Source organism: Pseudoalteromonas sp. SG45-5 (assembly GCF_014164085.1).
GTDB lineage: Bacteria > Pseudomonadota > Gammaproteobacteria > Enterobacterales > Alteromonadaceae > Pseudoalteromonas > Pseudoalteromonas aliena.
This window is the reverse complement of record NZ_JACJEM010000033.1, coordinates 1-52,265: the sequence shown is the minus strand read 5'-3', so window position 1 is coordinate 52,265 and position 52,265 is coordinate 1. Positions and strand designations below refer to the sequence as shown.

46 protein-coding genes and 1 tRNA gene are annotated in these 52,265 nt (G+C 38.3%); 23 read left to right on the top strand and 24 right to left on the bottom strand.

Annotated elements, in window-relative coordinates:
- Positions 1–120: 120 nt before the first annotated feature.
- From H5119_RS12030 to H5119_RS12020, 3 genes are all read right to left on the bottom strand, one after another.
- Positions 121–3,195, bottom strand: coding sequence for an ATP-binding protein (locus H5119_RS12030; protein ID WP_259399042.1), 3,075 nt, complete (start codon positions 3,193–3,195; stop codon positions 121–123).
- Between the two features lie 137 nt (positions 3,196–3,332).
- Complete coding sequence (locus H5119_RS12025; RefSeq protein WP_182702401.1) at positions 3,333–4,595, bottom strand: PotD/PotF family extracellular solute-binding protein; 1,263 nt, start codon at positions 4,593–4,595, stop codon at positions 3,333–3,335.
- 160 nt (positions 4,596–4,755) lie between these two features.
- Positions 4,756–4,831: transfer RNA gene (locus H5119_RS12020), tRNA-Ala, on the bottom strand.
- Positions 4,832–4,996: 165 nt separating this feature from the next.
- On the opposite strand from H5119_RS12020, the gene H5119_RS12015 reads away from it, so the two are divergent.
- Both H5119_RS12015 and H5119_RS12010 read left to right on the top strand, forming a co-directional pair.
- Positions 4,997–5,392, top strand: coding sequence for a hypothetical protein (locus H5119_RS12015; RefSeq protein WP_077536795.1), 396 nt, complete (start codon positions 4,997–4,999; stop codon positions 5,390–5,392).
- Position 5,393: 1 nt separating this feature from the next.
- The gene (locus H5119_RS12010) at positions 5,394–5,894 is read left to right on the top strand and encodes a prolyl-tRNA synthetase associated domain-containing protein (RefSeq protein ID WP_182702400.1); all 501 of its coding nucleotides are present in this window, start codon (positions 5,394–5,396) and stop codon (positions 5,892–5,894) included.
- Here the strand turns inward: H5119_RS12010 and H5119_RS12005 are convergent.
- Positions 5,861–7,009 (bottom strand): MFS transporter, encoded by a 1,149-nt coding sequence (locus tag H5119_RS12005; RefSeq protein WP_182702399.1) that lies wholly within the window; start codon positions 7,007–7,009, stop codon positions 5,861–5,863. The two genes, H5119_RS12010 and H5119_RS12005, sit on opposite strands and share 34 nt — an antisense overlap.
- A gap of 198 nt (positions 7,010–7,207) precedes the next feature.
- Here H5119_RS12005 and H5119_RS12000 point away from each other — a divergent pair, with 198 nt between their 5' ends.
- From H5119_RS12000 to H5119_RS11985, 4 genes are all read left to right on the top strand, one after another.
- Positions 7,208–7,747, top strand: coding sequence for a DUF2058 domain-containing protein (locus tag H5119_RS12000; RefSeq protein ID WP_138584540.1), 540 nt, complete (start codon positions 7,208–7,210; stop codon positions 7,745–7,747).
- 181 nt (positions 7,748–7,928) lie between these two features.
- Positions 7,929–8,252 (top strand): c-type cytochrome, encoded by a 324-nt coding sequence (locus H5119_RS11995; protein WP_077536799.1) that lies wholly within the window; start codon positions 7,929–7,931, stop codon positions 8,250–8,252.
- A 141-nt stretch (positions 8,253–8,393) separates the two neighbouring features.
- Positions 8,394–9,161, top strand: coding sequence for a class II aldolase/adducin family protein (locus tag H5119_RS11990; protein ID WP_182702398.1), 768 nt, complete (start codon positions 8,394–8,396; stop codon positions 9,159–9,161).
- 26 nt (positions 9,162–9,187) lie between these two features.
- Positions 9,188–10,363: a mandelate racemase/muconate lactonizing enzyme family protein gene (locus H5119_RS11985; RefSeq protein ID WP_077536801.1), complete on the top strand. Its 1,176-nt coding sequence runs from the start codon at positions 9,188–9,190 to the stop codon at positions 10,361–10,363.
- Between the two features lie 91 nt (positions 10,364–10,454).
- On the opposite strand, the gene H5119_RS11980 is transcribed toward H5119_RS11985, so the two are convergent.
- Complete coding sequence (locus H5119_RS11980; protein WP_182702397.1) at positions 10,455–11,426, bottom strand: FHA domain-containing protein; 972 nt, start codon at positions 11,424–11,426, stop codon at positions 10,455–10,457.
- 121 nt (positions 11,427–11,547) lie between these two features.
- On the opposite strand from H5119_RS11980, the gene H5119_RS11975 reads away from it, so the two are divergent.
- Entirely contained in the window at positions 11,548–14,088 is a 2,541-nt protein-coding gene (locus tag H5119_RS11975; protein WP_182702396.1) for a protein kinase domain-containing protein, read from the top strand.
- A gap of 5 nt (positions 14,089–14,093) precedes the next feature.
- On the opposite strand, the gene H5119_RS11970 is transcribed toward H5119_RS11975, so the two are convergent.
- From H5119_RS11970 to zapB, 10 genes are all read right to left on the bottom strand, one after another.
- Positions 14,094–14,573: a hypothetical protein gene (locus tag H5119_RS11970; protein ID WP_182702395.1), complete on the bottom strand. Its 480-nt coding sequence runs from the start codon at positions 14,571–14,573 to the stop codon at positions 14,094–14,096.
- Between the two features lie 132 nt (positions 14,574–14,705).
- Complete coding sequence (locus H5119_RS11965; RefSeq protein WP_182702394.1) at positions 14,706–15,086, bottom strand: hypothetical protein; 381 nt, start codon at positions 15,084–15,086, stop codon at positions 14,706–14,708.
- 3 nt (positions 15,087–15,089) lie between these two features.
- Positions 15,090–16,655, bottom strand: a complete 1,566-nt coding sequence (locus H5119_RS11960) for a S41 family peptidase (RefSeq protein WP_182702393.1) — start codon at positions 16,653–16,655, stop codon at positions 15,090–15,092.
- Positions 16,656–16,702: 47 nt separating this feature from the next.
- Positions 16,703–17,542, bottom strand: coding sequence for an amidohydrolase (locus H5119_RS11955; protein ID WP_182702392.1), 840 nt, complete (start codon positions 17,540–17,542; stop codon positions 16,703–16,705).
- Complete coding sequence (locus tag H5119_RS11950) at positions 17,539–18,267, bottom strand: SDR family NAD(P)-dependent oxidoreductase (protein ID WP_182702391.1); 729 nt, start codon at positions 18,265–18,267, stop codon at positions 17,539–17,541. The genes H5119_RS11955 and H5119_RS11950 overlap by 4 nt, the downstream gene beginning before the upstream one ends.
- Positions 18,268–18,287: 20 nt before the next feature.
- Positions 18,288–18,776, bottom strand: a complete 489-nt coding sequence (locus H5119_RS11945; protein ID WP_077536808.1) for a peptidylprolyl isomerase — start codon at positions 18,774–18,776, stop codon at positions 18,288–18,290.
- 65 nt (positions 18,777–18,841) lie between these two features.
- Positions 18,842–20,302, bottom strand: coding sequence for a transglycosylase SLT domain-containing protein (locus H5119_RS11940; RefSeq protein ID WP_182702390.1), 1,461 nt, complete (start codon positions 20,300–20,302; stop codon positions 18,842–18,844).
- Positions 20,303–20,357: 55 nt separating this feature from the next.
- Entirely contained in the window at positions 20,358–21,380 is a 1,023-nt protein-coding gene (locus H5119_RS11935) for an MBL fold metallo-hydrolase (RefSeq protein WP_182702389.1), read from the bottom strand.
- Between the two features lie 66 nt (positions 21,381–21,446).
- Positions 21,447–21,752 (bottom strand): cell division protein ZapA, encoded by a 306-nt coding sequence (locus H5119_RS11930; protein WP_077536811.1) that lies wholly within the window; start codon positions 21,750–21,752, stop codon positions 21,447–21,449.
- Complete coding sequence (zapB, locus tag H5119_RS11925) at positions 21,752–21,982, bottom strand: cell division protein ZapB (protein WP_077536812.1); 231 nt, start codon at positions 21,980–21,982, stop codon at positions 21,752–21,754. The genes H5119_RS11930 and zapB overlap by 1 nt, the downstream gene beginning before the upstream one ends.
- A 217-nt stretch (positions 21,983–22,199) precedes the next feature.
- Here zapB and H5119_RS11920 point away from each other — a divergent pair, with 217 nt between their 5' ends.
- On the top strand, positions 22,200–23,039 hold the full coding sequence (locus H5119_RS11920) for a 23S rRNA (adenine(2030)-N(6))-methyltransferase RlmJ (protein WP_182702388.1): 840 nt from the start codon (positions 22,200–22,202) through the stop codon (positions 23,037–23,039).
- Between the two features lie 55 nt (positions 23,040–23,094).
- Here H5119_RS11920 and H5119_RS11915 read toward each other — a convergent pair whose 3' ends face one another.
- Positions 23,095–23,661 (bottom strand): alkylphosphonate utilization protein, encoded by a 567-nt coding sequence (locus tag H5119_RS11915; protein ID WP_182702387.1) that lies wholly within the window; start codon positions 23,659–23,661, stop codon positions 23,095–23,097.
- Between the two features lie 425 nt (positions 23,662–24,086).
- Here H5119_RS11915 and H5119_RS11910 point away from each other — a divergent pair, with 425 nt between their 5' ends.
- The 7 genes from H5119_RS11910 to H5119_RS11880 all read left to right on the top strand — a co-directional run bounded on the left by H5119_RS11910 (position 24,087) and on the right by H5119_RS11880 (position 33,389).
- Complete coding sequence (locus H5119_RS11910; protein WP_182702386.1) at positions 24,087–25,352, top strand: EAL and HDOD domain-containing protein; 1,266 nt, start codon at positions 24,087–24,089, stop codon at positions 25,350–25,352.
- 2 nt (positions 25,353–25,354) lie between these two features.
- Positions 25,355–25,969, top strand: a complete 615-nt coding sequence (locus tag H5119_RS11905) for a paraquat-inducible protein A (protein WP_182702385.1) — start codon at positions 25,355–25,357, stop codon at positions 25,967–25,969.
- A 94-nt stretch (positions 25,970–26,063) separates the two neighbouring features.
- Complete coding sequence (locus H5119_RS11900) at positions 26,064–26,426, top strand: hypothetical protein (protein WP_310737445.1); 363 nt, start codon at positions 26,064–26,066, stop codon at positions 26,424–26,426.
- A 257-nt stretch (positions 26,427–26,683) separates the two neighbouring features.
- Positions 26,684–28,060 (top strand): TolC family protein, encoded by a 1,377-nt coding sequence (locus H5119_RS11895; RefSeq protein WP_182702384.1) that lies wholly within the window; start codon positions 26,684–26,686, stop codon positions 28,058–28,060.
- Positions 28,050–29,603, top strand: a complete 1,554-nt coding sequence (locus H5119_RS11890) for an efflux RND transporter periplasmic adaptor subunit (RefSeq protein ID WP_182702383.1) — start codon at positions 28,050–28,052, stop codon at positions 29,601–29,603. Before H5119_RS11895 ends, H5119_RS11890 begins: the two co-directional genes overlap by 11 nt.
- Before the next feature lie 8 nt (positions 29,604–29,611).
- On the top strand, positions 29,612–32,731 hold the full coding sequence (locus H5119_RS11885) for an efflux RND transporter permease subunit (RefSeq protein ID WP_182702382.1): 3,120 nt from the start codon (positions 29,612–29,614) through the stop codon (positions 32,729–32,731).
- A 202-nt stretch (positions 32,732–32,933) separates the two neighbouring features.
- Entirely contained in the window at positions 32,934–33,389 is a 456-nt protein-coding gene (locus H5119_RS11880; RefSeq protein ID WP_182702381.1) for a hypothetical protein, read from the top strand.
- A 241-nt stretch (positions 33,390–33,630) separates the two neighbouring features.
- On the opposite strand, the gene H5119_RS11875 is transcribed toward H5119_RS11880, so the two are convergent.
- From H5119_RS11875 to elbB, 3 genes are all read right to left on the bottom strand, one after another.
- Positions 33,631–36,201, bottom strand: a complete 2,571-nt coding sequence (locus H5119_RS11875; RefSeq protein ID WP_182702380.1) for a diguanylate cyclase domain-containing protein — start codon at positions 36,199–36,201, stop codon at positions 33,631–33,633.
- A 165-nt stretch (positions 36,202–36,366) separates the two neighbouring features.
- The gene (locus H5119_RS11870) at positions 36,367–36,762 is read right to left on the bottom strand and encodes a cytochrome c5 family protein (RefSeq protein ID WP_077536822.1); all 396 of its coding nucleotides are present in this window, start codon (positions 36,760–36,762) and stop codon (positions 36,367–36,369) included.
- Positions 36,763–36,989: 227 nt separating this feature from the next.
- Positions 36,990–37,637, bottom strand: coding sequence for an isoprenoid biosynthesis glyoxalase ElbB (gene elbB, locus H5119_RS11865; RefSeq protein WP_182702379.1), 648 nt, complete (start codon positions 37,635–37,637; stop codon positions 36,990–36,992).
- A 524-nt stretch (positions 37,638–38,161) separates the two neighbouring features.
- Here elbB and polA point away from each other — a divergent pair.
- Positions 38,162–40,897: a DNA polymerase I gene (gene polA / locus H5119_RS11860; RefSeq protein WP_182702378.1), complete on the top strand. Its 2,736-nt coding sequence runs from the start codon at positions 38,162–38,164 to the stop codon at positions 40,895–40,897.
- 45 nt (positions 40,898–40,942) lie between these two features.
- On the opposite strand, the gene H5119_RS11855 is transcribed toward polA, so the two are convergent.
- Both H5119_RS11855 and H5119_RS11850 read right to left on the bottom strand, forming a co-directional pair.
- Complete coding sequence (locus tag H5119_RS11855) at positions 40,943–41,743, bottom strand: lipase secretion chaperone (RefSeq protein WP_182702377.1); 801 nt, start codon at positions 41,741–41,743, stop codon at positions 40,943–40,945.
- 3 nt (positions 41,744–41,746) lie between these two features.
- On the bottom strand, positions 41,747–42,667 hold the full coding sequence (locus H5119_RS11850) for a triacylglycerol lipase (RefSeq protein WP_182702376.1): 921 nt from the start codon (positions 42,665–42,667) through the stop codon (positions 41,747–41,749).
- Between the two features lie 506 nt (positions 42,668–43,173).
- Between H5119_RS11850 and H5119_RS11845 the strand changes: the two genes are divergently transcribed.
- Positions 43,174–43,761, top strand: coding sequence for a YceI family protein (locus H5119_RS11845; RefSeq protein ID WP_182702375.1), 588 nt, complete (start codon positions 43,174–43,176; stop codon positions 43,759–43,761).
- The gene (locus tag H5119_RS11840; RefSeq protein WP_182702374.1) at positions 43,758–44,276 is read left to right on the top strand and encodes a DUF1285 domain-containing protein; all 519 of its coding nucleotides are present in this window, start codon (positions 43,758–43,760) and stop codon (positions 44,274–44,276) included. Before H5119_RS11845 ends, H5119_RS11840 begins: the two co-directional genes overlap by 4 nt.
- A gap of 10 nt (positions 44,277–44,286) precedes the next feature.
- Here H5119_RS11840 and yihA read toward each other — a convergent pair whose 3' ends face one another.
- Positions 44,287–44,952 carry a ribosome biogenesis GTP-binding protein YihA/YsxC gene (gene yihA, locus H5119_RS11835; RefSeq protein WP_182702373.1) on the bottom strand — a complete coding sequence of 222 codons (666 nt, stop codon included), beginning with the start codon at positions 44,950–44,952 and terminating at the stop codon, positions 44,287–44,289.
- Between the two features lie 281 nt (positions 44,953–45,233).
- Here yihA and H5119_RS11830 point away from each other — a divergent pair, with 281 nt between their 5' ends.
- The 3 genes from H5119_RS11830 (at position 45,234) to H5119_RS11820 (ending at position 47,738) form a co-directional block, all read left to right on the top strand.
- A complete protein-coding gene (locus tag H5119_RS11830; RefSeq protein WP_077536830.1) occupies positions 45,234–45,866 on the top strand; it encodes a cytochrome c in 633 nt (210 codons plus the stop codon).
- 749 nt (positions 45,867–46,615) lie between these two features.
- Positions 46,616–47,209: a Der GTPase-activating protein YihI gene (yihI, locus tag H5119_RS11825; RefSeq protein ID WP_182702372.1), complete on the top strand. Its 594-nt coding sequence runs from the start codon at positions 46,616–46,618 to the stop codon at positions 47,207–47,209.
- Between the two features lie 13 nt (positions 47,210–47,222).
- Positions 47,223–47,738: a DUF2489 domain-containing protein gene (locus H5119_RS11820; protein ID WP_182702371.1), complete on the top strand. Its 516-nt coding sequence runs from the start codon at positions 47,223–47,225 to the stop codon at positions 47,736–47,738.
- Between the two features lie 76 nt (positions 47,739–47,814).
- Here H5119_RS11820 and hemN read toward each other — a convergent pair whose 3' ends face one another.
- Positions 47,815–49,188 (bottom strand): oxygen-independent coproporphyrinogen III oxidase, encoded by a 1,374-nt coding sequence (gene hemN / locus H5119_RS11815; protein ID WP_182702370.1) that lies wholly within the window; start codon positions 49,186–49,188, stop codon positions 47,815–47,817.
- A 124-nt stretch (positions 49,189–49,312) separates the two neighbouring features.
- Positions 49,313–49,846: a ribosome biogenesis factor YjgA gene (yjgA, locus tag H5119_RS11810; RefSeq protein ID WP_007582068.1), complete on the bottom strand. Its 534-nt coding sequence runs from the start codon at positions 49,844–49,846 to the stop codon at positions 49,313–49,315.
- A 144-nt stretch (positions 49,847–49,990) separates the two neighbouring features.
- Here yjgA and pmbA point away from each other — a divergent pair, with 144 nt between their 5' ends.
- A complete protein-coding gene (gene pmbA, locus H5119_RS11805; RefSeq protein ID WP_182702369.1) occupies positions 49,991–51,340 on the top strand; it encodes a metalloprotease PmbA in 1,350 nt (449 codons plus the stop codon).
- A 72-nt stretch (positions 51,341–51,412) separates the two neighbouring features.
- On the top strand, positions 51,413–51,892 hold the full coding sequence (locus H5119_RS11800; RefSeq protein ID WP_182702368.1) for a DUF721 domain-containing protein: 480 nt from the start codon (positions 51,413–51,415) through the stop codon (positions 51,890–51,892).
- Positions 51,893–52,265 lie beyond the last annotated feature (373 nt).

Genomic DNA, 52,265 nt, shown 5'->3' with positions numbered 1-52,265 from the left:
GGATGTAAGCCATTAGAGTAACGCAGGAGCAGTTACCGAGCCCACTCGATTACAAACCTCGCGCCGCGATTAAATCGCCCCTAGATTGAACAAATTTCAATCCACAAAGGTCAACACGCCCTAGTTTAAATCCCTCTCTCTAAACTTGATTATTAGCTCTATTACTAATTGATAGTTAAAGTGATTAATAGCTGATTTAAGGCCAAGAATAGGGTGAGGTGGCTTAAATGGTAAGTTGTCTAAATTGCTCAGTAAGCTGTTAGGAATAGGCTTGGCATTAATAGCTAATTCATATATCTCTTCTATTACATCATTTAGAGCCGCATTGGTATCCAAACTATTATCACTATGGATTTGTTGGGTTAATAGGTACTGCTCTATTGCTTGAAAGGTAATGGCGAACTGCTTTCCAAATTGTGCAAATGAAATAACGTCTTTATTTTTAATCTGTGATTCAATTTTTTTAGCGTTGTGTTCTAGGTTTTCTAATCCTAAAGTTCCTGCTAGGCCTTTTATCGTATGAATATTACGCACCAGATCTATATTGTTATTAGCGTCTAAAAATTCTTGGCACTTTGTTATAAAGTCCTCGTAATCAGTAGAAAATTGTATAAGCAGTTTATTAAATAAACGTTCATTGCCCTCCAAATTTTTAAGCGCTAACGAAACATTAACAAGTGATGGCTCTTTATTTGCTGAAAGGTGTTTATTTATAACCTCATAAAATGTATCAAAAATAAGTGGTTTTGCTAAAAAGTCATTCATACCAGCTGTTATAGCTGCTTTTTCATCTTCAGGTAATACCGCCGCTGTTAATGCTATTATTGGTAGTGTTTCGCCGCTTTCTCTTAGTTTTTTTGTGGCTGAAATACCGTCCATCACAGGCATTTGGATATCCATAAGAATAATGTTGAATGTCTCTTTTTTTATGCACTCAATCGCTTCTAGTCCATTTAGTGCAGCAACACTATCTACCTCTAGCTTTTTCAGCATGGCGGTTGTAATTTCAACGTTTAATGGGTTGTCATCGACTATTAATGCTTTGCATCCTTTAAATTTATTGAAAGCCTTATCTTTAGCGATTGTTATCGTTTTTTGTGGAGCAAGTAACTTTAAAATATCAGAATCATTGTAGTGTTTAGCTATAACATGCACATCTTTATGTATCTCTTGTAGAGTAGGCTGCTCTGTATCAGTAATGATCACAATTATTTTTAGAGCGTGTTCAAATGCCTGACTGCTCTCAATTAGTTTATGTAAAATAATACTGCTTTTTGCTTCATCCTGGGTTAATGATAAAATAACAATATCAAAGGGCGAGTTAGGTTGAGATATTTTAGCAAGTGCACGTAGTGGCTCTTTAGTTGTTTCAGGGGTTATATTTATATCGCTTAACAATGTTATTAGCTTGGTTACTTGTTCTTTTTTAGGAGCAATTAATAAAGCGCGTTTTTTTGATTTATGCTGAGATGATAATGTAAATGGCAAAGTAAAATAAAACTCACTGCCTTTATTTTTTTGGCTTCTGACTTGTATATGCCCACCAAGCACTTTTGCAAACTGCTGACTTATTGTTAAACCAAGCCCTGTACCACCATATTTACGAGTGGTTGAAGCATCACCCTGATAAAAAGAATTAAACACTTTTTCAAGTTGCTCCTGCTTTATTCCGACTCCAGTATCCTTAATGCAAAATCGTAGATTTATAATGTTTTTTTGCTGAGAGACAGTTTCTATAATAAGTTGTATTTTCCCGTGGTCGGTAAACTTTATCGCATTCCCAACACAGTTATTTATTATTTGGTTTAAGTAGAAAGGATCACCAATTAGTTCTAAAGTTGGGTCTGTATGTAAGCTAAATTCGAAAATTAAACCCTTTTGGTTTGCTGTATCTTGAAATAAATTAGCGGTGTTATTAACAATGGAGTCGAGTGTGAATGGAATACTTTCTATTTTTACTTCTTCTGAGTCAAGTTTAGAAAAGTCTAAAATATTATTCAAAATATGAAGTAAATTGTGCGCACTAGAAAAGGCTTTGTCTGCATAATGTTGTTGCTTTGTAGGGAGGGAGCTGTCTTTAAGTAGCTGTAACATGCCTAAAACTCCATTCATCGGAGTACGCAGTTCATGGCTCATGTTTGCAACAAAATCGCCTTTTATTTGATTGGCTTTTTCAGCTTGTGTTATGGCAATAGTGAGTTCTTTATTCATGGCTTCCATCTGTATGTTCAAGCTTTGAGTTTCGATGAGTAGCTCTTTCGTTTGTTTATTTTTGGTATATAACGCATTCGCCGCCTTTATGGCTGAGGCTATTTCACTTTGGTTATTGCTTTCGTAATCTAGAATGACCGCTTTTTCGTTATTCATATCATTTAGCAAAGCGGTAAGGCGAGTGATGGGCTTAATAACTTTATTAAAAATAAAATAGCTCACCACAATAAGAATAACGGTAATTAACACGGCCAATAAGTTTGCTTGCTCGGCATTGGTGATTAAGTGTGAACTGAGTGATTTTTCAGCTTCATCTAATTTGCTTTTTTCTGCATCTTTAATTTGATTAGCTAAGTAAAGCAGTTCATTTTCAATACCCGTTAGTACAACATTAATAGAAAAAGTATAGCTACGAGTGAGTAATACAAGCTGATTATATGCTTGTTTTAATTGAGTGGTATGACTTATAAGTGAGTTACTTTCTTTTGATATGCTCGATAATTTAAGGTGCAAATGCTCAAGGTTTTGCTTAACATTTTGTGCGTTATCAAAATTTGGCTTATAAAGATAACTGACTGTTGCATGTTCCAAATTACTTATGGTGAGTAAAATATTTGTATAGAATGCTTTTTTTTCATTTTTTGTTGAAGTGTCTAAGCTAATAATGTGTGCTTTTAGCTCTGCAATAGGTTGTTTAAATTGTGTTATGTAGAGCTGCTCACGCTTTGTTCTATTAATAACAACTTGGCTAAATGTTTCCTGATAATTATTGAGGTACTCTTTTAAGCGCTTTAGCTCTTCTTGATATGATGAGGTGTGTGATGAGGCATTCATGTTTAATTTACTTAAACTAAGATTGGCTTTTTTTAAATAAAAATTGAAGTTCTCTATGGTGTTTTCATTTGCATTGTTAACATAGGCAATGGCTTGGCCTTGGAGCGATACCACATTATTTTCTAAGTCAGTGACGCTTTCACTTTGCATGAGGGCGCTGTGTTGTATTTTTTGCGTGTTAAGTAACGATTTTTGTGAGTAATTAAATAAGTAGCTTTGTAAAAGTAATAAGCTTGTAAGGAGGCATACAGCTAAAACTATTTTTGATTTTATTGAATGTATTTTCATTAGCGACTAATCAACTCATACCATTTTTGTAAACTATAGTCGTATGTTGGCATCACTGTATTCCATACCGCAACATTGCTAAAACGTTTAAGGTAACTGCCGCCATTACGTTGTTCTCCCATTTTTACTGCTATTTTTCCATTGGTATCTAATAAATTAGCTTTTGCAGCTTTACCGTCGTACCAGTAATCCCACTCATGAGGCGACAGTAAGGGTTTTGAGCGTTGAGGATTACTAATATAATAGCCTTGGCGAGCAATAAAAGCGCCAGGCCAACCGGATAACCACCAATTCATATAATCGTAAGCTGCATCTTTTACACTGTTTTGTGTTTGTGATGATAAACACATAACGCCATGCCAGCCTCTATAGCCTTCTTTTGGCGCTGCAAAGCGTACATTTACACCTTGCCCATTTAGCGCTGAGACCGCTGGTGAAAACATGCTTTCTATGTGTACTCGTTCACTTTTCATAAACTCGACGGACTCGGGAACTGAGTTCCAATAACCACTAAAATGACCCTGGCGTTTAAAATCAAGTAAAATACTAAATAGCTTATCTAGCTCAGCGCGAGTCATCGCGCCTATATTGTCAAAGGTAATAAGCCCTTTGCTTTGAGCTGCCAATGCCAGATCGAATAAGCCAATAGCGGGTGCATTTACAATGCCTACTTTGCCTTTATTGGTAGCATCTAGTAGCCAACTCCAACTTTCTGTTTCGTAAGCAATGCCAGGTTTTATGAATTGTGTGTTATAGCCAAAAGAGTCAACATTATGTACATAGGGTAAAAAGCTGATGTGGTCGCTTTCTTGTGAGCTTAATGTTCCATCTGCTTGCACATTTAATAATTTGTAAGGGGCATCCCCCGCACCAATATTAGCATTGGGCATTAGGCGTCCAGTTTTGGTCAGTGGGTTTATTTCATTAAAGTGAGTCAGTCGTTTTTTTTCTATAGGTTGAATGGAGCCTGCATTCCACAGTATATTAATACTGTTAGACCACTGTTCATATAAATCGAATGAGCTGGGATCCATAGAGGCTTTTTGCAAGACCGCAGCACTGCCAGCAGGAGAAAACTGTATATCAATACCTAAGTCACTCATTGCTTGTTTGCGAATAGCTTCTTGCAAAGTTACATGCGTACCAAGTACTCTTAATGTTATTTTTTTGCGAGCAAAAACATAAGGAGCATGTGTAATTACACCGGCTGCTAAGCCTAGAGTTGCAAGTTTTTTTAGTGTGGAGCGCTTGGGGGTGTCCATTTCAAGCCTAAATATTAATACATATGACATTATGTATAGCTAAGAACTTGTAAAGACTCAAATTAAAATAGACGAGTTGTAAATGAGGATAGTCTAAAAATTTAATGAATTATGGTATAAAAATATAGGTAGTTTTAATATTACAGAAAGGGTAGGAAAGTGGTGGAGCTAAGCAGGATCGAACTGCTGACCTCCTGCGTGCAAGGCAGGCGCTCTCCCAGCTGAGCTATAGCCCCACATTCCTATTTTATGTATTACATAAAAGCTTGACTGCTGAGTTTCAAGCGGGACGAACTTTAAGTTTTTTTATAAATTTGGTCAAGTATTTTTTTTACTATTTTCACTGTTTACGTCAATTTTTGATAGACTTGGCTTAATTTAAAACTAAAACGATAAAAATAATGAAAAAATGCGCGCTAATGTTCATGGTTTTACTCGCCGGTTGCGTTTCAAGTAATGAACCATCTTTTGAAATAAATAATAAACAGTTTCACGAAAAACAGGATGATCAAGGGAATAAGTTATTTGCTTATGTGGTTTCGGTAAAAGCAAAGCACCGCGATAACTTTGAACTCGATCGTGGCCCGAATAATAGGCCAAGCCGCAGTGAAATTAAAAAATATATTGAGCAAGAACATTTTGAAGAGTCGAGTGTTTTAAAGCTGGAGTTAGAGGATCAAGCTGTTAAGTTATTAAACCAAGAGCTAAAAATGCGCCAGTATTGTGATAATAAACACGAAGTAAGCGAAGTATTGTGGCGAGACTTAAGTGTACTGCTCAGAGGGCGTTGTTTGTAATATGTTGGCTGATAAAACTGAGTTAGCAGAGCTTTTAGCGCACCTAGATATTACTTACGATGCAATAGAGCACCCGCCGTTACACACAAGCTTAGCGGCTGATGAGTTTATGGTTAAGCGCCCTGGTACGCGACTGAAAAATTTATTTTTACGTGATAACGAAGGTAAGCAACATTTTTTAGTGATTACAGCGCATAACAAGCAGCTGGATTTAAAAACACTTTCAAAGCAACAGGGCCTTTCGCGTTTAGGATTTGCATCAAGTGAACGACTAGCAAGGTTTTTAAAAGTGGCACCTAGGTGTGTGTCAATGTTGGCACTTTTAAATGATAAGCAAAATCAAGTGAGCTTATGGGTTGATCAAGATATTTGGCATGGAGATTTGTTTCATTGTCATCCGTTTGAAAACACCCAAACGTGGTTGCTTAATAAATCAGATTTAGAAATATTTTTTAATCACACAAAGCATCAGCCTCGCGTTGTATTTTTGCCCTCAAGATAGGCCCACACAATTAACGATAAACCACATAAGCAAACAGTAAGTAGAGTAAGCATAAACGCTGTTTGCCCATAATGTTGGTACACCACACCGGGTAATAACGAACCCAATGCGCCACCACTGTAATAAAACGATACATATCCGCCATTGGTTACACTAGGTGGCGCTTTGCTTATTTTATTAACAAGCGGCGCTGCGGTTGAGTGAATTACAAACATTGCCCCACAAAATAAAGTGAATGCGATTAAAAACAAGCTAAGCTGGTGGCTCATTAATAAAATAATACTCACACTATAAAAGCTAAATACAGCGGCTAAAAGGTGCCAAGCTGAAGGGGCTTTTTTAAGTAACCAAGGCGCAGCAATAGAGGCGAGGGCACCAACTAGGTAACCACTGTAAACCAAGCCAATATCGCGAGTATTTGTGATTAAAAACGTATTTTGCAATATAAATGGTAAATAATTAAGTAGTGCGGCAAAGCAAAAAAACATACAAAAAACGGCACCATACACTTTAAGTACAGCGCCTTCTTTTAGTTGTTTAATGTAACCTAGTGGTAAAAGCTGTGACTTTGTTGATGGATTTGTAAAGCGAGAGTGTTTAATTGTTAAAGCTAAAAAAATAAGCATAAAGGCTATAACATAATAAAAGCTCTGCCAATGCCATAAATCGCTAAACAAAGCGGCAAGTACGCGGCCAAAGTAACCCCCAATAATACTGCTACTTATATAAAGAGTCATATTTTTTTGAAGTGCATCGGCGCGATAGCTCATACCTATATAGCTAGTCATTGCAGTTAAAGCCGCAGGAAGTGTTAAGCCTTGCAAAAACCTAACTAACAATAAAAGCTCAAAGCTAGGTACATAAATAAAAAGTAGACAACTTAGGCCTAAAAAAACCATTGCAATACGCAATATGAGCAGCGGGTTATGTTTTGCTAAAAGTACACCATAAACCAGCGGTGCAATAGCTAAAGGTAGCATAGTTACAGTCATCAGGCTGCCGGCTACCGCAGGGGCTACACTAAATTCGTTCGCAAAAAGGCTGAGTAGAGGTTGTGGTGCATAAAGCACAAAAAAGATAAATACCGAGCAAACGAGTAGATGAGGTAAACGCATTATATGGCTTATACATTTGCTTATTGACTGCACAGTAGTGTATTAAAAATTGCCTTTAATTGATAATTAAAACCACTAATTTTGCGCTACATCATGGTTTGTTTTAACTAGTTTGCTAGATTAATGTCGATAGCGCTGTTATTTGCACTCGTTGGTGATTAAAATAACCTTAATATTAGTTTTTAGTGGAACAAAGCCATGGGTTCATTACAAGACCAATTGCTTCAAGCAGGATTAACAACATCGCATAATGCTAAAGTTGCTAAATCAGAAAAACGTAAGCAACAAAAAAAGCAAAAGAAAGGGGCTACAAGTAACCCAAGTGATCTGCAAAAGCATATTCAACAAACTAAGCTAGAGCAGCAAAAAAAGGCTGAAGAGCTCAATCAAGCACGTCAAGGTGATTTAAAGCAGCGCGAGCAAGAAGCGCGGGTTAAGCAAATTTTAGAGCATCATAACCAAGACGCTATTCGTGGTGAGCGCACATTTAATTTTACTTATCAAAATAAAGTAAAAAATATCGACGTAAACGAAAAAACGCAAAAAGCGTTATCGGGTGGTCGTTTAGCTATATGTGTACTCGAAGGGCAATTTTACGTTTTAGACGACGAACCAGCACGCAAAGTGGCTGAAGTTGACGAAAAGTATATTGTTTTTCATGTAGAGCCAGAAAACAAACCAAAAGACGAAGACGATCCATACGCAGATTTTGAAGTACCCGATGATATAGTTTGGTAATAAGCTATTAAGGGTAAGCTCATTTTTATTTGCTAAGGTATATAAAAATGAGTAGGAACGAGTTAGCAGTTTGGTTAAGTTGATCGTCTAGCGTCGTTTCGTACGTATGCTTTTTATTTGATTGTTTACTACAATCAATAGAACAGTTTTTTCTAACCGTTAAAAAAGAAGAGTAAATACAATGAGCAAGATGAAAACACTACTACTAGGCGCGGGTATTAGTTTAGCCGCAAGCTTCTCGTTTAATGCAGCTGCCGCTGATGGCGCTGCACTTTATACAGCTAAAAATTGTCAAACCTGCCATGGCGCTGAAGGTAAAGCACCAATTATGGGTATGTACCCAAAACTAAATGGTCAAAATAAAGACTATTTAGTTGCACAAATGAAAGACATTAAATCAGGCGCGCGTAGCAACGGTATGTCTATGGCCATGAAAGCAATGGTTGCAACAGTGACTGATGAAGAGTTTGACGCAATTGCAGATTACCTAGCTAACGTAAAATAATTTACGCAGTTATTTAGTTTTATAAACAGCCACACAATAGTGTGGCTGTTTTGTTTGTGTTTGCTATAAAATAAAGACTGCTTTAGACTTCTAAACATCTATTTGTACTGATTAACAATGTACGCTTTGAAAAGGTTTAATATGTTTGATTTACCTCAACTTGATTTAAAAAATAAAGTATCAGCACAAGAGTGGCAACTGCGTATTGACTTAGCGGCATGTTATAGGCTGGTTGATCATTTTCGTTGGGGCGATTTAATTTATACACATTTATCAGCACGTTTGCCTGGCACCGATCATTACTTAGTAAATGCCTTTGGTTTAACTTTTGATGAAGTAACTGCGTCTAATTTAGTGAAGGTCGATTTAAATGGTAATATTATCGACGATACGCCGTTTAGTATTAACCCTGCAGGTTTTACCATTCACAGTGCGATTCATGAAGTTCGTGAAGACGCGCATTGTGTTATTCATCTTCATACTAAAGAAACAATTGCTGTTGCCACGCAAAAAAAAGGTTTATTACCGCTTAGCCAGTATTCAATGTTTTCACTGCTATCGCTTTCTTATCATGGCTACGAAGGGCTTGCGGTAAACGACGATGAACGAAAAGTGCTGCAAGACGATTTAGGCAGCACTAACCATATGTTATTAGTCAATCACGGTGGCCTAACAGTAGGCCCAACGGTAGGCGATGCGTTTATGCGCTTTTATGATTTACAGCGAGCGTGTGAAATACAACTAGCACTACAATCAAGCTCGCAAGAGGTTATTGAAGTACCGCAACCTATAATCGACAATATTTATAATCAAGCAAACGTAGTACACAGTGGCAGCACTGGCGGGCAACTTGCGTGGCCTGCGATGTTACGTAAAGCGTATCGACTTGACCCTAGTTTTGCAAAATAACCCATAGCGGTTAATAAGGAATTTAAATGAAAGTAAATCGCGTTGAAGTATTTGATATTCACTGTCCTGATAGACCTTCTTGGACACCGGTGTTTGTACGTATTCATACTGATGAAGGCATTAGTGGTGTTGGCGAAGCGGGCCTTGCTTACGATTTAGGACACAGTGCTGCAGCGGCTATGATTAAAGAAATGGCCGACGCCTTTTTAATCGGCCACGACCCGTTTCAAACCGAAAAACTATGGTCACGTATGTTACGTGAGAGCTTTTGGGGCTTAGGCGGCGGGCCTGTTGTATATGCCGCAATGAGCGCAATTGATACCGCACTTTGGGATATTAAAGGTAAAGCGCTTGGTTTACCTGTATACCAATTATTAGGCGGTAAAGTTAACGACAAACTGCGTACATACGCATCGCAATTACAGTTTGACTGGGATAGCGAATTTAAAGCGCTAGTACAGCCGCAAGAATATGCAGAAGCTGCTTTAAAAGCGATGGCTGAAGGTTATGATGCGGTAAAAGTAGATCCAATTCAGTACGATAAAGATGGCAATACTTATTACGACCGTACAAAAATAATCTCACGTACTGAAATGAAACTTTACCGTGCACGCATGCAAGCTATTCGCGAAGCCGTGGGCGACGAAGTTGATATTATTTTTGAATGCCACAGCTTACCAGGTGTTACCACAGCCATTCAGTTGGGTGAAATTGCAGAAGAATTTGACTGTATGTATTTTGAAGAGCCAGTTAACTACTTAAACCATTCACTGCACGCAAAAGTGGCTGACAAAGTGTCAGTGCCTATTGCTGGTGGCGAACGTCTGTATAATCGCTGGGGTGTGCGTCCGTACTTAGAAGATCAAAGTATTGATGTTCTACAACCAGATATTGGCTTATGTGGTGGTTTTACCGAAACTAAAAAAGTATGCGACTACGCTGATATTTTTGATGTGCGTATTCAGGCGCATGTATGTGGTGGCCCAGTTGCTACAGCAGCCTCACTGCATTTAGAAACAGCGATACCTAACTTTTTGATTCATGAGCATCATACTTATGCGATTAAAAAGTGGAACCGCGAATTGTGCTTGCAAGATCCACAACCTAAAAATGGCTTTTTTGAAGTATCAGAAGAGCCCGGTCTTGGTATTGAATTAAATGACGAGATTGTTATGCGCTCTCAGCGCGTAGAAATAAAATAGTTCAGCAAAGCATAATAAAGTCCCGCAGCCAATGTTCATTGGTTGCGGGACTATTGGTTTATAAGTAATTATATTCCTAGTTAATTGTTATTTATTCAATAGTATTTTCTAAATTAGAAGATTCTATTTTTTTGCCTTTATAAATGGTAAATAACTTACCGCCAAAGCGAACTTTGCCGCGTTTTCGTTCTATTAATGCGCTAGGTATTATTTCATTATTTAGTAGTTCAACAAATTGTTTGCGTGCGCGATGAATTTGAATATTTACATGTGCTTCACTGATCCCCAAATCCTTAGCTAGCTTTTTAACTTGTACCCACCCTTGTGTATCTGCTTCAAAGCCATTCTGCATATCTTGTAGCTTATAACGCGCCAATAGTAGGGTGAGATAGTGATGTGAGCGAACATCAAAATCGAGTAGTGCTGTCTGACTTTTAATTTTAAGCTCGGCTAACTCTTCATCAAGACTGAGGTTAAAAATAAATTCCAAGTTATTACTTGGCTGTGCTTTTAGCTCGACTGTTTTTTCTTGGGTGGCTGCGCCAGCTAGAAATAAACGCCATACATTGTTGCCAACACGCAAATCTTGACCATCATTAATTGGTTGTTGTAAGTGTTCATGCATGTCTTCATAATACCAACAGTGCTGCTGTGAATCGAAATGCAAAATAACTTCAGGGTGCTTATTATTAGGTAAAAAGTGGTATTGCTCTAGGTATATGATTTGCTCTTGTGATTCATTTACCGGAAACAGTAAATCTCGCGGCGGCTCTACCGAAGTAACGTGATACATCAAATTATTGATTTGTGAAAAACTGAGTTTATCGCCTTGTTTTAAAGGTGTATTTTGGTTTGTGGTGATTTTAATGTCGTTTAACCAGACCCCATTTTTACTTAAATCATTGATATACCATTGCTCATTAAGCCACTCAATTACGGCATGAATACGTGTGACCTCAGGGAAATCAAGAAAAGTATCTACAGAATGCGCTAATCTACCAAAGCGATGAAAGGCACGTAAATATAAGTTTTTTTGCGATTTAGTGTGTTTTAAAATGGCCATAATTAATCATTTATTTCCAGTTGTTATTCTTTATTATAGTTAAATAATATCAATAGATTGCAATTATTTGACCTTTGAAGTTAAACTAATGGTTAACATAATTTTAATAATCGGGAGCAGTGTGTTTAAACTCGAAGATCATTACCGAGAGCTACATCCTTTGGCGCAAGGTGGTATGAGTAAAGTATACCTTGGCATTGATTTAAAATTAGATCGACAAGTGGCGCTCAAGGTCATTGACTTATCATCTCCTATATCTGATAAAACCTTGTTGGAGGCTAAATTATTAGCGTGCTTTAATCATCCAAACATAGTGCAAATTTATAAAACTATTCAACATGACGAGCAATTGATTCTAGAGATGGAATATGTCAAAGGCACAACGCTTGAATGCTTAATTAAACAACAAAACCTTACATTACCAAAAAAACTTGAGTTGCTACTTGATATAACTCAAGGACTATTTGCAATTCATCAACAGAATATTTTACACCTTGACCTCAAAGCAGCTAACGTATTGGTTAATGAAAGTGGCTCAGCTAAAATTGCTGATTTTGGTATTTCACAAATAAAAGACACTTTTCAAGCTCAAGAAAACAGTAGTTTTGGTAGTTTAACTGCTATGTCGCCAGAGCAATTAAACGAGCAGCCGTTAGATTTTAGAAGTGACTTGTTTTCATTGGGGTTAATTGCTTACCAACTTTTTGCTAACCAACATCCATACATGGAGCAATCGCCCACACCTTCTAATAAATCAATTGCAGAGCAAATAAAAAATAGTCGCTGCCGTGCTGATGCTTGTGCTATTGCGGATATTCCTGAACCATTAGGATTATTGATAAATCGTCTTCTTTCATATCATGTAAAGCAACGTCCTGCATCGAGTGCTGAAGTTATTGAAGAGTTGAAGCATATCATGATGTTGCTAAATAATAATAGCGAGACGATTTCTCTGGCGGATATTCAGTTAGCAAGCAAACAGAAAAAATGGAAAGAATTGACTGTTTTTACATTATTATCGTGTATTGTTATTGGCCTTTTTTCAGCGAGTATTTGGTACTGGCAGGCAAATAAACCTAAAACTTACGTTGCAGTACTCCCCATTGAGTTTAGTAAAAAAACCAAGCTCTTGGATTCTCAAAAGCAAGTACTCAATCTGGCAATTAATGATGCTATTAGACAATATTTATTAGATACCTCAGGTTATGCGTTAATTTCTCAGATCGAAATTCGACAAACTCAAAAGTTATTAGGAGACAATTTAAGTTTGCCTATTTTAGGCAAAGCGCTTAATGCGGATCAGTTACTTACTACTCATTTAGATTGTACTCCATTGTCGTGTGATATTAATTTAAGTTTACTTGATGGTAAAAGTGGCACTTTAGTTCGTGCTGAAAGAAGCGCGAGTGATACTGAGAATTACATGGGTATTTATAATGTAACAAGCAGCTTCATCGAAAAACTCTATACGGGTGATATTGCGACTAAACGAGCATTAAAAAAAGAGCGTGAATTTTTAGAGCGCTATGTAAGCTTGGTCAACGTTGTTTCAACTAACTCCCAAAATACTCTTTCTGTAATTGCAGATATAGAGGATTTAATATTACATAGCCCTGAATTTACACCTTTATATCCACTATACCGTAAAATTGTACTGCGTCATTACGATGAAACACTCAACCCTGAAGTGATAAAAAAACTAAAAATGACATTAGATACGCTTCCGAGTTCTTATCATGACAGCCCCGCTTATTTAATTGATTTGTTAGAGATTTATCAACATGTTAAAGATAAGTACAACACGGATATAGTAATCGGAAAAATCAAAAAATCAGATATTGAAGAGTTTCAAAAGCAAACTTTGTTAGCTATTTATTATAAAAGAAGTGGTGAGCTAGAACGTTCATTAACTCATGCAAAGCTTGCTTATAAAATAAGACCGATGCTTATAACAACACGAAATTTAGCAATTGTTCATGTAATGCTCGGGGATAATAAAAAAGCATCTGAATATTTATCAAAAATATTAACACATATCCCAAATGATTTTTTTGCCTTGCAAACACTGGCTGATATTTCGCTGTTATCAGGAGATTTAGTTAAAGCGGAAGTAAACTATCAGCGATTAATTACGAGTTCGACAGCTATTTCATCAACATATTCAAATTACTCTATTGTATTGTCTTTAAAAGGAGAGTTTACAGAAGCGCTATATTATGCGCAAAAGGCAGTGGAACTTTCGTCTAAAAATAGTACGCAACAGCTTAACTTGGCCGATATTTTATTTATGTTAGGTAAAAAGGATCAGGCCTCTGACATTTATAAAAATATAGATAAAGGGATTGCTGATGATACACAAGTTGTTGAACTCTTATTAGAAAAAGCGCAAGCGCAAGTTCATTTAGGTAAAAGCCAAAAGGCGATGATTAGCATTGATCGGGCTTTAAATAAAAACTCTGAATTAAGTGAAGTTTATTTTGTGAAAGCTATGGTTCAAACTATTTTAGGAGAAAAGTATTCAGCGGTGGCATCGATAGAACAAAGTATCAAAAAGGGCTGGAGTCCTGTGTTCTATCGGCTTATTTGGTTTAAACCGTTATGTACAGAGAATCAATTTGAAACACTCTTAGGTAAAGAGAATTATAATTCTCTCTGTACATAGGTCAGTTAGTCTGGTTCCATATCTTGAAGGATTACGCGCGGATCTTGAGAAAAATAACGCATTTTAGATTCCGAATTAGCTTTATTTTTCGCTACAAGTCGGAAGTTTACTTCATAATCCGCACTCTCACTTAGCAGGCCAGAAATAGCTTCATCTGGATTGTCAGCAAGTTTTGTTGCCAGCTCAGCAGGTAATGCGTGAGCAGGAATAATGCTTGAAATAGACACAATAAGTGATTGACCGCCATTTGCTACTATACTTGTTAATTGATAATTAAAATTATCTTTGGCATCAGAGAAATACGTGCCATTTTCAGCAAATTCCCATTCTGGGCAATCAGCCAATTCATAATATAAATTGACGGCTTGCCCTGCCTTTAGTTCTTTATAATCAATACAAATATTTTCACTATCTCCGCCCGTTGGGCTAGAAATGTCCCATTGTCCATCTTCTTTAGGAATAACTCGAAAGCTAAGATTACTCATTTTAATATCCTGTTTTAAGGTTAATAAATATCATTGTAGTTACTTTTGCAGCTTAAGTAAGCTGCGGTTATGTATAAAGCATATACTTCAGTGAGCGCAGCGCTTTTTTGTATATCACTGCCACAGAGTAAACTAATTATTTACTCGACAATTAGCGCCATTTAGCGCTTTGGTTGCCTTGCTATCAAGGTGGCGCACAAAACATTGTCCATCTTTAATCATTAACTCAAATTGATCGGGCATGTTGAGCTGCTTGCCCATAATAGGGTTACCCGAAGCATCTTTTTGATTAAGTCTATCAAGTGTCACCGTACTGCTTGTTAGAAATACGTCATCAGCCAATTGTACATGCGGACTATGAAGTAGCAGGGCGATAACTTCGGCGACAGCGGCACTATTAGGCTCTACTAATAATGCATGTTGCAGTTTAGGAGTCGACTCAGAGCTTTGTGCTGAGCATCCAGATAGTGCAATCGCTGTAATAATAGTGACTATTAATGAACGTATTTTCATAGTTTATCTCATGTTATCGCGAAGAATAATGTTTTGTTCAAGCATAGTTTGGATTCGCGTATCTTTTACCTCAGGGGTATCAGTAGATGATGCAAAACCGCGCATGCCGTTTATTGAGCTTGCTGCTGGGCAGCTGCCAGAGGTGCGATACTCTAATGCTGTTCTAAGCAGTCTTTCATCCGCACTACCTAGTTGCTTAGTAAAATCATCTGCAACGGCGCAGCCTTCAATACGCACTGGTTGACGGGCGTTATCAACCGTATTTTGTGGTGCAAATCCATCTGAGTATTCACCAAAACCTTTATTATTCTGGCCAGTAAATTGAATAGTGAAATAAGTAGTATCACAATTATTGGTAGGGTAAAAACCATAGGGCTTACCACATGTACCAGAGCCAATTTGAATAACCTCTATATCAGCACCGCGTAACCCATTCATAATAGCCTCACTTGCAGAGCAAGTATTACTGGTGGTAAGTACATAAACACGATTTAGGTTTAGTGTAGGTAGTTGGCTGCCGCTTACAATACTTGCGCTTTTATCAAACCCTATAAACTGATTAGTAAAGGGCATCGGCGTTATTGTTTCACCTGTTACAGGATTAGTATTTGGATTTTTATCATTAAAAATTGTACGTTCAAAAAATTTACCTTGCGTGTTTGCGTTACCCGCAACCATGTAGGCAACTTGACTAGCCAATTCTAATAAACCGCCGCCGTTGTAGCGTACATCAATCACTAAATCTTTAATATTACTCGCAGCAAGTTCGTTAAATGCATTATATAGTTGCTCTTCGGCAATCGCGTTATGAGTATTAAATTGAAAATACCCGACATCACCACCGGCAAGATCTGTGCGAACATTGATCACTGGTTGGGATGTTACATTTTGGGACGTAAGTGTAATGGTGCGACTTTCGTTAGTGCTGATGTCTTTAAATATAAACTCGGTTACTTTCCCTGTTAGCTTTGGAAATAAGCCTGCATTAAGGGTACTAACATCACTAGCTGAAGTTGCATTAACAAAATCAATCCCATCGACTTCAACAAGCTCAAATCCACGTATTATATTTTGACTACTTGCTGGCGTATTTGGCTCGGTATAGGTAACAACGGCTTGTCGTGGGGCACTACTAGCGATTAATTTTATATTAAAGCCATAGCCATAACTAATGCCGGCTTGGTTTTGGCGCTCCCATTCATCGGTTGATAAGGTGAAATGAAAGTTATCTTTCTCAGCACCAGAGTCAGTAAGTTCGTTCGTTTTAAGCAACTCAAAATAATCAGCTACTGCACTGGTAAGTGCAGGGTCGGTATCTATTATTTCGTTGTACCACAGGTAAGTTTCGTTACTCCAAGAGCGCAGCCAGTTTTTTTCATTAATAGCTTGGCACTGCCCTTTAAATTGACTTGCATTAGCAAACGTACCGGAAACCCAGCTGGCATTATTTGTAGTTGTGCCAGTACTTGTATTGGCTGAGCTACCTCCGCCGCCACACGCGACTAAAGTGCTAGCGAGTGTTAAAGGTAGAAGTGTTTTTGCCATATTTAGTTTAGTTAGAGTGAACATGTAGAGGCTCGCTTTTTATACTGTTAAGTAAATATAGCGGTTTTTATTTATACTTGGTAGAGATGTTTAGCGTTTTTGTAGCTTAATTGGTGCCAAGTGCCTTCACTATGGCATAAATCTAAATAAGAGTGCCATAAGTTATTGTAGCTAGTGTTGATTTGGCAAACGGGGAAGTTACTAGCAAACATAATACGCTGCTCGCCAAACTGTTTTAAAATTGTATTAAAGCATTCAATTTGTTGGTGATTATTTAATGCTAAAAGCTCAAAGCCTGAAAACTTTATAAAGATATTACAGTGCTTGGCTAGTTGTTTAATCGCTTGTTGCCAAAGCGCAGTATTGTTAGGTAATCCCGCATGGTTAATGACAATCTGTAATTGCGGGAGCTGTTTAGCGTAGTGAGCGAGTTTTTCTGTCACTGGTATATTTTCAAGCTCAAACTGCGCCTCAAAGTGTAATTCTAAATGACTTAGGTACTCTAGATTATCAAAGCAATTTTTATTGAGTAAGCGGGTTGCATCATTGCCTTCGGTTATATCCCTAATCCCAGCTAAATGAGTATGCTGAATATTTTTTAGTGCAGCAGAGAAATAATCAATTTCTTGATCAATTTGCGCAAAACTAATTGCTTTAAAAGGTGTTTTTTTTAAGTGCGTGGTTAGCCAATGTAACTCATTTATTGGCGCATTATTATCAAACCCCGCTTCAATATGTACAAGACCTGCAAGTTTAAAATCGGTGCTTTGAATTAAATCTTCTTCGCTAACAGGCTGTTTTATTTTGTCTAAATTTGGCCATGTTGGTGGGGAAGCGCCTTGTAACCATGAATATTGACCCTCACTTAAATTAAAAAAGTGTACATGTGGGTCAATTATTTTTGTACTCATTGGGCTGTATAGCCACCATCAATGCTTTGTAGGCTGCCAGTAATAAAGCTGGCATCGTCGCTTGCTAAAAAGCTGACAAGTGCCGCAACTTCGTCAGCTTGACCTAATCGATTTAGCGGTTGAAGGCTGGCTTCTTCGGCAACTATTTCAGCTTTGTTAGCGCCACTTTGCGCGCAGTACGCATCTATTGCATTGTGAAATAGTGGGGTCTCTATTGTGCCAGGACATACCGCATTTGCACGAATATTAAAGCTGGCGTAATCAAGCGCTGTTGTTTTTGCCATTGAAGCAAGGGCATGTTTAGTTAAGTTATACGCAAACGAGTTTTTCTTACCTATAATTGCCTGATCAGAAGCAATTAATATAATAGAACCACTATTTTGGACTTTCATATTAGGTAGTACACTCTGTACGGCAGCGTAAGCACCTTTCACATTAAGTGCAAAAAGCGCATCGAGGGTTTGCTCATCGGTGCTTTCAATATTAGCGCTTAAGTGTTTTCCTGCGTTGGAAACAAGTACGTCAACACGTTGTGTTTGTTTACATACGGACATTATACAGTTGCGTACGGCAGCGACATCACTAACATCGCATAGATGAAATTCACCGCTGTCGCTAGGCTCTATATCAAGGTTGTGAACCTCATAGCCGTTGTGTAATAAACGCTTTACTACGGCTAAGCCAATACCTTTTGTACCGCCAGTGACAATCGCAACTTTAGACATACTTGCTCCTTTAGTGCTTATTAGTGCGAGTGACCACAACCGCCTTCAGCATGAACATGGCCATGAGAAAGCTCTTCATTTGTTGCTTCGCGAACAGAAATAACCTCAACAGCAAATGTCAGTGTTTTACCAGCAAATGGGTGGTTTAAATCACAGTCTGCGTTAAAACGGCCTACTTTTACAATCGTTACCTGATGGCGGCCTTGATTAGAGGTAACCATTGCAGTCATACCTGGTTTCCATACTTTAACATCACCTTGTAAGTGCTTTAATGGAATGCGTTGAATTAAGTCGTCAACACGTTCGCCATAAGATTCACTTGGCTCTAATGTTACGCTAAATTTTTCGCCAGCGGCTTTGCCTTCAAGGGCTTTTTCTAAGCCAGGAAGCATGCCTTCACTGCCATGAATATAAGTAAGCGGTGCGTCGTTTGTACTCGTTTCTACTTGCTCACCCGCTTCGCTAAGGGTGTAATGAAATTCAACCGCTGAATTTTTACTAATTTGCATGCTTGTCTCTTTAAATTTTACTATGTTAGGAAGTGATTTTACGCGAAATAGAGTTGTTTATAAACTTAACGTGGTTGATTTAATGTTTTTTGTAGATCTAATAGTAAATTCTTTTTTATTGGTATTGCTTTAGGTTTTTTTGCTTGGGGTATAAACATCACGAGTTGCGTACCAGGCTTTAATACACTCGATGCAGAGAGCTTATTCCATTTAGCTAAATCGCTATGAGCTACATCATACAGCTGGCTGATTTCCCATAGATTATCACCTTGTTTTACTTCATAGTTTATTTCTATAGTGGGGATAACCAATTCTTTATGTTCAAGGTAGGGACTTATTTTATAGTCAACCGTAAGGGATTTTGGAAGCGTTTTTGGTTGCCCAACTAAGAGCTTTTCACCAACACTAATTAAGTTTGTTTGTTTATTATTAAGCTGTTTTAAGGCGATGACCGACATGTCGAAACGTCTTGCAATGCTATAAAGTGTATCGTTTTTTATTACTATGTATTCACCTGCAAAATTAGCCCTAAAAAATTGGCTTTTTAAAAGTGCTTCTTGTCTGATAGGGAGAAGTAAAGTGTGCGGGCCATTGGGTGAGCTTTGATTTTTTAAATAGCCTTGATTGAGCGCATGTAATTTTTTTGAACCTACGCCTGAAAGTTTAGCGATCACCGAAAAATCAAATTGTTGACCGACATCCATTTGTGTAGTCAATGGTTTATAAGCTAATTTTGGGCGCTTGAGTGGTTTTTGTGGGTGTTTAACTAGGTAGCTCAATGCAAGTAGTTTAGGTACGTAGTCGGCGGTTTCTTTTGGCAGACTGAGTGACCAGTAATCGGTGCTTTTACCGCGTTTTTTGTTTTTTTCGATTGCGCGTTTAACGCGACCTTCGCCAGTATTGTAAGCAGCAAGGGCATGTAACCAATTACCATCAAAACGTTTGTGTAAGTAGCTTAAGTAATCAAGCGCTGCATCGGTTGAAGCAAGTACATCTTGACGACCGTCATACCATTGATCTGATTTTACACCAAAGTGATGTGCCGTTGCGGCTACTAGCTGCCATATGCCTACAGCTTGTTGCGATGATACGATTGTGGGCCTAAAGCCGCTTTCAACAAATGGCAGTAACGCGAGCTCCATTGGTAAGCCTTTTTTTTCAACCTTTTTCACAATGTGATAAAAATAGGGAGCGGCGCGCTTATTTACTGTGCGTAAATAATTTGGCTGTTTTAAATACCAGTTAATGCGCTTATTTAACGCAACGTTTTTATGAATTTTGAAATGCAGGTTATTTGCAACATGTACCCATAAGTCAGTTACTTGAGTTTGACGCTTTTTAATATCAGTTTGTTTAAGTGGCGATGGTGCTAGTTTAGAACTGATTTGTTTTTTTTGTAATTCACTTTCAGATTGGTAATCAGCCTCATGGTGGGTAAGTATTTTTGGAGCGTCTTGTAGCTCAGGCTCTGTACTCCCGCAACCAAATAAAAATAGACTTAAACAAAATAAAACCAAGCTGCGCATAGTGATCACTTTTATACATTCCTTTTATCATTTTAACACAATCCGTTGTGTTGAGTTATTTAGTGTTTTTAGCGCGGGTTAGTCCAGTTTGTAAAAATAGGTTACTCGATTTTTTGTTAAGTGCCTCTTCTGTATAAGGTTTCATAACTGATTCAGGGAACGACAGCATCAGTTTTTCTACAGTCTGGTCTTTATTATTTTTTACATGTTTAGTAATGGCTGTTAAAAATGATAAAGGCTGCTTAAGCTGAGCTCTATTAAGCGTACCACCGTGGCCTGGGATAATTAAGGTGATCTTTGAATCGTTTATATATTGTTTAAGAAGTGCTTGCCAGCTATTGAGTTCACCATGACCTGGATAAGGGAGCCAATCTACAGCATCACCTCCAATTAAAACACTGCCACCGTTAGTACTAATGGTTAAATCGCCATTGGTATGTGCTGCATGCGCATTAAGCGTTAGCTCAAAACCGCCTAAATCGAGCGTTTTGCTCTTATTTATAGCAATTTGAGGGGCATTAAGTTGATATTCTCGCCAGCGAAATAGTCGTTTTTTTGCTAACTCTAATTTTTCTCGCCACTGTGGTTGATCTTCTTTAGCAATATTGGCTAAGCGTTGGTAGCTGAGTTCTATACTTTTTTCATAATTATCAAGCTGATTAGTAAATGCTTTTTGATACACACTAAAGTTATCATTGACTTGTTGATGAACAATTAGTTTTGCGTCAGGATAAAAGTGCTGCATCACTGCCATGCCAAGTAAGTGATCATCATGGTAATGCGTAGCAACTAAATAACATAAAGGGGTTTTGAGGCGTTTTTTTAAATCATTAACTAATCGTTCTACACCAGCAAAATTTCCGCTTGCATCTACAAGTAGCGCGCATTTTTTGCCCTCAATTAACACTTGATTTGAGTCGTAAAAGCGCAGTTTATCTTCTTGTTTTAAAAATTGAATATTGGCATTAATTGTCTCCCAACTAACTGCTGCATGGGATAGTGGGGCTAAAAAGAGCAAAATATATGCTAGTAGTAAGTGCTTACATGAAGTGATTCTATTGGAATTAATTAACTTCATTTAATCTCTCAACGCTATATTATTTTAATTGCTCTTATAATAAACAAAAAGCGCAGTGTGCGCTTTTTATTTTTGATGTTTAGGGTCACTTGCCAAATATTGACTCAATTTATCAATAAGTTGGTCTTGTTGTTGCTGCTCAACTGTAGCCTGTGTATTTGCTTCTAGCAATTCATGGCTTAAGTTAAGCGCAGCCATAAGTAAGGCTTTTTGATCGCTTCTGACTGTTGAGCGTTTTTTCATTTTATCAACTAAGTCATTTAGATTTTTAGCTGCTGCTATTAATGCATCTTCTTGTCCTTCGGGACAAGCAAATTGCTGCTCTTTACCTAGCAACTCAACAGTGACCCGCTGGTTTTGCAGCTCAGACATTAGTTAGCCTGTTGTGCGCTTTGTAACTTGTCTAGAAGACCCGATAACGTAGTGCTCGCATCTTTTTGTTTTTCTTCGTTTTCAAGAGCTTCCAACTGTAATAGTTCATTCTCGTCAATGAGTTTACTATTTTGATCTTTTAAGTTAGAAACATCTGTTTGTAATTGATTGTTACGATCAATTAAGGAATCGATCAGTTGTTCGAGTTGTTGAAGAGTATTGTTGTTCATAAAGGCGCTCATATAACTGTAATTAATGTCATGCAAATGTAAAGCAAAGTGTGTTGATTTGCCAGCATTTACGGCGGTTTTAGCTGATTTTTCTTCTTCGTTAAGGGATAATTCAGCGTATGTGCTTTTTCATTCAGAAATGGTTCACTCTCAGTTGCCAAAGTATAGAGCTTATGGTTCACTGTTTTTATTAAATAGCGTATGGCGAAAATAAACAATGCTTAGTTACAGACACTCATTTCATGCTGGTAATCCTGCTGATGTACTCAAACATTTAGTATTAGCACAGGTGCTAGGCTATCAAACGCTTAAAGATAAGCCGCTTGATTATATAGACACGCATTCGGGTGCTGGTTTTTTTGAATTAGCTGCAGCTGATGCGCAAAAAACACAAGAATATCAAGATGGTATTCAAAAGCTATGGCAACATACAAGTAAGCACGCAGCACTGAATGATTACATTGAGTTAATTAAATCATTTAACGAAACGGATGCACTGGAGTTCTACCCAGGTTCGCCAAAAATAGCTGAACATTTTTTACGCCGCCAAGATAAAGGCTGGTTTTTTGAACTTCATCCGCGAGATCTATTGTTACTAGAAGAAAACATGCAAGGTAAACGATCGATTCGTGTGCGTGGTGAAAATGGTTTTGCAGGATTAGTGGGATTATTACCTCCAGTATCTCGTCGAGCGTGTGTATTGATTGACCCTCCTTATGAAATTAAAGATGATTATGAAACAGTTGTGGCGACTTTAATTAAAGCATATCAACGTTTTTCTACCGGCACTTATATGATTTGGTACCCAGTAGTAGATAGAGAGCGCATTAATAATATGGAACAAGGGTTAATAGATTCCGGCATGCGAAACATTCAATTGTTTGAACTAGGCACTGAAGAAGATACTGATGTGCATGGCATGACGGCATCTGGCATGATAGTCATTAATCCGCCTTGGAAGTTAAAACACACTATGGATGAAGTGTTACCAGAGTTAATGAGTTTATTGAGTAAACCAAGTGGTTTTTATCGTAGCGAACAGCTCGTTGATGAGTAGGTTTTTATCACTTTAGCTTATAAAAAGCGCTGTATTTACAGCGCTTTTTTTTGTCTTATTTTTTAACGAATTTAGTTAAAATAACAATACGCTGGCCGTCAACACGGCCTTCAATATGCTCAGGGTTACTTGTCAAACCAATGTTACGTACAGCGGTTCCGCGTTTGGCGGTAAGGCTGCTACCTTTAACATCTAAATCTTTAATAAGTGTCACAGTATCACCCGCTTGAAGTACCACGCCATTGCTATCAACATGTTTAACATCGTCATCTTCTGCAAGTGCTTTTTTAGCCCAAGTAAGCGTGTCTTCTTCAAGGTAAATCATGTCTAGTGCGTCTTGCGCCCAGCCATTGTCTGGTGCTAAGCGCGAAAGCATTCTATAAGCGACAACTTGTACTGCTGGCGTTTGGCTCCACATACTGTCGTTTAAGCAATGCCAATGTGTTGGTGTTAATTCGCTATTGCTTTCGATTTGATCTTTACATGTTTGGCATGTGTAAATGCATTTATCTGAGTGGGTGTCTGTTACAGGAGGGACTTCGTAAACAGCTAGATGATCAGTTGCGGCACACAATTCACATTGGCTATTACTGCGTTCAATTAAGGCTTTTTCAATACTCATGGGGGCTCTTTTTCAGTGAGTTAACATTTTTATTTATTATACCCCAGCAGAGTCGCTTTGTGTTATATACCCCTTCATTTTGTATGGTTATAGTGTGCAACAAGCGAATTTTTAATATAGGTCTGCGTAATTATACCAATTTTATTAAAAACATGATCATTCTAGCGTATTAAATAACTCACTAACTACGTTAAAAATTATTTATATAGAACAAATATGTATCATAATTTTAGCCTTGTTATTGAGCTGTTTTCTTATCGCCATAATCGATCACTAATTTAATGCAATTGGTATTAATTAAAACCTCTTAATTGAGAAATTGTCATAGGGATTAAGATATTTTTACTATACTTTTAATATGTCATCTGTATTAAAGTGACTATATTGAGTGTTATTTGCAAATATGAACTTACAGGCTAAACCTATTGAAAGTGTCTAATACACCTAATTCAACTCCTTCTATAACGCAATATGTTGCTAGGCAGCCCATATTCAATATTGAAAAAGAACTTTTTGCATATGAGTTGTTATATAGAAACTCGCCAAATAACGCTTTTCCAGTGGGAACAAGTGATCAGCACGCCACCAGTCGTTTATTTTTTAATACACTTATGTTGGTGGGGCCTGAGAAACTTACCGCTCATCAACTGGCGTTTATAAACTTATCTACGGATGCATTGCTTGATGATTTTCCAAAATTATTAAATCCAGAAACCACCGTTATTGAAATAGTCGAACGTGCAGTAAATATTGCGGCAGTTGCTAATCGTGTGCGTGCACTTAAAAAAGACGGATATATTTTTGCGCTCGATGATTATGATGGTGATGCTAAGTGGGAGCCATTATTAGCGCTTGTTAGTTATATTAAAATAGAAGCAGATGAACCTATTATAAAAACGACTATATGGGTCAAAAAGCTTAAACGTAATTATCCACACTGTAAGATTATTGTTGAACGTATAGAAACGCACCAGCAATTTTTATTATTAAAAGCGGCTGGATGCGATTATTTTCAAGGGTTCTTTTTTTCTCAACCTGAGATGATTTCCTATAGTGGTGTCGATCCATCTAAAGCAAGTGTATTTGACTTATTGAAATCGGTTTCAAAAGCGTCTTTGTGCTTTGAAGAAATACACCAACGTGTGGCTAAAGATATAGGGATCACTACGCGCATATTAAAGTTGGCTAATGCACGTTCAGGTAACGCTAGTTTGGTCATTACTTCTATCTCACAAGCTGTAGTTTACTTAGGCGAAGATGTTATTCGTCAATTCGTTCGAGTGTTGGCTTTGAGTGATTTGGGTATTGATAAACCGACTGAGTTAACTAAATTTGCACTTGTGCGAGCAAGGCTTATGGAGCTAATTTTAAGTGAAAGTGATAAAGAGCTAGCTGAAAAAGCTTACTTGGTAGGCTTGTTTTCGATGCTGGATGCTATTTTGGATATAGAGTTAAAGGTTATAGTGGAAGAGTTTACACTCGATGAAAGCATTAGTGCTGCGCTATTAGTAGGTGCAGGCGCTTTGGGTGATTGTTTACTGCTGGTTAAAGCGATAGAAGGACAAGATTGGTCATTGGTTGATTCAACACTTCAACAGATCAATTCACAACTTTCGATTGAGGAACTTTATAATTTTATTTTAGAGTCGATGCTTTATAGTGACGATGTGATAGAGGTTATGGTTGATTAAGTATGCGTAATTGGTTGTCTGTTTTAAGTATTATAATTGCGATAAGTTTATTGCTGCCAGGAATTACAAAACCAGTATTAACAATAGAGGGCAACATAGATAAATCAAAACTAGCGCAAGCGGGTATTGAAATGCTGGCTGAAGAGGGCGATGGCCGGACTCGCAGCATGCTAATGATGTTCTCGAATATGCTAGGGCTTGATAAGTTAGAGGGCGAGATTAGCGCCTATAACAAAACACAAAGTATTTTAGGTACAGTTAAAGAACTTGCTAATAATAACAATTTACTTGTAGCCGCTTTAGTGGGGTTGTTTTCTATTGTTATTCCAAGTTTGAAGCTATTATTACAATTGCTTTATTGTTGCCTGCCTTTGAATGGATTTAAGCAAAAGCTCGGTCTGGTTATTTGTGCATTAAGTAAGTGGAGCATGGTTGATGTATTTGTTATTGCATTAATAGTGACTTACTTAGCAGGTAACGCTCATGGTAAAAGTGGTGAGCTACTTGTTATGAATGCCCAATTTGGTGAGGGATTTTGGTATTTTAGCGCATATTGTATATTTGCAATTATCGCCAGTAACTTAATTAAAACACCTGATAAACCGCAATCTACATAATTAAAGTGTTTGTGGTTGCCGTTTGGTTACCTTACAATCATTTTGAAATTTATTAAAGGGCATAATGTTGCAACGTTTTTACTCTAGTTTACTCATGATAACTTTACTACTCACTTTTGTGGGTCAGGCAGTTGCGTCTGTAGCTATGGTATGCGAAATGCCAGATATGCCAACTAAAACAGCAATGCATGCCCAAATGCCAATGACACAAAGTAGTGATGCAACAGCTGTCGCTAGCATGTCTGGAAATATGATGCAGATGGATTGTTGCGACGACGAAAGTACGCCACAAAATGATTGTAAATGCCCTATGAGTGGCTGCGCTGCTAACTCAATGCTTAATGTTGATACTTTATTTATCGTTACTTTACTTGAATCTGAAAAAGTAAATGTACGTGTATTTACTACACAAATTAATATACCTCGTTCACTCTATCGCCCTCCTATGTCTGCTTAATAGCAGGATAGGTGTAATATCAATTTTATTGAAAACATGCTCATTCTAGGAACTAAATACCTCTCTAACTGCGTTAAAAATTACTTATATAAAACAACTATACTGCGTAATTTTTTCCTTGTTATAGAGCTATTTCCCTAGCGCAATAATAGATCATTAATTCAATGCAATTGATATAAAAGGTTTTTGTAAAACTCCTAAACACCTTTTTTGCTTCCTAATTTAAGATTTTCTTTTATTTTTAGATGGAGCAGGTGATGAACCACGCTGTAAGTATTAAAGCCGTATTATGTAGTGTTGTGTTATTTAGCACCGCTGTTAATGCGCAAAACAATTCAAATAACCTAAATATCGATACGCTAAAGCAAGCCCGCAATGAGCGAACGCTTAGCTTAACGCAAGCGCTTAATTATGCACTAACGCATGAGCCATGGCTAAAAGCGAGTGGCTACCAAGAAGATGCCGCAATAGCGCAAAGCATTGCCGCAGGCACCTTACCCGATCCTGTTTTAACGGTTGGCTTACTCAACTTACCTACTAACGGTTATGCGTTTGATCAAGAAGGGATGACGCAGCTTAAAGTTGATTTGAGCCAAAAGTTTAGCCGAGGGAATAGTTTAGCGCTTAGACAAAAAGCATTAGCACAGTCTGCTCAACAATACCCTTGGCAGCGCGCCGATCGCTTAGCACAAGTAAAAGCAATTGTGATTGAGTCGTGGTTAAACGCGTATCGTGCTCAGCGAAGTATTGCTTTAATTGAGCAAGATAAAGGGCTATTTACTCAACTTATTGACATTACCGAAGCAAGCTACGCAAGCACCTTAGGTAAAACACGTCAGCAAGATATTATTCGTGCGCAATTAGAATTCACCCGTCTTGAAGATAAGCTGGTTATGCTTGAGCAGCAATTTGAAAGTGCTAAAAACCGCTTAGCACAGTGGTTACCTATGAATATGCTTATGCAGCCTTTAAATACCGAGTTTACTAAAACCGCAGGGCTGGTTGATTTTGCGAGCCTTGAATTTGATAAACTAATACAGTTGCTTATGGCGCATCCCGCAATTATTGCGATAGATAAAACCGTAATGGCAAAGCAAACCGAAGTTGCGCTCGCTAAGCAAAGCTACAAACCTCAAATGGGCGTTAATGTGGGTTATGGTTACCGAGATGATACCCCGATGGGTGAGTCGCGAGCTGATTTACTCTCAGTAGGATTTAGTATTGATTTGCCATTGTTTACTGATAACAGACAAGATCAACAAGTTAAATCGGCTATTGCTAGTGCAGAAGCTACTAAAACACAAAAGCTGGTAGCGCTTCAAAAACTCAAAGGCATGTACTTTAAGGAGTTTAGCCAACTCGCTTGTTTGCAAAAACGCGATGCGCTTTATCAAAATACGTTATTACCGCAAATGTCAGAGCAATCTCAGGCAACACTTAATGCTTATACGCGCGACGATGGGGATTTTTCTGACGTGATGCGCGCGCGCATTAGTGAACTTAACGCCAAAATTGATGCACTGAATATTCAAGTAGATCAACATATTATTACCGCCCGCCTTAATTATTATGCAAGTAGCTTAGACCCCCAAGTAATGAGCGAGCAAACTGGAGAATTACACAATGAATACTAATTTAAAGTTACTTGTTGCCGCCTTAGTTGGCGCAGGCGCCTTTGGGTTAATGGGCGGCTTAGTAATGCAGTTTTTACCTAGCAACTCGGCAATGCATGAACAACAAAGCGCTGACAAACAGCCCTTATATTGGGTAGCCCCTATGGATAGTAATTACAGGCGTGACACGCCAGGGCTTTCGCCAATGGGAATGGATTTAGTCCCTGTGTATGAAAACGATAGCAACGCTCAGGATGGACCAGGTGCTGTAACTATTTCGCCTGCAGTCATTAATAACTTGGGTGTAAGAACCGCTAAAGTGCAGCTTAAAACACTTCACAGCGATATAAATACTGTGGGTTATGTGCAATATAACCAAGACCAACTTATTCACATTCATCCGCGTGTAGAGGGCTGGATTGAAAGCTTGTACGTTAAAGCGCAAGGTGCACAAGTTAAAGCCGGTGAGCCTTTATATACTTTGTATTCACCACAATTGGTGAATGCACAGGAAGAGTTTTTACTGGCGGTGAATCGTAATAATACCTTGTTAATTCGCGCTGCAAAGGCGCGTTTAGAGTCGTTAAATGTATCTGATGGATTTATCGAGCGCTTACAAAAAAATAAAAAGATAATGCAAAATATTACTTTTTACGCAAAGCAAAGTGGTGTGGTAGATGAGCTAACAGTACGAGAGGGCTTTTACGTTAAACCAGGCACATCAATGATGAGTATTGCCCAGCTTGATGAAATTTGGGTAGAGGCAGAAGTTTTCGAGCGCCAATCAGAGCAAGTGAGCGTTGGTTTACCTGTAACAATGACGCTTGATTACTTAAAAGGTCAAAAGTGGGAAGGTAAGGTTGATTACATTTACCCCGCGCTTGATGCTAAAAACCGGACTCTGCGTGTAAGGCTCAGGTTTGAAAATGCAGATCATCGGTTAAAACCAAATATGTTTGCACAAGTGAGCATTCATGCTAAAGCGAGTAAAGCGCAATTTACAGTCCCTAAAGAAGCGGTAATTCGCACGCAGCATCAAAACCGTGTGGTTATTGCATTAGGTGAGGGTCGTTTTAAATCGGTAGAAGTCGAAGTTGGGCAAATTAATAGTAATGAAGCGGTCATTTTGTCAGGTGTAATGACAGGTGACACGGTAGTGACCTCAGCGCAATTTTTAATTGATTCTGAGTCGAGTAAGAGCTCTGACTTTAAACGAATGGAAATGCCTAGTTCAGTTCTTAGCTCAGGTATGAGCTCGGATTCTGGTTCAGGCTCGAATATGAACATGGATATGCAGCCACAAAGCGCCACGGTTAATGGCACTATTAACGCCATAGATACACAAAATCGCATTATTAATATTAGCCGAGAAGTCATCGAAAAATGGAATCGAGAACCCGCCACAATGGACTTTGTATTAGCGCCAGACATCGACATTACCAAGTTTGAAAATGCCCAGTATATTAATTTTACTTTTAGTATTATTAATGATGAATTTGTAATTACTAAAGCGCAAAACGCAGAGCCGATTGATCATTCTACTATGCAACACAGTTCTCACTAGGAGCCATTATGATAACTGCCATTATTCGCTGGTCTGTTGGCAATCGCTTTTTTGTGTTGTTGCTTACATTAATTTTACTGGGTGGAGGATTGTTTGCACTAAAAAATACGCCCGTGGATGCCTTGCCTGACTTATCTGATGTTCAGGTCATTATAAAAACCACTTACCCGGGGCAAGCGCCGCAAGTAGTGCAAGACCAAGTTACATTTCCGCTCACCACAGCAATGCTTTCTGTGCCGGGTGCGCAAACCGTAAGGGGTTTTTCGTTTTTTGGTGACTCGTACGTTTACGTTATTTTTGACGAAAAAACTGATTTGTATTGGGCGCGTAGCCGAGTACAAGAATACCTAAGCCAAGTAGCAAACCGATTACCCGATAGCGCTACGCCAGAGCTTGGCCCTGATGCAACAGGCGTAGGTTGGATTTACTTATACGCACTAATTGATAAAACAAATAAACACGATATTAGTCAGCTACGAAGCTTACAAGATTGGTTTTTAAAGTTTGAGCTACAAACCGTACCAGGAGTCTCAGAAGTGGCTGCTGTTGGTGGCATGGTTAAGCAATACCAAGTCAATGTAGAGCCCGATAAATTACGCGCATATGGTATTCCACTTAGCCTTATTCAAACGGCGATTCAACAAGGCAACCAAGAGATGGGCGCCTCGGTAGTTGAAATGGCTGAAGCTGAATACATGGTAACAAGCACCGGCTACATTAAGAGTGTTGCCGACTTGGAAGCTATTCCGCTTGGTGTAAACGCTAATGGTACTGCGCTGCAATTGCGTGATGTAGCTGATATTCGAGTCGGACCGCAAATGCGCCGTGGTATTGCAGAGCTTAATGGCGAAGGCGAAGTAACCGGCGGCATTGTCATTATGCGCTATGGCGAAAATGCACAAAAAACCATTGAGCTCGTAAAAGCAAAATTAGAATCGCTTAAAAAGGGATTACCAGAGGGCGTTGAAATTGTCCCAGTGTACGATCGCTCTAACTTAATAAATAACGCGGTTGATAACCTAACAAGTAAGTTAATTGAAGAGCTGATTGTAGTTGCCTTAGTGTGTGTGGTGTTTTTGTTTCATGTGCGCTCATCGCTGGTGGCGATTATTACGTTACCGCTTGGGATTTTAACGGCATTTATAATTATGTATTGGCAGGGGATTAACGCCAATATTATGTCTTTAGGGGGAATTGCAATAGCGATAGGCGCAATGACCGACGGTGCTATCGTCATGATTGAAAATATGCATAAACATATGGAAAAAACGCCCCTTACCAACGAAAACCGCTGGGAAGTTGTGGCTAAATCGGCGAGTGAAGTGGGTCCTGCATTATTTTTTAGTTTATTAATTATTACCGTCAGTTTTATGCCGGTATTTATTTTAGAAGCGCAAGAAGGACGTATGTTTGCGCCACTGGCTTACACTAAAACCTATGCTATGGCAGCGTCTGCTGGGCTTGCGATTACCTTAGTGCCGGTATTAATGGGTTACTTTATTAGAGGTAAAGTTATTTCGGAGCAAAAAAATCCAGTTAACCGATTACTCGTCGCAGCGTATCGCCCACTCCTTAACTGGGTGCTTAAATTTCCAAAAATGACATTGGTACTCGCGGTGGTTGTTTCTGTTATTGGCTTTTACCCGGTAAATAAAATAGGCAGTGAATTTATTCCACCACTCGATGAGGGCGATTTAATGTATATGCCCACAACGTATCCTGGTTTATCGGTAGGTAAAGCACGCGAAATACTTCAGCAAACCGACAAGTTAATTGCTACAGTACCTGAGGTTAAAACAGTATTTGGTAAAGTTGGGCGAGCAGAAACTGCAACAGATCCTGCGCCGCTTACAATGATAGAGACGTTTATTCAGTTAAAACCAAAAGACGAATGGCGCGAGGGCATGACGCTTGAAAAACTTAAAAAAGAACTCGACGGTTTGGTTAAATTTCCGGGGCTAACTAATGCGTGGGTAATGCCAATTAAAACGCGTATTGATATGCTCGCAACCGGTATTAAAACCCCTGTGGGCATTAAAGTTGCGGGACCAAAGTTGAGTGAAATTCAAAAAATTGGTCAACAAATAGAAGTGCTATTAAAAGATGTGCAAGGCACCGCATCGGTTTATTCAGAGCGAGTAGCTGGTGGACGTTATATAAAAGTAGATATAAACCGAGAAAAAGCTGCGCGTTATAGCTTAAATATTAGCGACATACAGCAAGTTGTATCTACTGCAATAGGTGGTACAAACGTAACACAAACGGTAGAAGGGCAAGAGCGTTACCCTGTTAATTTACGTTATCCGCAAGCATACAGAGACTCGCCAGAAGAGTTAATGTTGTTACCTATTGTAACGCCTACAGGGCAGCGTATAGCACTTGGTGATGTAGCTGATGTATTTATTGAAGATGGACCGCCTGGTATAAAAAGCGAAAATGCACGTTTAAACGGTTGGAGTTTTATTGATATAGATGGCGTTGATATTGGTACTTACGTTGAGCACGCTCAGCAAGTGCTGGATAAAGACCTGATACTACCTGCTGGCTACTCAATTACGTGGGCTGGGCAGTATGAATACATGCAGCGCGCTAAAGAAAAACTGACTTATGTATTACCACTTACATTAGCGATTATTATTGTATTGCTTTACCTTAATTTTAGAAGCTTTGCTGAGGTCACTATTATTATGGCTACGTTGCCACTGGCAATGATTGGTGGCGTATGGCTAATGTATTTAGAGGGCTTTAACTTTTCAGTTGCAGTAGGTGTAGGCTTTATTGCCTTAGCTGGGGTAGCGGTAGAAATAGGGGTCATAATGTTGGTGTATTTAAACCAAGCCTATCAAGAAAAATGCCTCGAAGCAGAGCGCGCAGGTAAGCCGCTTAGCTTAGTGCAATTACAGCAAGCCATTGTTGAAGGAGCAGGGCTTCGAGTACGCCCGGTTATGATGACTGTCGCGACAATTATTATCGGTTTATTACCTGTACTTTATGGCACGGGTACCGGAAGCGAAGTAATGAGCCGAATAGCAGCACCTATGGTTGGCGGTATGGGCAGTGCAATTGTACTTACTTTACTTGTTATTCCTGCGGTTTACCTACTGTGGCGCAAACAAGGACTTAAATAATATAAAGCAACAAGACGATAGAGCAGTGCAGTGCGGTTACTACCCACGCATTGCTCTATAAAAATTACTTATAATTTGTAAGTTGTACTATTAAATTCCTAATTATTCTTTATTTTGAAATTAACCTCATGTTTTTAAATAGCTTTTTAATTGGCACGCTTTACGCAACATTGTACTTCAGTCAACTAAATAAGGAATGCACATGCAAGTTAAAACGATTAAAGAGGTATACGATTGGACCATTTTGTTTCATACACAAATGGCGGCTAATTTCTATGCCGTAAAGGATTTACTCGATGAACATAATGCAATGCTGGTGGACTATTACTTAAATTACGAAAAAAAACTGGCTGAAGATTTAGTTGGGTTTAAGGCGATAACCGAAATAAATACGCTCGATACGTACTGTTATGAATACTTTGCTAAAAACCCTGAGCTAATTACTTTTGAAGATATTAGTAAAGATCAGCAATTTGATGAGAAAGTTATTCAAGGCTATTTAGCACAGCAGCATCAAAAAGTGATTGAGTTGTACGAATACTTACTTGAGCGCGCTAAAACAGATAACGGCCAAGAAAAACTACAGCAAATATTAGAGCTTGAAAAGCAAGGCATAAAGCAAATGATGCAAAGCACTAATCGTCATATGGACATGTAATACCAATTTTGTTAAAAAATAAGCATTCTAGCGTATTAAATAACTCACTAACATTTATATGTCGACTGCATGGATGCAGGAGGGTGAGCAAAGCAATGCAGTGAGCAATTGCCAAGAACAACTATATGCCATAATTTTAGCCTTGTTATTGAGCTATTTTTCTTATCGCTATAATAGCTCACAAATTTAATGCAATTGGTATAAATTATGTAACTATGAGCACTTTGTGTGATGCTGGGATTTAGTTTTTTATTGATTCTAGATTTGAGTCTAAAAGTTGTTTTTTATTAGCAAGAGAGTGCTGCTTCCCAACAAAAAAATTTAATCCGTGTTTGTCTAATAGTGCTCTGAAATTTAGTATAGATGGACCTTTAGCAATTACTTTCATTTTTTTTAGTTGAGTAATTGCTAGTACTCCTTGAAGTTGGAAATCGTAACTTTGTTGTTGCAATACGCGCTTACTAAACGTTGAACTTAACAATAGGTAATCAAAGTTAACATCAGTCAATAAATTAAGCTCACACCTATCTTTGGCGAAGTTATTCAGCCCAATTGAGTAACCAAGTAGCGAAAGCTTCTTAAGGTTTTCGAGCTGTGTGGCACATGCTTGGCGAATTTCTTGCTCATCGAATAGTAGGCAAAGTTGGCTTTGACCTTGCTGCTTACCAAGCACCTCGGTAAATAAAGTAAATTCATGTAATCCTAGCAATAGACATGAACACGGTACTAATGCCATTTTTATATTCGCATTTACGGCTTTAGTGAAGGCGCGTTGTAGTAGCTGCAACTCCACTTGTACGTGTTGTTCTGGATCGACTGCAAACTTTTTTAAAATATCAAAACTAGTAAAACCAAGTATTGGGTGCTCCCCAAATGCTTCAAATAATGATTCTGATTGATGTTGTTCATTTAAGGTAATTATTTCTGAGCTTCTAAAGCTCATCGGTAATGCGTCAAGATGATGAAGAGTTTGTTGTTCTTGCTCTGGCACAGACTGGGTTAATAAAGGGTGAAATAACTCGTATCGGTTTTTCCCAGAATTTTTGGCGTAGTACATAGCAGCATCAGCATCACGGATAATTTCGTCGGTGTGTTTATAATCGAATCTCGAGTAAGTTATACCAATACTCGCACCACTTTTTAAAGAGGTGTCTTTTAAGCTAAATGGCATTTTCATTAAATCGATAATACGATTAGCAACATCTTCTGCCTGCTGTGGCTCGGTTAGGTGGGTTAGCAAAATAACAAACTCATCTCCACCTAAGCGCGCCAATAAATCGTGCTCACGTATACATTGCGAAAATAACTCACCAACATTTATTAAAAATTGATCGCCTGCTTGATGTCCTAGTTGGTCGTTTATGTCTTTAAATTTATCTAAATCAATGAACAACACGGCAAAATGGTGTTCAGGGAAACGTTGATAGTGCTGTAATGTTTTTTCAAGTTGAGTTAAAAACAAACTGCGGTTAGGTAGACTGGTAAGCGAGTCATGATGCGCATCATGATAAAGTTGCTGCTCTATTTTCTTTCGCTCATCTATTTGCATTTGTAAGTGTAAGTTTGTTTGGCGCAACTCTTTGGTTTTTTCGTTTACTCTAGACTCTAATTCATGGTGGCTTTTTTTAAGAGCTTGATTAGCAAGCTTTGTTTGCAATACAGCTGCAATTTGGTGAGAGACGAAGGTTATTAGTTCGCAATCATCTTGGCTAAAAATATGTTTATTATTGTAAGCCTGACAAACAATGAGGCCAATCACGCCTTGTGATGTTTTAAGCGGAGATCCTAACCAACTGGTGGCTTTTTGTTCTTTTTGTACCGACTGGCTACGTTGTACCGTACCACTTTCTAATAACTCTTTAGCTCGACAAGGGTGTATAAGTTGAGTTTCTTCAGTACTAATTACCAGTTCGCTGTAACCTTTCGAAAAGCGTCTTGGTAATGTGTTTTCTTTAAATTCATCGACACAGTAAGGAAAGTTTATCCAACCGGATTCTTTATCATAAAGCGCAATATATAAATTTTCAGCGTAGGTAATTGTTTTTATTATTTCGTGTATTTTGAAGTAAGCATCATTAATATTTTTAGCTTGAGTCGCCAGCTCTGATATCTTAAATAAGATTTGCTGGCGTTGCAGGGCATGTTTACGTTGCTCAATTTCAACGTTGAGCGCGTCGTTACTATGCGTTAATGCACGGGTTCTTATTTTAACTTCAGACTCAAGAAGCTCGCGTTTTTTTACACGCTCTATAGCCGTAGCTAAATAAAGTGACATAACCTCAAGTAGCTGTATTTGTTGTGAACTATATGTTTGCTGCGTATCGTAGCTTTGCGCTGCTAACACACCAATAATATTTCTTTCTTGGTAAACAGGTACTCCTACCCAATGTTCTGCAGGCGTTCCCATTGCTTTAAATAGACCTTTATCTGCTGCCTCTTGCATTTGCTGTTTGGTAAAGTGAGTTGTTTTACCTTGCTTAAATACGTATCCAGTTACCCCTTTATCAAAACAATTAGGTTGATTAAGCGCAACGGCAATTGCGTCTTTTTCATCTGAAAAATAAGAAAGCTCTAACGATTGGCTGTGTTGATCTAATAACACGACATAAAAACTTTTACTGGGAACGTACTTTTGCAAAATATCGTGAATGGCGGGATAGAGTAAGGTTAGCTCGGCAACAGTGCTTGCTTGCTCTGATAATTGGATAAGAGCATTTTGTAAATGATGCGATTGCTTGTATTTTTCTAATAGCGTTTTAAGACGTTTATTTTGATACGCTAATTTACAATGCGCTGAGCGTTTATCTTCCAATGATGTAACCGGCTATTTTTATTGTATAGTTATTAGCCTTATACTTTCATTTTTAGCGTTCATCGTCAAGTTGATATTATCGTAAAGTAGTCGCTAAAAGTGCTAAATTAGGCATTAAAAAAGGCTTACCTGTTGGTAAACCTTTTTATTTTAAAAACATTTTGTTTATTTAGATGACATAAAATCGATAGCTGCGCTAATTTCATCATCAGAACAATCCATACATGTACCTTTAGGAGGCATTGCGTTGAATCCGTTAAGTGCGTGATCGAGTAAAATATCTTTACCTTTGGCTATACGTGGAGCCCAATCGTCAGCTGATTTTGGTGCACCTAATGCGCCTGTGCCATGACATGCAAAACAAGAGCTTTGATATACTTGTTCGCCAGAACGAGGGCCTGTAGGTACGGCAGCTGCAGCGGCTTTATCACCTTCAAGATATACAGCACCAATTGGCGCGAGACGTTTTTTAATTGCATCTTCAGTCATAGAGTTATCATATGGCTGTGCGTATGCGGTGGTTGCTAGCAATAATAATGCTGCAGCTGTTAATTTTTTCATTTTGCTTTGCCCACTTCGATTTGAACGTGATCAATCACGATATAGATGACGGAAATTGAACCGATTATAACTCTCTGGCGCAATTTATAAAATGCTAAGAGACGTTTTTATTAATAAAACTGAATACTTTTTGCGTTAACGCAATAAATTTAATAATTTTTGCTTTTTGTTTAGCAATAAAATAAACGTAGTTAATTATAAACAAGTAAACGATCTTAAGATCAAAGTTATTTTATAGCCAATACGCTACTAACAAGCTTTTCGATCCCAGCATCTGCGTCAAGAATAGTTTGAGCCAACATATAAGCAGGTGTAGTCACTAGCTTGTTCGATTGATCAATAACGACATCATCAACCTCGCAGTTAATATGTGTTGCGCCCAATGAATTAAGTGCGTGTGCAGTATCAGGATCGTTGCCAATAGTAAGTTGAGCATTGTTGTAAATAAAAGGGATCAAAGCCGGTGCAATACACATATAACCGGCAGGTTTTTTTGCTTGAGCAAATGCTTTACAAGCATTAAGTACGTCATTATTAATAGAGGCCTGTATGCCTTTAACGGCAAAGTCGCATAAGTTTTTCGCAGCGCCAAAACCACCTGGAAAAATTAGCGCATCAAACTGAGTAATATCTAGCTCAATCAGTGATTTGACTTCACCTCGCGCAATGCGAGCAGCTTCTGTTAATACATTTCGTTTATCAGTCATTACTTCACCGGTTAAATGATTAATAGTGTGAAGTTGTTCGATATCCGGTGCAAAACATTGATAAGTAGCGCCATTTTTAGCTATGTGTAATAAGGTTAAAATTGCTTCATTAATTTCACTACCATCGTATACGCCACACCCTGCTAATATTACAGCTACGTTTTTCATGCTTTTGTGCTCCTTAATTGAATTTTCTAGGTGTATAGTTTGAAGTTTAACATGGACGAAATTTTTCGTTTAAATAAAGTTTTAGTATAAAAAACGTTCGCTAAGTAAGTTGTCGCGCGGTATATGCTATTCGCTAGTGATACTCTATGAAAAAAAGTATAAAGGATCGCTATGATCTTTGATCCATTATGCTAGAATACTCCTCCGGTTATTCAAATGGATAGGAATAATCAAAGTGAGTAACAACATAAACGGTTATTAAAAAACCTTTTTCCACATTGGTTTAAAATAATAAAAAAAGAACCTCGTATTATCTTTTTTAAACAAAAACAAGCAGTTAAAGTATTTTCTAGGCATTTTAAAATGCTTTGGAAGAATAGCTTGTGGCTGTTATCTACACACTTATCCACAGCTTGCTCTAGTTTTAATAACACGATAAGCAGTAATTCACTGTCGTTTTATTTACTACCTTGTGGCATGCTTATAATTACCTTAATTTTTTGCATTTAGGATCCAAATTCACCATGGCTCAGATCCCCGAAAACCCACTTATTTTAGTTGATGGCTCGTCATATTTATTTCGTGCTTATCATTCTCCGCCGCATTTAACTAATTCTAAAGGTGAGGCTACGGGCGCTATTTATGGCGTGATCAACATGCTTAAAAGCTTGATCAGACAATATGATCCCTCACATATGGTGGTTATATTTGACGCTAAAGGTAAAACGTTCCGTAACGATATGTATAGCGAGTATAAGGCAAATCGTCCGCCTATGCCGGATGACTTACGCACTCAAATAGCACCGATACACAGTATTATTAAAGCGATGGGCTTTCCGCTAATTAGTATTGAAGGCGTTGAAGCTGATGATGTTATCGGCACATTTGCACGTATAGCATCAGAGCAAAAGCGCCATGTACTCGTCTCTACTGGCGATAAAGACATGGCGCAGCTTGTTAATGAACACGTTACGCTTATAAATACCATGACCGACAGTATTTCAGATCCCGTCACCGTGGTTGAAAAGTTTGGTGTGGGCCCTGAACTTATTATCGATTACTTAGCATTAATGGGTGATAAGGTCGATAATATTCCGGGTGTTGAAGGTTGTGGGCCTAAAACGGCGGTTAAGTGGTTAGAAAAATATGGCTCGTTGCAAGGTGTAATGGATCACGCAAGTGAGATTAAGGGTAAAATAGGTGAAAAGTTATCTGTAGCTCTCGATCATCTGCCTTTAAGCTACGAACTTGCGACAATTAAGTGTGATGTTGAAGTTGAATCTGATCTTGATACATTCAAACTTCAAGAGCCTAACAAAGACGAATTAATTGCATTATATGGTGAGTGCGAATTCCGTCGTTGGTTAGCTGAGTTACTTGATAATTCTAAAGATGCTGAAACACATTTAGCTGTGCCTACCGAAGCCACTGAATTACCAAAAGTAGAAGACGCTCATTACGAAACGATTTTGACGCAAGCGCAGTTTGATACATTAATAGATCAATTAAATAGTGCTGAGTTATTTGCGTTTGATACTGAAACAACCAGCCTCGATTACATGAAAGCGCAATTGGTGGGTATGAGCTTTGCCGTAAAAGCGGGTGAAGCTGCTTATTTGCCGGTAACGCACGACTACCCGGGTGCGCCTGAGCAACTAAGTCTTGAATTTGTAATGCAAAAATTGGGTCCAATTTTGGCAGATGCAAACAAAGCTAAAGTAGGGCAAAACCTTAAATACGATAAAAGCGTATTAGCTAATGCAGGTTTTGCGCTAAATGGCATTAAGTTTGACACTATGCTTGAGTCGTACGTATTCAATAGTGTGGGCACGCGCCACGATATGGACTCACTAGCTCTTAAATACCTCGGTCATAAAAATATTAGCTTTGAAGATATTGCTGGTAAAGGTAAAAAGCAGCTTACCTTTAATCAAATTGAACTTGAAAAAGCAGCGCCATATGCTGCAGAAGATGCCGATATTACTTTGCGCCTACATGAGGTGCTTTGGCCAAAAATAGCGGCAGATGAAAAGCTAAAATCGGTATTTGAAGATATCGAAATGCCACTTGTTAGCGTGATTTCTGATATTGAACGCACCGGTGTTGCAATCGATAGCAACATGCTTGCAGCGCATAGCCAACGGTTAGGTGAGCGTTTAATTGAGCTTGAAAAAGAAGCGTTTGAAATAGCAGGTGAACCATTTAACTTAAGTTCTCCAAAGCAACTACAAGTATTATTGTTTGAAAAACTTGAGCTGCCTATTATCAAAAAAACGCCTAAAGGTGCACCTTCTACCGCAGAAGAAGTATTGCAAGAGCTTGCTCATGATTATCCGCTACCTAAAGTGATTATAGAGCATCGTGGTTTATCTAAGCTTAAATCAACGTACACCGATAAATTGCCATTAATGGTGAATGAGAGAACCCAGCGTGTGCATACCTCTTATCATCAGGCCGTAACAGCCACGGGGCGTTTAAGCTCAACGGATCCTAATTTACAAAATATTCCAATTCGATCAGAAGAAGGACGCCGTATTCGTGAAGCGTTTATAGCCGCAGATGGTTACAAAATTGTCGCAGCCGATTACAGTCAAATTGAGCTGCGTATTATGGCGCATCTTTCACAAGACAAAGGTCTATTAAGTGCATTTGCCAACGGCTTAGATGTACATAGTGCAACTGCAGCGGAAGTATTTGGTGTTGAGCTTGATGATGTAACTACCGATATGCGCCGTAAGGCTAAAGCAGTAAACTTTGGCTTAATTTATGGTATGTCTGCATTTGGTTTAGCGCGTCAATTAGATGTACCGCGTCATGAGGCGCAGCATTACATAGATAAATATTTTGAGCGCTTTCCTGGTGTGCTTGAATATATGGAAACAACACGCGAGAAAGCAGCTGAAAATGGCTACGTTGAAACAATATTTGGCCGTCGCTTGCATTTACCAGAAATAAACGCACGTAATGGTGCGCGCAGAAAAGGAGCCGAACGTGCTGCTATAAACGCACCAATGCAGGGTACTGCCGCCGATATTATTAAAAAGGCAATGCTGAGCGTTAACCGCTGGGTACACGAACAAGCGCCAAATACAATTAAGCTGCTTATGCAAGTGCACGATGAATTAGTATTTGAAATCAAAACAGACTGCGCGGCACAATACACAAAACATATTTGTGAACTTATGTCACAAGCCGCTGCACTTGATGTGCCGCTCATAGTTGAAGCTGATGAAGGTGACAACTGGGAGCAGGCTCATTAATTGATTTTAAGCTATAAATAACGCGGCTAATTGCCGCGTTATTTTTTATGGGTTAATTGCCAAAAATCGTCGTTTTTGGTTTGTTGTCAAATGATCATCAAGTAAAGCTGTGATCATGTGTTGAGCTTGTTGCCCAGTGTATTGCTTATTTAATTGATCAATTTGAGTTACTAATTGTAAGTTTAGGCTCTGCCATTGCAGGCGTTGTTGTTGCAAGGTAATTAAGCGTGTTGCGGCAGCATCACCAAACTCTCCTGCGAGCTGATTATAATCCTGACTAATAAGTGCTTGTTCAAGTTCATTATTTAATGCGTTTAACTGCTTGCTTGGTTTTAGCGCTTGAGTAAGGTGTTCAGGTAATGCTCCCTCAAGGTTTGCTAATAATTGTTGTTTTAACTCATCATTAATATGGCGATCTTGATTGATCTCCAGTTTAGCAATGGTATAGCGTTGCCACTGATTATCATCATCAAATAGTAGCGCAATCTCATCGTCGTTAAAGTATTGGCTTTGAACCGCAAGCATCTCTTTTAATTGTTCCGATAGCGATAAACTGCTTAGCGAATTTTGTAGTTCAGCAATGGCTTCTTTAAAGCTTAAATAACGGGCAAATAAAGCCGCGTGTTTTTTACATTGCTGTATTTGCGTGCAGGCTTGCTGTGTTTGCGTAATGCTAAAATTATCGTGTTCTTGCTCAGCTAGAATAATGTGGTCAAACATATCATCAACAGCCGTTGGAATGTTCACATCTGGCGGAAGAGTCTGCTTGTTAGGCTGAAAGATAAAATAACCAATAACAAGAGCCGTGATAATAAACACAAGCCCTACAAAGTATGAACGAAACATTATTTACAAACCCATGTTTTTTAAACGGTTTGCGTGCTGGCGATAAACGCTAAGTGGATCGGTTTCAAAAATATGATGAAAGCCAATCATCTGATTTACTTCATCAAGGTGATTCATTTTGTAGTTGTCTTTTAAAACATAGCCAAGGTGGCTACTACAACGTGAGACTAACCCATCATCATCCCCAGGAATGAGTAATGACGTAATCGCTAATGGTGCATCTGAGGGATCAAAAACATTAGTGAGTGTGCGAGTGCCGCTCCATGAAAAGTAATAAACGCCATTACTTGCTTGCATTGTGCCTTGGTCGCACTGAGATGCGGGTAAACCTTCAGGATATTTCTGATTAAACGCAAGTGCACCTTTCGTGGTTAAGCTCTCAAGTGCTCCAACAGCATTTTGTGGTAATCCATTATTACCTGATAGTAGTCCGATTAATCCACCAAAGGCATTAAATGCAGCTTTTGCAACGCCTTCAAGTTTTGAACCAGGAGTTAGGCCTTGACGAACAACATCAGCAACAGGGCTTCCAAAATTTACGCCACCGACACTGGTTGCCGAAGCAATAATATCAGGACGAACAGAAGCGACATAACGGATACTTTGCGCGCCTTGGCTATGACCAATTAGATTAACTTTAGACGCGCCCGTTAATGCCAATATTTGTTCGACTTGTTGCAGTAATTGTTCACCTCGCTGCTCTGAGCTATTTACAGAAGAAACTGAAGTGACATAAACGCGAGCGCCATCTTTACTTAGATTTGTTGGAATACGATAGAAGTAATCAATACCTAAGATGTCGTCAAACCCCATTATTCCATGAGCTAAAACGATTGGATATTTAGTTTGCGTATAGCCTGCATTTGCTGCAAAGCTTAAAATAAACAGTAAGCTACAAATAGATAGAACAAATATTTTTTTCATAAATGATACTCTTTTGTGTGTGTTTTATAACGTCATTAAACTGCTATTAGCAATTTAATTTGTGTGTTTTTTATTCAGTGTGTTACTAATAGAACAAATAATTAACATTTTAGCAATGTTAATTTTAAGTTAAATTAAAATGCAATTTGTAGGATTAGTTATATGTTTATCAATTCTTTCAATTCATCCCTTTATTTAGTTTATTTCTCAAGCCTAGTTTGTTAGAGTGCCGCCCGTCCTATCCTGTAGGACATCCTGTTGATGATGCATCTGAAAAGGTGCAACAAATTGATAGCTTCTCCCCAGTTTGCTATATCGGCCTACCAACGTGTTTGTTGGGCCGTTTTTTGTTTTACGCCTGAAAATCCTATCTAATTAATTCTTTATTGCGCTCTACCAATTGTATAATTCATTCGTCATTTCGAGGTGGTTTGGGTACATCGCAGGTGATACCATCGAAGTGATATTATTTTTATTCTTTTCATTTTATTACTAAGGAGTGCGTTATGTTTAAAGCGTTAGCTATTGCAGGTTTATCGTTATCAAGTTTGGTTATTTCTAATGTCGCTCAAGCTAACTGGCAATTAGTAAATGATAAAAGTCAGTTGAGTTTTGTTTCGATTAAAAAAGATACCGTGGCTGAATCACACCATTTTACTAACCTCGAAGGTATGCTTTCAGATAAAGGTGAGTTTAGCGTTAGTATTGATTTAACATCAGCTGAAACCTTAATCCCTATTCGTAATGAACGTTTAACAACGTTATTATTTGAAGCGGCTAAATTTCCAAATGCCGTTTTAACGGCAAATTTAACTAAAGAGCTGAGTAATATTAAAAAGCCTGGTCAATATGTATTGAAGGGTATTAAAGCTGAGCTTGATTTTCATGGTAATAAAAAACCATTGGTAATTGATGTACTGGTTAATAGTACGCAAAATGGAGATTTAACGGTGTCATCATTTACATCTATTATTATTAATAGCGATGATTTTGGTATAACAGAAGGTGTTAAACAGCTGCAGAAATTAGCGGGCCTACCTTCAATAGCAACAGCTGTGCCTGTTACGTTTGCAATTACACTTAAAAAGCAGTGATTTCTTTAAGTGAGCTTAGCAAGCAATTAAGCGAGCCAAGTAAACCTTTTGATAGTTGGCAGCCTACTTATTGTGGTGAGTTGCCAATTGTGATTAATAATGAAGGTAAATGGTTTTACGAAGGCAGCGAAATAACACGCCTCGCCATGGTAAAGCTATTTGCTTCTGTATTATGTAAAGAAGAAGAGCTGTTTTATTTAAAAACACCCGCCGAAAAAATAAAAATAACGGTTGATGATGCACCGTTTATTATTGTTGATTGGCGTTTTGAGAATACAGCACAAGGGCAGGCTTTGTGTTGCATCGATAATTTGGCTAGGCAGTGGTTGGTGAGCGCTCAGCAGCCTTTAGTTATAAAAGACTATAAAGGGTCAAAAGTGCCTTATTTAAAGCTACCTTATGGCTGTAGTGCGCGTGTTGCGCGAAGCGTATTTTATCAGTGGGCTGAAAAAGCCGAGACTGATAAGCTCGGCTATTTTATTAAATCTGCTGGTAAACAGTTTTATCTATCGTAATTGAGGCGTATTAAGCGTCTGGATTAGTTTCCTCAGTTACTTTATCTTCAGGCGGTACAGCAATAACAGGGCCTAAAAACCATTCATCTAGCTTTTTAGCAACTTCCGGTAAGCCCGTGCCTTTTAGTGATGAAAATGCATGGACTGTTATATCCCCGTCAAGCGCACTTAATTCACGGCGAACTTGCAGTACTTGTGCTTTACGTGCGCCTTGCTTAAGTTTGTCAGCTTTAGTCAATAGCGCCAACACTGGAATTTCGCTACCAATTGCCCAGTTAATTAAATCGCGGTCTAGATCTTTTAAAGGATGACGAATATCCATTAAAATAACGATACCTTTTAAGCTTTGACGCTTTTGCAGGTATTCACCTAACGACTTTTGCCATTTCTTTTTCATTTCGATTGGCACTTTAGCAAAACCATAACCTGGCAAATCGATAAGGCGCATATCGTCAACATCCGCTAAATCGAATGTGTTGATTAGCTGAGTACGGCCAGGCGTTTTACTGGTACGTGCTAGTTTTTGATCTGTTAATGCATTTAATGCACTTGACTTACCTGCATTGGAGCGACCGGCAAACGCAACTTCAATTCCCGTATCAGCAGGTAATTTAGTAATGTCTGGAGCGCTTGTTACGAAAGACGCAGTATTATATTTGATACGAGATTTGAGCACAGGCTCTCCTAAAACTTAAAAAAATAACATTGAGTAAACCAAATTTACTCAGGGCGCGTATTTTATACTATAAAGGATGTATTAAAAAGCGTATTTAACCACCTAAAAGCAACGGCTGTGGTACATTTAAAACATGTTAAAGCTTAATCTAAGTCAAAACCCTGTAAATTATAAGCTTAATATGTGTAGAAAACGTGCCAGAGAATTTATTATCGTGTAGAATATGTTTATTACAGCATCACGATTGTAGATGATACAGGGTCGGAAACAGAGAATTCACCATGAAAAAAATAGCACTATCTTTAACAATATTGCTTGGTGCGTTGTCAGCAAGCAACGCAACAGCATTTGATGGCGATGTAAACGCAGGTAAAGAAAAATCAGTAACGTGTGCGGCTTGTCACGGCCCAGACGGTAATGCACCGATTAACATTTACCCTAAAATTGCAGGTCAACACCCAGATTACATCCTTAAACAACTTAAGGATTTAAAATTAGGTATGACGTCAGGCGGCAAAGAAGGGCGTATGGATCCAGTAATGAGCGCAATGGCTATGCCACTTAGCGAGCAAGACATGAAAGATCTATCTGCTTATTTTTCTTCAATGAACATGTCTGAAGGTGTTACACCTAAAGATGTTGTTGAAGTTGGCGAAATGTTATTTAAAGCAGGCGATGCCGAACGAGGAATTCCGTCGTGTGCTGCATGTCATGGTCCACGTGGCAATGGCTCATCATTGGCTAAATTTCCAAAAATTTCTTTTCAGCATCCAGGATACATCAAAGCTCAGCTTGAAAAATTCCGTGATGGAACACGTCATAATGACCTAAATGGTATGATGGGCGATATAGCGAAGAAATTAACAGATAAAGACATTGAAGTGCTTTCTCAGTACTTAGGTGGTTTACACTAAAGTCGTATTTATTTAATTTTAATTAATAAATACACTACAATGTTTACAAAAAGCAGCTCAAGCTGCTTTTTTTGTGTCTGAAATTAGCGATATTGCCGTTGTTGTTTGTAAGACATTGACCATGTGGCAGTGTAAGAAAAGTCTTATTTTAAATGTCTTTTTTTTATTAAGTTATTGTAATTTAAATAAAGTTGAATTTTTTAACGTATATGCTGTAAGAAAAAACATATAAATTAGTTGTAACAAAGTTATTAACGAGTAGATTAACCCCTGTCGCAAAATAATAATAAAACGGAAACAGCTATAGGGACAGTAGCGCGGCACGACTACATAGCACTAGATTGTTGCTACAAAAGGAAATAACAAAAAAGAGTCAGGAAGACCGATAAAAATAAAAACTCATGGAAGTTTAATAATAAAAACAAAATGGAATGTCACAAGGAACGTAAAAATAATAACAATACGGACTGATAATAATAAAAATAATAATGGCTAAAAAAAGTCGAAGGGAGAAGTGTCCAGATAATGGCGCTCAGATTAGCAGGCGGTAGAGATGTTTTCTCTACCGCCTTTTTATTTGTCCTGTTACAATACCCACCGTTTAATAACTGGCGATAAGCTAGTTTAGGCGCTATAACACGAGAAGCCCAACCTCTGAAGCGCAAACTGAATTCTTCTGGCTATGCCAGCACTGCGATGTCCATTAATTTGCACCTCGCTCAAAACCTCTTAAGTGAGACGATCAAGATATGAGTAGAACGAAAAAGTCACGCAAAAGCCCTTCAAATGGACCAGTACGTTTAAGCCAAGATAAGCTTAAAGAAATGCGTGCATTAAAAGAGCAGCGAGTTAAAAAAACCAAAGGTGCTAAGCCTGGTTCTCGTAATGCACCAGATGCATTAAATGGCGATAGCCAAAATTCACAGTCAGGTTCTAGAGATAAGCGCATTGGTAGTAAAAAACCAGTGCCATTAGTTGCAACGGCTGTTGAACCAAAAGTAGAAATGAAACGTAACTTAAAGCCAACAATTGAGCTTAAAAAAGTTGTGCAACCTGAGTTTACACCAGAGCAAGAGCTTGAAGCGCTTGAAAACGATGTGCGTTTACTTAAATTAGTAGAGCGTCACGAAGGCGGTGAGCTATTAACGGGTAAAGATGCCAAGTACTTTAATAGCCGCATTGCTCGCCATCAGGTTTTATGCGAATTGTTAGGGCTTGAAGATGAAGATGAGCCAGAGCTTGAAGATGACTTTATTGACGAAGATAATTCAAACTCAGACTTTGATCAGTATCTATCAAATGATCTAGCAAATGAATGGCTAGATGATGAAGAAGATAAGTAATTAAGGGTAATTAATGAGTACTGCGATAATTTTGGCCTTGTTTTTAGGCGCGGCTATCATAGCTGGTTTAGCATTCTATGCCGGTCAGTTGCTGTATAAGTTAAATGCGCAAAAAAAATTAATTGCTGAAACGCAGGCTGAACAAAAGCAAAAGCTTGAAAAGTCGCGTTTAAAGCGAAACGCAAAACTAGCTGATAGTATTCATTTAATTGCTCGTGCAATGAATGAAGAGCAGTGTGAGTTTTCTGAAGGTTGTTTACGTATTTGGGTACTTATGTCTCAATATAGCTTTGAGAACGAGCAAGATTTGACTGTTAAATATCCTGGAATTTATAAAATGTATCAGGTAGTTAAAGAAATGCCGACGCATGATGCACGTAAAAAATACGCTAAAAAAGAGATTGTTAAGCTAGATAAAGCTCGCTGGCAAGCTGAAGAAACACTTAAAGATGAGGTTAAGGCCGATTGCGCCAAAATTATCATCGAGTTTAAAGCCGCTCCAGATAGCGATAAAGTAGTTTTTAATTAAAGCTACAACTCAAATACAAAAAGCAGACCTAGGTCTGCTTTTTTTGTGCCGATGTATTTATTACCCAGAGTTCAGGCTAAATCACTCTTGAAAAACGCGTCGCATTTATTTGTTTTCGTAAATGAGCGTCAAAGCACATGCAAATAATACGAATGAATAAGTTACCGCGCGGCGTTACGCTAATTTTATGCTCAGTTATCGTCAGCAACTCATCTTTAATGAGCGGTGCAAGCGTAATTAACGCATCTTTAAAGTAGTCATTAAATACAAGCGTATGTTTTTCGCTAAACGCTTGTATATCTAATTCAAACTGACAAATTAGCTGCTTAATTGCATCAGCACGAATTACATCATCATGTGTTAAGTGCATTCCTTTATTAAGTGCGCAGCCGCTTTGTGTTTCTACGCTGTGGTAATAATGTTTTAATTCTTTTTGATTTTGTAAGATGGCAGTGCCAATTTGTGAAATTGATGACACACCTAAGCCTAATAAATCACAATTTCCATGTGTTGTGTAACCTTGAAAATTACGGTGTAGTTTACCTTTATTTTGTGCAACAGCTAGTTCGTTATCAATTTTTGCAAAGTGGTCCATACCAATAAACTGATACCCTGCTTGCGTCATTTGCTCCAGCGTGTTTTTAAACATGGTGAGTTTATTATGTGCGCTGGGTAAATCTACATCTTTAATTTTTCGCTGTGCGGCAAAGCGCTCAGGTAAATGCGCATAGTTAAACACCGATACTCTATCAGGGCTTAACTCAATAAGTTGCTCTATAGTTTGTTTAAAGCTCTGTGGTGTTTGCAGTGGTAGCCCATAAATCATATCTGCATTAATAGATTGAAACCCCAGTTCGCGAGCTTGTGTAATTAATTGCTTAACGGTATCTGCATTTTGTGGGCGATTAACAGCAAGTTGTACGTCATCGTTAAAGTCTTGAATCCCAAATGAGACACGATTAAAGCCAAGCATCCTTAAATCAACAAGCATATTATCGGCAAGCGAACGTGGATCTATTTCAATACCGCGTTCAGTTGTACGCGTAAAATTAAAGTGTTGCTCTAAAAGCTTTATTAAACGGGTCATTTGTTTTGCGGTTAAAAAGGTGGGAGTACCGCCACCTAAATGTAATTGTTCAACCGTGTAGTTTTTAAATAAATGAGCCTGAGCAATAATTTCTTTTGCTAAAAAATCGAGATAAATATCTGCTTTAGATTGGTGGCGTGTGATTATTTTATTGCAGCCACAGTAGTAGCAAAGCTGGCTACAAAACGGAATATGAATATACAAAGAGAGTGAGCGACTATTTGATGATTCTATAGCACTAAGTAAGTCCTGCTGCTGATAGCCATCACTCAGCGATAAAGCGGTGGGATACGAGGTATAACGGGGGCCAGACACATTATATTTGTTTATTAGGGTTTGATCCCACTGTGGAAGTTTAATCATCACGCGCACCTAAGTATTTATTTAGGGGGCGATTATAAAAAAGTACGCAGTAAGGCGGTTTGATCTATAACAAAAAAGGTGCCAAAGCACCTTTTTAATAAAATATAAGTTAATACGACATAAACTAATACGTAACGGTATGTGCATCTTTGAGATATTGGAATAACTCTTTATAACCTTTACCTGGCTTTTCAGCTTTCGCTTCTTTTGCCGCATTACGAACTAATTGGCGCATTTGTTGACGATCAAGAGACGGAAACTGCTCAATCGTCTCATTAATAAGGTCATCGCCTTGTTCAATTAAATCTGAACGTAGTTGCTCAATTTTTTTGACCAATACTTCAGCTTGGTTATTTTTATTAAGCATTACATCGATAATCGCTCTAATAGCGTCAATGTTTTCTACAGTACGCAACGTTTTAGCAATGTAATTTAAGTGACGGCGGTACGCGTCGCTTTTATTGCTAATTTTATCAGCGACTACCATGGCCGCTTTTAAATCATCATTTAATGGTAGGCGTTCGCGCTGTTTTTTACCCATTTTGGCAATTTCAGTACCTAACTGATGAAACTCTTGCGCTTCACGCTTAAGCTCCGTTCTTGATACATATTCAATTTCTTCTTCAATTTCAGCAGGCTTGCCTTTTTTCTTTGCCATGGGGTGCTCTTAAATAAAAATAACTTTTGCCATTATACATGAATATGATACTTAGGAATATTAGCTGATGTGATGCATTGAGTGTGTTAGCATTTAAATATAAGAAATGCGTGCATTATGCCCCTAAGGCTCAGGACTTAATTTATGAAAAGCCAACAAAACGATCCAATTTATTCGCAAATATCGCAAGTTAAAGATGCGGTAGCAGAAGTACTCGAACATGCTAAAAAATTAGGCGCGACAGCTGCAGAAGCGGCCATGTCTAGTACGTCTGGTTTATCGGTTAGTACACGAATGGGTGAAGTAGAAACCATTGAGTTTAACCAAGATGGCGGCTTAGGCATTAGCGTATATGTTGGTAATAATAAAGGCTCGGCGTCGACGGCTGATTTAAATCCAAAAACATTACGCACGGTAGTCGAAAAAGCGATTGATATAGCCAAATTTACATCGGATGACCCATTCAATGGCGTTGCTGATAAAGAGTTACTTGAATTTAATCCTAAAGATTTAGATTTATACCATCCTTGGGATGTAAGCCCAGAGGAAGGTATTGAGCTTTGTCATGCAGCTGAGCAGGCTGCATTAAATGCAGATGAGCGTATTGTTAATTCAGATGGCGCGAGTTTTTCATCGCACCAAGGGTTACGTGTGTACGGTAATAGCCATGGTTTGATAACCGGTTTTCCACGTACTCGTCATAGCATTAGCACTATGGTAATAGGTCAAGATGGCGAACACATGCAACGGGACTCTGCTTACACAGTGGCGCGCGATCAAGCGGGTTTAAATGATGCAGCAGCAGTGGGTCTTGAAGCCGCTGCTGAAACATTAGCCAAATTAAACAGCCAAAAGTTAGGCACAATGAAAGTGCCGGTTGTTTTTAGAGCAGACATTGCAAACTCATTGTTTGGTCACTTAGTGTCGGCCATTGGTGGTGGCGCGCTTTATCGTAAATCAAGTTTTTTACTTGATAGTTTAGGCACACAAGTATTTAGTAATTGCGTAAACATTGCAGAGCGTCCGCATATTTTGAAAGGTTTGGCATCGTCACCGTTTGATAGCGAAGGTGTTAAAACATTCGACAGAGAAATTATTCAAGGCGGCGAGTTACAAACTTATTTATTAGCAAGCTATGCCGCGCGTAAAATGAATATGACCCCAACAGGTCATGCTGGCGGTATACATAACTGGCTTGTTGAGCAAACTCATAACGATTTAACTGCACTATTAAAAACCATGGGCACAGGCTTATTAGTAACCGAGCTAATGGGGCAGGGCGTAAATACAGTAACGGGTGATTACTCACGTGGTGCTGCTGGTTTTTGGGTTGAAAATGGTGAAATTCAATATCCGGTAAGCGAAATTACCATTGCTGGTAATTTAAAAGATATGTTTAAAGGCATATCTGCTATTGGTGGTGACGTAGAGCGTCGTGGTGGTATTCAAACTGGCTCAGTATTAATAGAGCAAATGCAAATAGCCGGCGCGTAGTATTAATACGCAGTGTATACTTAGACCTAGAGTATTATCTCTGGGTCTAAGTGAGCTTTTACGAGGTGTAAAATGGCTAAAGATAGATATGCACCAAAACCGCTAACCGATATTATGGCGGGGTTAAATAATCGTTTATCGGCTTATGCGGGTAAAAGCCAAGCACTTGATACACAGCAAACCTTATTAAAAGATTTTTTAGGCCCTAAATTGGGTGATAAATGCCGAGTTAGTAATTACCGAGACGGCACGCTAATGATAGAGGCGGTGTCTGCACCTATTGCGCTTAGACTTAATTACTTAAAAATGGATATGCTTTCGCATTTTAGAGCCGCTGGAATGGCAGAGCTTGGACAAATAAAAATCACTGCAAACCCTCAAGCCACTCAGCGATTAAGTACAGCAAATAAGTCGGGTAGTCCTACAGTTACCAATTCACGAAAAATGAGTGAGCAAACAGCGGATTACTTAAATGCAATAGCAGCTTCTGCACCTCCTTCTTTAAAAGAAAAGCTAGAACGTTTAGCGCTTCACGGAAAAAATAAAAGTTAGCCTTAACTACCCACCATTTTGTTATTGGTGGGGCTAATTTGGCAGCTCACCGCATTCAAAATACTTTGTTACATATTCTATTTTATTGTTGGCTTAATGAGGTTTATGATACTGCGTGGTGTGCTTTATTATTTAAAGCTACCTTGATACCCATTCTATTAAGTAAAAGCGTATAGGCAGTGCTATTTTTACTCCTGCTATATTCAAGAATTTAATGGAGTTGGTATGTGATACCAACCTGCATAAATCTTTGATCAATTTAACGAATTAAATTGCACTATAACGTCGTTAAAAATTTTTTATTTAGAACAACTAGATACAAAAACTTTTGCCTAGTTCTAGCGTAATTTTCTTAACGTTAAATAGACCCCAT

Bases quoted from the DNA above. Each gene is read 5' to 3' on its own strand.
- H5119_RS12030 (WP_259399042.1), bottom strand. From the start codon at position 3,195: ATGCAAAGTGAAAGCGTCACTGACTTAGAAAATAATGTGGTATCGCTC.
- H5119_RS12025 (WP_182702401.1), bottom strand. From the start codon at position 4,595: ATGGACACCCCCAAGCGCTCCACACTAAAAAAACTTGCAACTCTAGGC.
- H5119_RS12015 (WP_077536795.1), top strand. From the start codon at position 4,997: ATGAAAAAATGCGCGCTAATGTTCATGGTTTTACTCGCCGGTTGCGTT.
- H5119_RS12010 (WP_182702400.1), top strand. From the start codon at position 5,394: ATGTTGGCTGATAAAACTGAGTTAGCAGAGCTTTTAGCGCACCTAGAT.
- H5119_RS12005 (WP_182702399.1), bottom strand. From the start codon at position 7,009: ATGCGTTTACCTCATCTACTCGTTTGCTCGGTATTTATCTTTTTTGTG.
- H5119_RS12000 (WP_138584540.1), top strand. From the start codon at position 7,208: ATGGGTTCATTACAAGACCAATTGCTTCAAGCAGGATTAACAACATCG.
- H5119_RS11995 (WP_077536799.1), top strand. From the start codon at position 7,929: ATGAGCAAGATGAAAACACTACTACTAGGCGCGGGTATTAGTTTAGCC.
- H5119_RS11990 (WP_182702398.1), top strand. From the start codon at position 8,394: ATGTTTGATTTACCTCAACTTGATTTAAAAAATAAAGTATCAGCACAA.
- H5119_RS11985 (WP_077536801.1), top strand. From the start codon at position 9,188: ATGAAAGTAAATCGCGTTGAAGTATTTGATATTCACTGTCCTGATAGA.
- H5119_RS11980 (WP_182702397.1), bottom strand. From the start codon at position 11,426: ATGGCCATTTTAAAACACACTAAATCGCAAAAAAACTTATATTTACGT.
- H5119_RS11970 (WP_182702395.1), bottom strand. From the start codon at position 14,573: ATGAGTAATCTTAGCTTTCGAGTTATTCCTAAAGAAGATGGACAATGG.
- H5119_RS11965 (WP_182702394.1), bottom strand. From the start codon at position 15,086: ATGAAAATACGTTCATTAATAGTCACTATTATTACAGCGATTGCACTA.
- H5119_RS11960 (WP_182702393.1), bottom strand. From the start codon at position 16,655: ATGTTCACTCTAACTAAACTAAATATGGCAAAAACACTTCTACCTTTA.
- H5119_RS11955 (WP_182702392.1), bottom strand. From the start codon at position 17,542: ATGAGTACAAAAATAATTGACCCACATGTACACTTTTTTAATTTAAGT.
- H5119_RS11950 (WP_182702391.1), bottom strand. From the start codon at position 18,267: ATGTCTAAAGTTGCGATTGTCACTGGCGGTACAAAAGGTATTGGCTTA.
- H5119_RS11945 (WP_077536808.1), bottom strand. From the start codon at position 18,776: ATGCAAATTAGTAAAAATTCAGCGGTTGAATTTCATTACACCCTTAGC.
- H5119_RS11940 (WP_182702390.1), bottom strand. From the start codon at position 20,302: ATGCGCAGCTTGGTTTTATTTTGTTTAAGTCTATTTTTATTTGGTTGC.
- H5119_RS11935 (WP_182702389.1), bottom strand. From the start codon at position 21,380: ATGAAGTTAATTAATTCCAATAGAATCACTTCATGTAAGCACTTACTA.
- H5119_RS11930 (WP_077536811.1), bottom strand. From the start codon at position 21,752: ATGTCTGAGCTGCAAAACCAGCGGGTCACTGTTGAGTTGCTAGGTAAA.
- zapB (WP_077536812.1), bottom strand. From the start codon at position 21,982: ATGAACAACAATACTCTTCAACAACTCGAACAACTGATCGATTCCTTA.
- H5119_RS11920 (WP_182702388.1), top strand. From the start codon at position 22,200: ATGCTTAGTTACAGACACTCATTTCATGCTGGTAATCCTGCTGATGTA.
- H5119_RS11915 (WP_182702387.1), bottom strand. From the start codon at position 23,661: ATGAGTATTGAAAAAGCCTTAATTGAACGCAGTAATAGCCAATGTGAA.
- H5119_RS11905 (WP_182702385.1), top strand. From the start codon at position 25,355: ATGCGTAATTGGTTGTCTGTTTTAAGTATTATAATTGCGATAAGTTTA.
- H5119_RS11900 (WP_310737445.1), top strand. From the start codon at position 26,064: ATGATAACTTTACTACTCACTTTTGTGGGTCAGGCAGTTGCGTCTGTA.
- H5119_RS11895 (WP_182702384.1), top strand. From the start codon at position 26,684: ATGAACCACGCTGTAAGTATTAAAGCCGTATTATGTAGTGTTGTGTTA.
- H5119_RS11890 (WP_182702383.1), top strand. From the start codon at position 28,050: ATGAATACTAATTTAAAGTTACTTGTTGCCGCCTTAGTTGGCGCAGGC.
- H5119_RS11885 (WP_182702382.1), top strand. From the start codon at position 29,612: ATGATAACTGCCATTATTCGCTGGTCTGTTGGCAATCGCTTTTTTGTG.
- H5119_RS11880 (WP_182702381.1), top strand. From the start codon at position 32,934: ATGCAAGTTAAAACGATTAAAGAGGTATACGATTGGACCATTTTGTTT.
- H5119_RS11870 (WP_077536822.1), bottom strand. From the start codon at position 36,762: ATGAAAAAATTAACAGCTGCAGCATTATTATTGCTAGCAACCACCGCA.
- elbB (WP_182702379.1), bottom strand. From the start codon at position 37,637: ATGAAAAACGTAGCTGTAATATTAGCAGGGTGTGGCGTATACGATGGT.
- polA (WP_182702378.1), top strand. From the start codon at position 38,162: ATGGCTCAGATCCCCGAAAACCCACTTATTTTAGTTGATGGCTCGTCA.
- H5119_RS11855 (WP_182702377.1), bottom strand. From the start codon at position 41,743: ATGTTTCGTTCATACTTTGTAGGGCTTGTGTTTATTATCACGGCTCTT.
- H5119_RS11850 (WP_182702376.1), bottom strand. From the start codon at position 42,667: ATGAAAAAAATATTTGTTCTATCTATTTGTAGCTTACTGTTTATTTTA.
- H5119_RS11845 (WP_182702375.1), top strand. From the start codon at position 43,174: ATGTTTAAAGCGTTAGCTATTGCAGGTTTATCGTTATCAAGTTTGGTT.
- H5119_RS11830 (WP_077536830.1), top strand. From the start codon at position 45,234: ATGAAAAAAATAGCACTATCTTTAACAATATTGCTTGGTGCGTTGTCA.
- yihI (WP_182702372.1), top strand. From the start codon at position 46,616: ATGAGTAGAACGAAAAAGTCACGCAAAAGCCCTTCAAATGGACCAGTA.
- H5119_RS11820 (WP_182702371.1), top strand. From the start codon at position 47,223: ATGAGTACTGCGATAATTTTGGCCTTGTTTTTAGGCGCGGCTATCATA.
- hemN (WP_182702370.1), bottom strand. From the start codon at position 49,188: ATGATTAAACTTCCACAGTGGGATCAAACCCTAATAAACAAATATAAT.
- yjgA (WP_007582068.1), bottom strand. From the start codon at position 49,846: ATGGCAAAGAAAAAAGGCAAGCCTGCTGAAATTGAAGAAGAAATTGAA.
- pmbA (WP_182702369.1), top strand. From the start codon at position 49,991: ATGAAAAGCCAACAAAACGATCCAATTTATTCGCAAATATCGCAAGTT.
- H5119_RS11800 (WP_182702368.1), top strand. From the start codon at position 51,413: ATGGCTAAAGATAGATATGCACCAAAACCGCTAACCGATATTATGGCG.